A 57,671-nucleotide genomic window follows, 5' to 3' on the forward strand; every position below is an offset into this window, starting at 1 on the left:
TCTGCATGCCGTTCATCATTTCCACGGTACGGAAGCCGAAAAGGTGCGTAAAGGATTCCAGCGGTTTCCCTTGTGCATCAAAGGTGCTGACTACCAGCGTGTAGGTGTTCGGTGTTTCGGCATTCCAGGCTCGTGCATTCGGGAACACTTGCTGCTGGGTAAACAAAGTATCTGTGGCAGAGGTTATGGACTTTTTCCGGTCATAGATAACCTTGTCCTTGTCCATTACCTTGACTTCCACCGTTTCTCCGGCTTTAGGCTGATGGAGGAATACATCCAGCTTTAGTTCGCCATCCTTGTAGTTGTTTATCAGTTCCGCTGTCATCCGGAAGTCCTTGACGCGGCTCTGGGGGCGGGCGTAGAGATAAACACTCCGTTCGATGCCGCTGTATTTCCAGTAGTCCTGGCCTTCCAAGTAGGAACCGTCGCTATAACGGAATACTTTTACAGCCAGTCTGTTGTTGCCCTTCTTCAGCAGCTTGGTGATGTTGAAGTGCGACGGCAGGCGGCTGTCCTCGGCATAACCCGCCAATTCGCCGTTTACCCATACATAGTAGGCAGACTCCACTCCTTCGAAATCGAGGAAAACGTCCATGCCTTCCCAACCTGCCGGGACGGTGAACTCGCGGATATAAGCACCTACGGGATTGTAGTCGGTAGGCACGTAGGGCGGATTGGGGGGGAACGGATAACGGGTATCTGTATAGATAGGTGCATCGAAGCCTTGCAGTTCCCAGCTTCCCGGAACTTCAATTTTACTCCACTTGCGGGTACTGAATCCGGGCTTGTGAAAGTCTTTGGGGCAGAGGTCATTGTTCTTTGAAAAAAGAAATTTCCAGGTGCCGTCCAGAGTGATACGGCGTTCCGTTGCAGGATTAACGTCGAACCGTACGTCGGCGGGCAAGGCACGTTGTTTCAATGCGTTGGCTTCATTCGTAAACGGGGTGAAGTGGGCGTGCATCGGTTCTCTGTTCATTTCGTTGACTTGCGGGTTCTGCCACGGCTCGTTGTCGGCCAGGGCACCGGTGCAAAGCAGCGAAGAAAGGAGAAAGGTATAAAGTTTGGTTTTCATTATTAATAGGATTTAGTGATATAAAAATGGCTCTTGTCAGGGACTGGTGTTTGACTTGTCAGACACTGGTTCCTGTCGCGTCAGAGTCCAGTGTTTGTCAGGACAAAGTCCAGTGTCTGTCAAGTCAGAGACCGGTGTCTGTCAAAAGAGGGTAAAAGCCCTATATCGAGCAGAACAATGTCACCAGGAACGGAACGCTGAAATCGACCACAAACCCGTGGAAGATGGAAACTACGACAAACTGCTGTCCGGCTGTCCGTGTGATGATGGGCAGTGTGGTGTCCATCGTCGTGGCTCCTCCGGCAGAGATGGGGGCAAGGTTTCCGAACCATCGTACCAGCAACGGGGCAGCCAGCAGTGTCAGAATCTCCCGGCTGATATTGGCAAGCAGGGCGATGGTGCCCAACTCGGCTCCCTTGTATTCGGTAATGAAGATACTGGAGAGCGAGTAATAGCCGAATCCGGAACCTACGGCCAGACAGTCCGCTATAGAACGGTGTGTCAGAATCAGACTGACGGCTGCGGAGCCTGCCAGCGTTCCCAGTATCGTCATGATGGGCAGGAATACCAGCCGCGGATTGAGTGAACGGAAGTTCTTCAGGGTCTGCGGGTCGTTGCCCACGCTCAGCCCTACACTGAACATCAGCGCACAGAGGGCGTAGTAACTGATATTGGTCTCTGCAATGTCGAAGGGAAGCAGGTGGCATACACCGCAAATCGTACCCAGTACGAAAAAGCCCACTATGATAAGACTTCCTTTCATGCCCTGCCTCCTTTCTTGTTATACAAGGCTCTCCACAATGCCCAGGCGGCGATGACGCTTCCCAGGGTTCCTCCCAGGGTGAGTATCACAGCTTCAATGCCTATGGTATGGAGCCCCTTGATGATTTGCTCATTGCTTCCGACCTCGATGCCGAGGATAAACAGCAGCAGCCAGATGAGCAGGGTGATGATTTGGTGGATTTTCTTCAAGTCACGTTTCCGTAAGAGGTAGCCCAACAGCATTCCTGTGAGCATCAGTCCGATGATTGTAAACATTGTCTGTATGGTTTTTAATGCAAAGATAGAATAAACTCTTATGACATTTGTATAGTACAAGCTTTAAAAGTAACCAAGGCGGCATGAGCCGAGACCGATACCGCCTTGAAGAGGTTTTATAAGAGAAAAGAGTTATTCTTCTGTTACCGTATTGTTCAGTGCAGGATTGGCATTCACTTCCCACAATGGAATGGGGAAGAAGTTATGCTTTCCTTCCACGAAGCCACGTTGACTTAATTGTTGGCTCAGTTTGCCCCAACGGCGCAGGTCGTACCAGCGGTAGCTTTCCAATGGGAATTCGATGATGCGCTCGTGCTCAATCTGGGCTTGGACTTCGGCTTGTGTGCTTCCTGTCATCGGAGGCATGTTGCCATGAATGCGACGGATGTCGTTGATGATAGGAATTGCTTGTTCGGGGTGTCCTTGCTTGTTCAGTACTTCGGCTTTCATCAGCAATACGTTGGCATAACGCATCAGAGGAATGTTGAAGTTACATCTTTCTCCCATTTCGTCCTGAGTACGAGGAGTGAAACGGCGGAAGCTGGGACGGTCGTAGTAGATTTTCACACCCTTGGTGTCCAATTCATCTTCCTTGATGATGTTGTCGTCCTTGTCCAAGTAGTTTCCGTTTTTGTCAGTTTTCCAATACCAATACAGGTCATCGTATTCATATCCCCAGATTTTTCCGGTGCCATCGTTCCAATACTCATCTCTCCAAATAACGGTGTTGTATGCACGTTCGTCATAGCCGCCGGTAGTACTGATTTTGCCCTCTTTCAAGAACTCGTTCATCAAGAATTCGTTGGGCAGGATTTCGTCCCATCCGCCCATTTCTCCGGCAGTGATGAAGTTGTGCATCCACGAGTAGTAGCGTGCGCCGTTGCTGTTGTCGCTGCTGTATTGCAGTTCGAAGATGGATTCCTCGCAGTTCTTGTTGCGACCGTTGAACATATCGATAAGCTTGTCACCACTTACCAGGCTGTAACCGTTCACGGCATTCAAGGCTGTCAAAGCATTGCTCAAGAACTCGCTTTCTTTAGAGGATTCCTCGTAAGCACGGGTCAGGTAGGCAAAACCCAAGTAAGCTTGTGCGGCACCTGCTGTAGCGCGACCAAGTTCAGTGCCGGGACGGGTTGCGGGAAGGGCAGTACCTGCTTTCAGTTCTTCTATCACGAAGTTCCAGCAAGTCACGCGGTCGCTCAAAGGCTTGTTCAAGTCTGCCACATCGGTCAGGTACTTGTCGCGGATGATGATTTCTTTCCAGTTGAGCACCAGCATCAAGTGGTAGTAACCGCGCATGAAGTGGGCTTCGGCAAGCAGTTCGTTGCGTTTTGCTTCGCTGATTCCTTCTGCGGGGATTTGGGGAACATACTCCAATACCTGGTTGGCAAAGTTGATACCGCGATAGAGATCCTGATAGTAGTAGGAGAACTGTGTGTTACCGTTGGTATAGGTGAACTTATAGATGTCGGTCCAAGTCTGGTAGTTGATGGCATCCGTACCCATGTTGTAAAGGTCTGTGCGGAACGCTTCTACCGGCCAGCGCACTTCACTGGTGGCGTAGCTGTCGCCGTGGTAGAGCTGTGCATAGACCGATGCCATCGTGGCTTCTGCCTCCTTCTGGCTTTTCCAGAAGTTACCGGTTGTCACTTTGTCGGGAGACGACACCGTGAGGAAGTCTTCGCAAGAGGTAAACATCATTGCGGAGCATATACTTGCAATATATATCAGTTTCTTCATATTGTTTTCGTATAATATTTAGTTAATAAGGTTCTGTTTAGAAAGTGAGCTGTGCGCCTACGGTATAAGAGCGTGTGAACGGGTAGATGTAGCGGTCGATACCGGAGTTCAGTGGGCTGCTGGTAGAGAATTCGGGGTCTACGCCGTTGTAACCGGTGATGGTGAAGAGGTTGTCACCGCTCACGTAGAAACGCAGCTTCTCGATGTAGAGCTTCTTCAACAGAGACTTGGGCAGTGTGTAGCCGATTTGTGCCTGACGCAGACGCCAGAAGCTGCCGTTCTCCAAGAAGCGTTCGCTTTCGCGGGAGTTACCGTTGGGGTCGTTATACACCGGACGGGGAATGTCTGTATGGGTGTTGGTGGGACTCCATGCGTTTGCCACGCTACTCAGGTGGTTGCCTGGTGCGCTCATGGATTCGTAGAAGTAGCGGTTACCGTTGTAGAGCTTGTGACCGAATGCGCCACCCATGCTAAATGACAGGTCGAAGCCTTTATAGGATGCCGAGAAGTTGAGGTTGGCTTCGAACTTGGGAATACCTGTACCGCAGTAATCCTTGTCGTTTTCGTCAATCACACCGTCACCGTTCAAGTCTAAAAAGCGGATGTCACCGGCTTTTGCGTTGGGTTGTACTCCTACCCATACTTCCTTGCCGTTCACTACAGCCATTCTGCCGTGTTCTTGATTCCATGCTTCAGCTTCGGCGTCGCTTTGGAAGATGCCTGCCGTGCGGTAGAGGTAGAAGCCACTGATAGGATTGCCCTCTTTGGCATAAGCGGGAATGTGGTCGGTGTCCCAAAGCAGACCGGTAGAGGGAAGAGCTTGTCCTTTGCTGGCAAGTTCCACTACTTCGTTCTTGGTGGTAGAGAAATTGAAGCCAATGTTGTATTCAAAGTCTTTTACTTTGTCGTTCCAATTCATTTCCAGTTCCACACCGTTGTTGCGGATTTTACCTACATTCAAGATGGGGTTTTCGTAACCGGCAGAGGGAGAGAGACGCTTGGTAATCAGCAGGTCTTCTGTCTGGTTGATGTAGTAGTTGATGCTACCGGTCAAGCGATTGTCGAACATACCGTAGTCGAAACCGATGTTCTTCGTATCAGTAGTTTCCCATTTCAGGCCACGGTTCTCCATTTCCCAGGAAGCAGAACCTTGCCAAGCATTGCCGCCCTGCACGTAGCCACCTTCCCAGCGGTTGGAGTTGGAAATCAACGGTTGGAAGTCGTAGTATCCCAAAGCGTTCTCGTTACCAAGGCGCCCCCAGCTGGCACGGAACTTCAAGTTGTTCACAAAGCTTTCTTTCGGGAAGAAATCTTCTTCGCTGATACGCCAGCCCACAGCCACGGAAGGGAATGTACCCCAACGGTTATCAGAACCGAACTTGGATGAACCGTCGCGGCGTACCGTAGCTTGGAACAGGTATTTGCCTGCATACGAATAGTTTACACGGCCGAAGAAAGAAGCGCGGTTGTACTTGTATTGTGTACCATCGCCTGAGAATGTGCCTCCGATACCGGAGTCAATAGTCGTGAAGTTGGGATCCAGGAATCCGGCAGGCTCATCTTTGGAGGCCAGATTGCCGTTTCCGTCCACATAGTATTGCGTAGCTTTACCTTCCACACCTACACCGTTGTCAGTATATTTGGTGGCTGTGATAGATGAACCGATCATGGCGGTTACGCTGTGTTTGCCAAACTCTTTGTTGAAGTTCAGTACGTTGTCGATAACTTGTTCTTCCCAGTAGTAAGTACCCTCATAAGAATAGGGATACAGGTAAGGATTCTGTGAGTTTGACGTGTAGTCGGGATAGTGCTGTGTGTAGCGGTAGTGAGTGCCACGGTAAGCGTAGCTGGTCTTGAAGTTCAGGTAGTCTGTAATCTTCATGCCTACCGATACGTTGGCATTGGTATAGAATTTCTTGGTCTCTGCCTTGCGGAAGTTGTGGTCTGCCATTACGTTGTTGGCAGCGGGCAAGCCCATGCTGCCGGCAAGTGCGTAGCCGTACTTCTCGTTTTCGTCGAAAACAGGCATCAGCGGAGAGCTGTTGTACATCTCGCGCAGGTTGTACTGGGGCTGGTGGCTCTTGGTGTAGCGGAAGCTCAGGTTGGCATCTACGTCGAAGATGTATTTGCTCATGTGCATCTTCATGCGGGCGTTGTCCTGGCGGAAGTTGTTGCCCAGGAAGATACCTTTGTCGTCGGCATGGTTGTAAGATACGGAGTACTGTGCCGTTTCGCTACCGCCGCGCACGCTGAACATGTAGTTCTGCGACAAGCCGGTACGCAGCATCAGGTCTTGCCAGTCGGTGTTCACACCGGTGTTGCTGGTGCAGTAAGCGGGAACTGTCTCCATCTCTTCGGGATACTGTGCGTTGTAGTTGTCGAACATGGCTTTGATGGTGCTCTTGTATTGTTCGGCGTTCACCATGTCCAGTTTGTTTGCTACAGTAGTCATGCTGACGTAGGTGTTAAAGTCGATGTGTGTTTCGCCCTTCTTGCCGTTCTTGGTAGTGATGATAACCACACCGTTGGCGGCTACCGAACCGTAGATGGCTGCGGCGGCACCGTCCTTCAACACTTCCATGCTTTGGATGTCTTGCGGGTTCACGTTGTCGATGTCACCGGGGAAACCATCAATGATGTAGAGAGGTTCGTTAGAGCCAAACGACTTTACACCGCGGATTTTCACAGACACGCCTGCACCTGCATTACCACCCGATTTCATGATGTTCACACCGGCAATCTTGCCCTGCAAGGCTTCGGCGGGGTTGGTCGTGGCGCGTTTGGTCAGTTCCTCCGTGTCTACCGAAGAAATGGCACCGGTCATGTCGCTCTTCTTCATCGTACCGTAACCGATAACGACTACTTCTTCCAGCATTTCAGAATCGTCTTTCAAGGCGACTTTAATGTTTTTCTGTCCATTCAGGGCAATTTCCTGAGTTACATAGCCTACGTATGAGATAATCATCGTAGCATTAGGAGATACGGTCAGCGTGAAGTTACCGTCGATGTCGGTGATACATCCGTTGGTGGTTCCTTTTTCCAGGACACTGGCGCCAATCAGAGATTCTCCTTTGGTATCGGTCACTGTACCGGTCAATTGGATGGTTTGCGCTAAAGCACTTAGCGGTACCAAGCATACAAAGAGTAAGGCAAGTAACAGCACTCTTTGCAATGAGAAATTCTTTTTTAATTTGCTCATACGTGATATTCTTTTAAGGTTAATGAATTGAATTTTCGGATACAAAGAATGCCAATAATTATAAAGAATACTAATATTTGCAATCTACAGACAAACTACAAAAGGGAAATTTTAGATGATTTTATAATCTACAATGTGTTGTGAAACATGTTGATATACAGTGATTAATGGATGTTGTATATATCTACAGACATACCTGCTTCATTACCTTGAAACAAGATGCGTTTTTCCGACTTCCCATTTCTTTGTCGCAAAGGGTATTTGGAAGCTGCGTCTATATTGTTTTACTCTCTTCCAATAACAGTATATGATGAAAAGGACACATATATATAATAAGGCTATTTCCCCTCTTTATCAAAGTCGAACGGCCTTATGGAGAAACTTGTTTCCCATTCAGTAGGATGTTTATCTTTAATCTGGATATGTATACCTCTAGCTTAGAAATACAGATATTCAGGTTGAAGATTTATATCTCCAGGATGGAGATATACTTTGGTCTCGTATCCGTGCATTCTCGTTATGGATAGGCAACGCTTTTGTATCCTATGGCAAATATTCTTGTTATAGGATTGTAGGGGGGATAAGGAAGAAGTAAAGAAGGGTTTATATGTTTTGCAGGTAGTCGGTAAGGTCTTCTTCGGAAGAAAGGTTGAGGGATTTACGCAGGCGGTACCGGTTCATGTTGATGGTCTTGGGCATGGTACCGGTCAACATGGATATTTCTTTGGTAGACAAATTTACCCTTAGCAAAGTGGCAAGATACTTTTCGCCTTGTGTTAGCTTGGGGTGAATCGTTACTAGTCTTTGCAAGAATTCATTGCTTTTATCATCAATGTTTGTCAATAGAGTACTGTTGGTTTTATCTCCACCTTGGCTCTGGCTGATGAAAGCGTTGATTTTCTTCAGATGGGGAGTAATGGTTTGTGGGTCCATTTTATACCCTTCTTTCACCATTGTACGTATTTTATCCAGCAGTTCATTGCGGCTTTTCAGGAATACGGCGAAGCTGGTTGCTTCTTGACGGCTGGTAGCCAGGGCATTGTGTACATTTTGAAGTTCCAGCTCTTGCTGATGCATCTTCAGTTCGGCCACTTCTTTTTCGGACAGTTGCAATTGGTAGCGTGCTTCTATCAGTTGCAAATCTTTTCGGCGTTTATACCATTTATATAGAAAGATACTGAAAGCTATTCCCAGAATGAGTACGCTGCCCAAAAGCCACAAATTGCGTTTCAGTAGCTCTATCTTGTAGGTTTGTTCCTGCATTTCAGTAGCATATTTTTGGTCTTGGTATCTTTTATAGGAAATTTCCTGCTCGATGTTGCGTAGCTTGTTGCTGCTTTGCAGTTCCTTGCCCAGGTGGTACCTCTTGTCCAGATACTTATAAGCTTGGGCATAGTCACCTATAGCTGCATATACCATGGACGAATATTCGTAATTGTCACATATCAGTTCGCGGGCACCGATGTTGTGGGCATATTCATAGGCTTTGCGCAATGCTTCCAAAGCGTTGGAGTATTGTTTGCCGTAGTAATACTGTTTTCCCATGTTGTTGTAATTTTCGCCAAGAGACCATTGAGCATCCAAGTTCTTGTTGATGGTAATTGCTTCCTGAATAAACGAAAGCTTTTCTTCTGTGTTACCTCGGTATAGGCAGAGATTGTTCAGATTGGTTGCAATTTCTTTCAGGTTTCGTTGGGCACGGTTGATGGCCAGCGCACGCTGGAAGAAACGCTCGGCAACGGTAAATTCACTCATGAAGTGGTGCATTACTCCACGTTCGTTATAGCATCCGGCCACAGAGGTGGAATCGCCGATGGACTTGAAGATGGAGGTTGCTTTGTCGTTCAGTTCAATGGCTTTGTTGTAATCGCCTAGTTTGCTGTATACACGCCCCATCAAGGAGCAGAGTTGTGCCATTTGTTTTTTGTTGGTGGGATGGATATATTTCTGGGTGTCATAAAGATTCTTGATACTTAGGTCGAAGTTACCCAACAATTGTTCGGCTTGACAGTAGAGAATCATGGCTTGTGCGCGGACCTCATTGGGTTCATCTTCGGGAAACAAGGCAGAAGCCTGGGCTGCATAGTAGGAAGCCTGTTTGGGGTTGTTGTACAGGTATTTCTGTGCTTGGTCAATCAATTTCTGTGCTTGCTGCATGTCTTGGGCTTGCAGTGGGGCAACTGCTGACAGAAGACATACGAGTAGTAGACATAAGTTTTTCTTCATGGCATCATCTTGTTTCCGCAAATTTAATTAATTCTTTTTAGAAGTCCGGTTTCCCTCCAAAAAGATTTATCTTTGTGCCTCAAAGATAGCGATATATATGTTATTACCTTATTTGAATAAAGATTTGATAGAGGCGGGATGCGATGAGGCCGGTCGCGGCTGTCTGGCCGGTGCGGTCTATGCCGCTGCCGTTATTCTGCCAACGAACTTTGAGAATGAACTTCTGAATGACTCCAAGCAGCTGACGGAAAAACAACGCTATGCCTTGCGTGAAGTGATTGAGAAAGAGGCTCTGGCATGGGCGGTGGGCGTCGTCTCTCCCGAAGAAATTGACAAAATCAATATTCTCAATGCCTCCTTTCTTGCCATGCACCGTGCTGTTGACCAACTGAATGTCCGTCCGCAACATCTGCTGATAGACGGCAACCGCTTTAAAAAATATCGGGACTTGCCGCATACTACTGTAGTGAAAGGAGACGGGAAGTACCTTTCCATCGCTGCCGCCTCCATTTTGGCAAAGACCTATCGTGACGACTACATGAACCGTCTTCACGAGGAATATCCGTATTATGACTGGAATCGTAACAAGGGGTATCCCACCAAGAAACATCGTGCTGCCATTGCCGAGCGGGGTACTACACCCTATCATCGCTTGACGTTCAATCTCTTGGGGGATGGGCAGTTGTCGCTGAACTTCGGACAATGATGCTGTTTAGAACCACTTAATCCTTCTGAACCATACGAATGTCACTGCTGATAATATTGCCGACAAAAGTATGATGAAAATAAACGCGTGCGGAAAACTCTCCAGGTGGATGTCCACATTCATGCCGTAGAAACTGGCTATCAACGTGGGAATCATCAGTGTAATGCTGAGGCTGGTCATGCGTTTCATGATGGCATTCACATTGTTGGAGATGATGGAGGCGAAGGCGTCCATGGTTCCCGTCAGGATATCACTGTAGATGTTCACAGTATTGTATGCCTGCTTCAACTCGATGACCACGTCTTCCAGTAATTCCAAATCCAGATAATTGGTGTCCTGAAAGATGTTTTTCAGCCGTCCTATCATCACTTCATTGCCACGGATGGAAGTGTTGAAGTAGACCAGCGTCTTCTGCAGCTTCATCAGTTGCAGGAGGTCTTCGTTGCGGATGCTTTTCTCCAGCTCTTTTTCGGCGGTGGCCACGTCGTTGTTTATCTGTTTCAGATACTTCAGGAACCAGACGGCGGAAGAGTAGATGATTCGCAGAATCAAATCCAGTTTATTGTTGACGACTATGTTCTTCCGGCGGGTGTGCTGGATGAAGTCCGGTATCAGCTCCGTGTGGTGATAGCAGACAGAAACGATGATTCCGTCATTGGTGATAATGCCGATGGGCACGGTGATGAACGGCACGCCGCGTTGGTTGCTCTGCATCGGGATGCGGAGGATGGTCAGCAGCCAGTTGTCTTCTGTTTCCGTACGCGGGCGCTCGTCCACGTCGGCTATGTCTTCCAGGAATGATTCGGGAACTTTCAGCTCTTCGGTAAGGAATTTGAAATCATCATCGTCCGGGCATTCTACGTTGACCCAGCAGTTGGGTTGCCATTCGGCCTTTTCAGTGAAGCCGTTTTCACTGTAGAGATACTTTCTCATTGTTTGCCTCCTTTCAGCTTGGAACAGAGGCATTGCAGTCAACGTCTCCGTTCGTTTTATGGGTGAAAATCAAACCAAAAGTACATAAATCATTTGAAACAGTACGCTTTAACGGCTGTTTTTTGTACCTTTGCAGCGCAAAAATAGGTTCCTACTATAAAGAACGTTTGTATCATACAAAAAGATTATACAATTAAATTCGATTAATATTATGAGTAAGAAAGCCCTTTTAATGATTCTTGATGGCTGGGGTATCGGCGATCAAGGTAAAGATGATGTGATTTTCAATACACCTACTCCGTATTGGGACAGTCTGTTGGCAACTTATCCGCACTCCGAGCTTCAGGCAAGCGGTGAAAACGTTGGTTTGCCCGACGGACAGATGGGTAATTCTGAAGTAGGTCACCTCAATATCGGTGCCGGACGCATCGTTTACCAGGACTTGGTGAAGATTAACCGTGCTTGTGCCGATGGCAGCATCCTGAAGAACAAGGAAATTGTTTCTGCTTTCTCATATGCAAAGGAAAACGGCAAGAATATCCACTTTATGGGACTGACCAGCAACGGTGGCGTGCACAGCTCTTTTGACCATTTGTTCAAACTCTGCGATATTTCCAAGGAATACGGTATCGAGAATACCTTCATCCACTGCTTTATGGACGGTCGTGATACCGACCCGAAGAGCGGTAAAGAATTCATTGAACAGCTGACTGCCCATTGCGAGAAATCTGCCGGCAAGATTGCTTCCATCGTGGGACGTTTCTATGCCATGGACCGTGACAAACGTTGGGAACGTGTGAAGGTTGCCTACGATTTGTTGGTAAACGGTGAAGGCAAGGTTGCTACGGATATGGCCCAGGCTATGCAGGAGTCTTATGACGAAGGCGTTACAGATGAATTCATCAAGCCGATTGTAAACGGCAACTGCGACGGTACCATCAAGGAAGGTGACGTGGTTATCTTCTTTAATTACCGTAACGACCGTGCCAAGGAATTGACTGTTGTCCTCACCCAGCAAGATATGCCCGAACAAGGCATGCAAACCATTCCGGGCCTGCAGTTCTACTGCATGACTCCGTATGACGCCAGCTTTAAGGGTGTGCATATCCTTTTCGATAAGGAGAATGTACAGAACACATTGGGCGAATACCTTGCTGCCAATGGCAAGACCCAGCTGCACATTGCCGAAACAGAGAAGTATGCACACGTGACTTTCTTCTTCAACGGTGGCCGCGAGACTCCCTACGATGCTGAAGAGCGCATTCTGGTTCCTTCTCCGAAGGTTGCCACTTACGACTTGAAGCCCGAAATGAGCGCGTACGAGGTGAAGGACAAGTTGGTTGAAGCTATCAAGACCCAGAAGTTCGATTTCATCGTGGTGAACTATGCCAACGGTGATATGGTAGGACATACCGGTATCTACGAAGCTATCGAGAAGGCTGTGAAAGCCATCGACGAATGTGTGAAAGACACCGTTGAGGCTGCCAAGGCAAACGATTATGAAGTAATCATCATCGCCGACCACGGTAATGCCGACCATGCTCTGAATGAGGATGGTACTCCGAATACTGCCCACTCTCTGAACCCCGTTCCTTTTGTTTACGTTACTGCAAACAAGGACGCCAAGGTTGAGAACGGTGTATTGGCTGACGTAGCTCCTTCTATCCTGCATATTTTGGGTATGGAGCAGCCGGCTGAAATGACTGGTAAAGATTTGATTAAGTAAGGCGTCAAAGCCGTAACAATATTTAGACGCGGATTATACGGATTCCACGGATGCTCTTAAAGTTGAGTCTGTGCAATCCGGATAATCCGCGTCTTTTTTCAATAGAACGATTATGATACAGATTGGTGATGTTGTGGTTTCTTTCGATGTCTTGCGCGAGAAGTTCTTGTGTGACTTGGGTGCCTGCCAGGGGATTTGCTGCATCGAGGGCGATGCCGGTGCTCCCGTAGAGCTGGACGAGGTGGAGAAACTGGAAGAGGTGCTTCCGCTGATTTGGGACGAGCTTTCTCCCGAAGCCCGCGCCGTGATAGAGGAGCAAGGTGTGGTCTATACCGATTGTGAAGGTGACCTGGTGACTTCTATTGTGAACAACAAGGATTGCGTCTTTACCTGTTATGATGATAAAGGCTGTTGCTATTGCGCCATCGAAAAGGCTTACCGTGAGGGTAGGACCAACTTCTACAAACCTATATCCTGCCATCTCTATCCGATAAGGGTGGGGAATTACGGACTCTATAAGGCAGTGAACTATCATCGTTGGGATGTCTGTAAAGCTGCTATGCTGTTGGGACAAAAGGAAAATCTGCCCGTGTATAAGTTTCTGAAAGAGCCGCTTATCCGTAAGTTTGGTGAGGACTGGTATGCAGAGCTGGAATTGGTAGTGGAAGAGATGAAAAAACAAGGAATCCTATAGTTCTTCCGTGCGGAGATAGGTCTCTTCTTTGGAAGAGGGATAAAGGAAAAGCCCCGGTCAGCAGGATTATCCTGCCCGTCCGGGGCTTCCTCGTTGTAAGATGTGAGGTTGGTTATTTATTATTTATTAAGCGTCGATATTTGCATACGTTGCATTCTTTTCGATGAAATCGCGGCGCGGGCCCACGTCTTCACCCATCAGCATGGAGAAGATATAGTCGGCTTCGGCTGCATTTTCAAGATGCACCTGTTTCAGCATGCGGTTATCCGGATTCATGGTGGTTTCCCACAACTGTTCCGGGTTCATTTCACCCAAACCTTTGTAGCGTTGGGTATGTACTGCGTTTTCCGAACCGCCGCCGTAAGTGTCGATAAACTTCTGGCGCTGCTGGTCTGTCCAGCAATACTCTTTCGCCTTGCCTTTGGTGCAAAGGTAGAGGGGAGGAGTGGCGATGTACAAGTAACCCTGCTGGATGACTTGCGGGAAGTAGCGGAAGAAAAGCGTCATAATCAGCGTGTCGATGTGAGAACCATCGACGTCGGCATCGGTCATGATGATCACCTTCTTGTAGCGCAGCTTGTCGATGTTCGCTTCTTTGCTGTCCTCGCTGTCCACGCCGAAACGGATACCCAGGGCTTGGATGATGTTGTTCACTTCATCGCTCTCGAATGCTTTGTGCCACATGGCTTTCTCTACATTCAGAATCTTGCCTCGCAGGGGAAGGATGGCTTGGAAAGTACGGTTACGCCCTTGCTTGGCCGAACCTCCTGCGGAGTCGCCCTCGACTAAGAACAGTTCGCATTCTTCCGGGTCCTTGCTGGAGCAGTCGGCAAGTTTGCCGGGCATGCCTCCACCCGACATGGGCGATTTGCGTTGTACGGATTCGCGCGCCTTGCGTGCGGCAACACGGGCTGTGGCGGCAAGAATCACTTTTTCCACAATCAGCTTGGCTTCCTTGGGGTGCTCTTCCAGATAGTAGGTGAGTGCTTCGCCCACGGCTTGGTTGACGGCACCGCTCACTTCGCTGTTTCCCAGTTTCGTCTTGGTCTGTCCTTCAAATTGCGGTTCCGATACTTTGACGGAGATGACGGCTATCAAGCCTTCGCGGAAGTCCTCGCCGGAGATTTCCACTTTCGCTTTCTCCAGTTGCTTGGCGCAGGTGTCTTCACCATATTTCTTCAGTACGCGGGTCAGCGCGGCACGGAAGCCTCCTTCGTGCGTACCGCCTTCTTTGGTGTTGATATTGTTGACGTAAGAGTGCAGGTTTTCACGATAACCGGTGTTGTACATGATGGCACACTCGATGGGACATTCGCCTTTTCGGTGTTCAAGTAAATCACGTCATCGAAAAGCGGGGTGTTGTTGCTGTTCAGGTAGCGTACAAACTCCTTTACTCCTTCTTCGGAATGGAATTTCTCTATCGGCGGGTTGCCTTCCTCATCCTTTGTACGGAGGTCGGTCAGTGTAATGCTGATGCCTTTGTTCAGGTAGGCAAGCTCGCGCAAGCGGGCTTGAAGGGTGGAATACTTGTACTCGCTGACGGTGAATATGCTGTCGTCCGGCCAGAAAGTCTGTTTGGTTCCAGAGAAACCGGGGTCGCAAGTGCCCACTTCCTTGACGGCATACAGCGGCTTGCCGCATTCGTATTCCTGCTGGTAGATTTTACCGTTGCGGAACACTTGGGTAGTCATGTGCTTGGAGAGCGCGTTTACGCAAGATACGCCTACGCCGTGCAGACCGCCCGAAACCTTGTAGGAGCCTTTGTCGAACTTACCTCCGGCATGGAGCACGGTCATGACAACTTCCAGGGCCGATTTCTGTTCTTTCTCGTGCCAATCCACGGGAATACCGCGACCGTTGTCCTGTACGGTGATGGAATTGTCTTCGTTGATGGTGACCTCGATATGGTCGCAGTAACCGGCCATTGCTTCGTCGATGGAGTTGTCCACTACCTCGTACACCAGGTGGTGCAGGCCGTTCTCACTGATGTCTCCGATATACATGGCCGGACGCTTACGTACGGCTTCCAATCCTTCCAATACTTGGATGTTGCTGGCCGAGTAATTGTTTTCGCCATTTATCTTTTCTTCTTCAGTCATAATCTTTTTTCCTTATTGTAATAACAGAGCAAATATAGTGAAAATCCTTGGGATATACAGCCAAACAAACGGATAAATTCGGGTAGTTTACAGCTTTTTAGCACAGAAAAGAAACTTGTCTGGATGCAGATAAATAGAGAGGTGCAAATGAGAAAGGCCGGACTAAAAAGTCCAGCCTTGTAATATCTTTTGTGTAACGGTCAACTTAAGCCAGCTTGTTATATAGATAGCCAATTTTGACTTCAAGTTGTTAGCCTTGTTCTTGTGGATTACATTAGTCTTAGCCAATTTATCCAACAGTTTTGTGATACCCGGATACATTGCTGTTGCTGCAGCTTTGTCTGTAGTAGCACGAAGCTTACGAACAGCGTTTCTCATGGTCTTGCCATAATATCTGTTGTGAAGTCTTCTTGTTTCTTCTTGTCTGATTCTCTTCAGTGATGATTTATGATTTGCCATCTCGACTAATCTTTTTTAATTCGTTTATTTTTTTATTTTGTAGCCCGTGGGGGAATCGAACCCCCCTTTCAAGAATGAAAATCTTGCGTCCTAACCGATAGACGAACGGGCCATCCTTTGGTGAGCGTTTCCGCTCTTGCAAAGAGCCTTTATTTCTCGTTTGCGGATGCAAAGGTAGAAACTATTTTTGAATTACCAAAACATTCGCAAGAAAAAAACATGGCTTTCTGTCGCTTTTTGTCTTGAATTAGTATTTTATCTGTTGAAAATCAGTGTGATATGTGCTTTCATTTTTTTACATCCCTTACCTTGTTTTTTTATTCTTCTCCTTTAGTTTCTCTTCTTTCGGGCTTTTTTTGTAGCTTTGTTATCGGATTGAAACCAGATAAAGAAATCGGGAATGTTACAGAAAACACTGGGGATTGTACTGCATACCCTGAAATATAAGGATACATCTCTCATTGCAGACATCTATACGGAGACGGCTGGCAGGGCTTCCTTCATGGTGTCCATACCCCGTTCGCGCAAGGCGGCGGTGAAGCCGGTACTCTTCCAGCCGCTGGCATTGGTGGAACTTGAAGCTGATTTCCGTCCTAATGCCACTATATATAAGGTGAAGGAGGCGAAGTCTCTTTATCCTTTCGCCACGCTTCCGTACGATCCCTACAAATCTGCCATCGCCTTGTTTCTTTCGGAATTCCTTTATCGCGCTGTCCGCGAGGAGGCGGAGAACCGTCCGTTGTTTGCTTATCTCTATCATTCTGTCATCTGGCTGGATGAATGCAGGGAGGGGTTTGCCAATTTCCATCTGGTCTTCCTGATGCGCCTTTCCCGTTTTCTCGGTTTGTATCCCAACCTGGAGGATTATCATGCCGGAGATTACTTCGATTTGCAGAATGCTTGTTTCACTCCCTTGCGTCCGCAGCTCCATTCCAATTACATCGCTCCCGAGGAGGCGGCCCGCCTGACACAGCTGATGCGCATGAATTATGAAACGATGCATCTTTTCACCATGAACCGGTTGGAGCGTACCCGCTGCCTGAATATTATGAATGAATATTATCGTCTGCATCTGCCGGATTTCCCGGTATTGAAATCACTTGAGGTATTGAAGGAGCTTTTTGATTGATTATCGTCGGTGTAACGGCCCAATAAGTGTGCGCTGCCTTTATTATGGGAGTAGGGAGCTTTACCTACTGCTGTAAGGGTCGTTACCTACTGCTGTAAGAGTCGTTACGATAAGCTGTAAAGGTCGTTACAATATAGGGTAACGGTCGTTACATCATTAGGTAACGGCTTTTACATCTTATGGTAAACGGTCGGTAAATATAATGCGTTGATAGATAGTGTATAATCTCTTGCGGGGGAGGTGGAGGGGTGAGTACCCGTAGGGGAGGTGGTAGCGTCACAAACGAGATTGTTATAGTTTATGCTCTCTACCACCCCGCTACGGGCACCCCTCCTCCAGGAGGAGGGGAAATAAGATAGTATAAGGTAATTAATCACCAAAATTATCCCAGCAACTCTTTTACTTTGGCCGAGATGGCGCGGCCTTCGGCAAGTCCGGCAAGTTTCTTGCTGGCTACACCCATCACCTTGCCCATGTCCTTGCCGCTGGTGGCGCCGACTTCGGCTATGATTTCCTTCAAGGCTGCCTCCAGTTCTTCGGCGCTCATCTGCTTGGGCAGATAGGTTTCAAGCACCTTTACTTGTGCCAGCTCATCGTCTGCCAAGTCCTGGCGACCTTGCTGTACATAGATTTCAGCGGCGTCTTTGCCTTGCTTGGCCAGTTTTTGGATAATCTTCAAAGCATCTGCATCGCTCAGGGTATCGTTGGCTCCGGGAGCGGTTTTGGTTTCAAGGAATACTTTCTTTACGTTTCTCAATGTTTCAAGAGCCACTTTGTCTTTGGCTTTCATGGCTGTTTTAATGTCTTCGCTGACTTTTTCAAATAAATCCATATTGTTATAGGTTTACTCCTGTTCCCCCGAAGGGGAGGAGGATGGTTTTACATATCGGGAACGGAAAAATCAGAAGGTGATGACTCCCCCTGCACCGCTTTCTGCCTCTTGCGCGGCTTCGGTAGCGAGCTGCCCTTCCTGCTCTGCCTTCATCTTGATGCTGTTCAGCGTGCTTTTGTCACGCAGATAGGTCGGAGAATTCTCCACCATGCTGATGATGTCGGCGTTGTCCATGTCTTCGGGATTGAAGAGATAGATATGGCGACGGCGGCTGCGCTGGGAACGGGCATTGGCATCCTTGCCATAGTACACTTCGCGGCGGTTGCGTCTCTGTTCCTCTTCCTCCTCCAGCTCGGCAAGGCGTTGCTGTTCTTCGGCGGTGCGCTGGGTGATGCGGTCGTCCATCTCCTTCATGTGGATGTCCTGGATACCGAAACCGGTGGCAAGCAGGGTGATTTTCACTTTCTGTTCCAGCTTGTCGTCGATGGCCATACCGAATTTGGTTTCGAAGTCGCGGCTGAAACGGTTCATGAACTCCTTCACCTCGTCCATCTCGCTCATCATCAGCTTGTATTGTGCACTGTAAGAGATGTTGAGGAGTACTTTCTTGGAGTTGAAGATGTCGTTGTTGTTCAGCAACGGAGAGTGCTGTGCATTCTTGATGGCTTCGCTGACACGGTTGTCACCTTCGCCGTAGCCGGTACTCATGATGGCTACGCCGCCGTCCTTCAGCACTGTTTTCACGTCGTTGAAGTCGAGGTTCACCTTTCCATGCAGGGTGATGATTTCGGCAATGCTCTTGGCGGCTACCGAAAGGGTGTCGTCGGCCTTGTCAAACGCGTCGTCCACGGACAGCTCGCTGTATATCTCGCTCAGCTTTTCATTGTTGATGACCAGCAGGGCATCTACGTGCTTGCTGATTTCCTCTACGCCATCCAGTGCCTGGTCTATCTTCTTGTCGCCCTCCCAGCGGAAAGGGATGGTGACGATGCCGATGGTCAGGATGTCCATTTCCTTGGCGGTTTGTGCAATGATGGGTGCGGCACCCGTACCGGTACCACCGCCCATTCCGGCAGTGATGAATACCATCTTGGTGCCGTCGTTCAGCATATTCTTGATGTCTTCGATGCTCTCTTCTGCTGCCTTGCGGGCACGGGCAGGGCGGTTTCCGGCTCCCAGGCCTTCTTTTCCAAGCTGTAACTTCACGGGCACGGGAGAGTCCTTCAACGCTTGGTTGTCTGTGTTGCACAGTACGAACGTCACGTCGTGTATACCTTCCCGGTACATATGGTTCACGGCATTGCCGCCACCTCCGCCTACACCGATTACTTTAATGATTTTCGGTGAATCGGTCGGGAAATCGAATTGTACTATATCTTCCATAATAACTTAATTTTCTGGCACATTATCACATTATTACTTCATATCGTCGTCCGAGAAGATTTCGTTGGAAAGCTTGTTGAAAGTCTTTTCGAACCAGCTGGGGCCTTCTTTCTTTTTCTTCTTCTTTTCTTCCTTTTCGCGTAGCTCCCTTTCTTTGCGCTCACGCTCCTTGCGTTCTTTCTCTTCCTTCTCGCGCTGTGCCTTGGCGGCGCGTGCGGCGGCTTCCTGCTCTTTCAGCGCTTCGTCGTCCACGAATATGTCGACCGGTTTGGGAGGAACATTGGAGGCAGGCTGCTGCACCGGCTTCACTTCTTGCAGGCAGCAATTCTCGTTGCCGGCAGCCAGCAGGCCCAGCAGTGTGTTGTGCATGCCGTCCTTTTGGGGCTCGTCGCTGTGTGTGTGGACGGTGGTCTGTACGAACTTGGCGGTCTTTACCTTTTCAATCTTGCTCACTTTATGGAAGGCTTTCTCAAGATTCTTCAGATTGGCTCCTCCACCGGTGAATACAACACCGGAGAAAAGTTTGTCCTCGTAGCCGGAAAGTTGCAACTGGTTCCATACGTTGGCAAGAATTTCTTCTGCACGTGCTCCGATAATATTGTTCAGCAGGGCCAGTTCGAAGGTACGACCGTCTTCCGACGTGCATACGGCAGGGGTCTCGGCGTCTTCTTCCTCCTCGTAGAGGGCATCACCGTATTGCAGTTTCAGCTTCTCGGCATCTTCCTCTTCCATTTGCAGGGAAGTGATGTCGTGGGTAATGTTGTTTCCACCCAGCGGCAGTACGCTGAGGTAGCGTAGGATATTGTTCTTATAGACCAGCACGGTGGTGGTGTCGGCACCGAAGTCCACTAGTGCGCAGCCCGAACGCATCTCGTTTTCGGTCAGCACGGCTTTGGCCAACGCAGTGGGAGCCACGAGCAGGTCGTCGGCAATTTCCACTTTGGCTTGTTCGAAGCTGTGTTCAAGGTTCTTCTTCAGCGAGGCGCGCGCCACGATGTTGAGGAACTGTCCGGTGATGTGTCTTCCGGCAACTCCTACGGGCTCCACATGCAGCGTGTTGTCTATCTTGTATTCTTGCGGGGCTACATCCAGCACGCTCATGTCTACCAGGGGTACATCACGGTTCTCGTCGCAAATCTCGTCTACCAGTTCTTGCGAAATGATGCTCTCTTCCTCCAGCGTACGGCTTACCGCATTCCTCACCGTGCGCAATGATTGTCCGCCGATGCCTACATATACTTTGGCGATGGAGTTGTTCAGCTGGCCTTCCAGCTTGTTGATGATGGAAGTCAGCGCTTGTGCGGCCTTGTCAATGTTGTAGATGGCCCCTTTGTGTATAAATGGGGATGCATCTTCGCGTGCATAAGCCAACACCTGGATACTTCCGTCACTGTTCTTCTTTCCTGCGATACCGGAAATCTTGGAAGAACTCAACTCGATAGCGGCGATGAAATCTGTTGTTGCCATATCTATTTATTTACTATTTTACTATTTACAATTTACTATTTGCTGCGCTTTGATAAAGAAGGACTATTTGACTATTGTAGCAAGACTATTCAATCGTAAATAGTAAATAGTCAAATAGTAAATCCCCTTATTCTCTCTTTGTGCAGATGATTTGATTATCAAATTCAACGCTGATGCGGGAGTATTTGTTCCAACCCACCTGGTTCAATCCTCTTTCGTAGAATGCCTTTACACGTTTCAGCTTCTTCTCGAATCCGGCAATCTTGCTAAATAGATAAGGTGGTCGCCGACGCGGGGCACTAACTCGATGTTCTTGCCGGGCAATACATGAATTTGCTCTATCTGTGCATTCCAGAAAGAATTCTTCTGCAAAAATACACCAAACTTATATAAATCCCTCATGGCAAACGACTTTTCTACATTTCCGGTCACAACGGCGAGGTGTGCAACGCACTTTGCATCGGGAGGCATCACGGTGCCTTTGTTGTCCAGATAGTAGTTTTCGCCGTTGGCGCTCATCACGCGCAGGATGGGGATGCGCTGGGTCACTTCGATGCAGAGCTTGCCGCTCGGGGTCTTGTAGCACTCCACCCGGTCGATGAGGGGATGCTTGGCAAGTTCGCGCTCCAAGGTCTTGGTGCGCACGCGTTCCAGGTCTTTCCCAATGGGGCTGATGCCTTTCTTTTCCAGCAGGGTAGCTACTTCCTTCTTCGTGATGAAGCCGGCATATACCGTGTCTTTTATCACCAACTCCATGTCTTGGCACACCTGCGAGGCGGGCTTGCGGTTGAAAGCAGTGACAGCCACTACCAGGTAGGCAATGACAAGCAACAGAACGATAGAAAGTAGAATCCTTTTAATCATGATATTTTTCTGATAATAGTTGGGTGATTTGGGGCGCATAGTTGTCCAGGTCACCGGCTCCCAGCACTACCAATACTTCGGTGTGCTTCTGGGCGAGGAGGCTGAGGACGTCTTCTTTCCTACAGATGCATTTCTCGATGCCGGGGCGGAGGTTGTCATAAATCAGCTGGCTCGTCACGCCGGGAATCGGTTGCTCGCGGGCAGGGTATATCTCTGTCAGAATCACCTCGTCGGACAGGGAAAGGCTGTCTGCAAAATCACGGTAGAAGTCGCGGGTGCGGGTGTACAAGTGGGGCTGGAAGATGACGGTTATCTTCTTGTCTTGGTACAGCTCGCGGACGGACTTCACGCTTTGGGCTATTTCGGCAGGGTGGTGGGCGTAGTCGCTGAGGAATACAGTCCGGTCATTCTTCAGCTTGAAGTCGAAACGGCGGTCCACTCCGCGGAAGCTTGCCATGCCTTGCTTGATTTCCTCGTCGGTGGCACCGCTGAGATGGGCGAGTGCCATGGCGGCAACACCATTCTCGATGTTGATGCTGACGGGAACACCCAACTGAATATCGTTGATGCGGGTATCCGGTGCCACGAAGTCGATGAAGATTTCACCGTTTCCGATACGGATATTCTCGGCATGGAAGTCGCCTTCATGGCGCGAGTAGGTATACGTGGTTACCCCCGGCTGTACGTCGGGTTGCATCTCCAGTCCTTTGTGCAGAATCAGGCGCCGCCCGGCTGGATAAGCGTGGTGTAGTGGCGGAAGCTTTCGAGATAGGCTTCTTTGGTACCGTATATATCCAGGTGGTCGGGGTCGGTGGCGGTAATGACGCTCATCCAGGGCGATAGCCAGTGGAAGGAGCGGTCGAACTCATCCGCTTCGATAACGGTATAAGGGCTGGTGGCAGAAAGCAACAGATTCGTCCCGTAATTTTTCGAAATACCTCCGAGGAAGGCGGTGCAGCCACGTGTGACTGGTACAGCAGGTGGGCAGCCATGGTGCTGGTGGTAGTCTTACCATGCGTGCCTGCCACGCACAGACCTTTGCTGCTGCGGGTGATGATGCCTAATACTTGGGAGCGCTTATGTATGTCGAAACCGTTTTCACGGAAATAGGTCAGTTCTGCATGCTCTTGCGGCACGGCGGGGGTATAGACCACGAGCGTGCTTGCCTTGTCTTTGCACGCCTCCGGAATAAGGTTGATATCCTCTTCGTAGTGTATCTGTGCTCCTTCCGTAATCAGACGTTCTGTCAGTTCGCTCGGCGTACGGTCGTAGCCGCTACTGTCTTTCCTTTAGAGAGGAAATAACGTATCAGCGCACTCATGCCGATACCGCCGGCGCCGATGAAGTAAACGGAGCGGATGGCTTCAAGCCCCACCCCCTGCCTCCCCGTAGGAGGGGAGATAAGTTACTATTGCTTATATGTTTATCCATATTCAAATCTTTTCTTCAAACACTTCTTATACAAGAATGATAGCAGTACTATCTATTCTCCCCTCTACGGGGGAGGGGCAGGGGGAGAGGCTTTTCAATACCTCCTTCGCAATAATTGTCGCCGAGTCCGGCAACGCCAGCTTGGAGATATTCTTGCTTAAGTCTTGCAGCTTCTCGGGGTTAGCGATTGTCTCCAACGCCACCGGCAGCAGCTTCTCTTTCGCTTCCACATCCTTCACATAGATAGCTGCACCCTTATCCACCAGCGCCAGCGCATTTTTGGTCTGGTGGTCCTCTGCCACATTGGGTGAGGGAACCAGGATGACCGGCTTGTGCAGCAGACAGAACTCGGAGATGGAACCGGCTCCTGCACGCGAAATCACAAGGTCGGCAGCTGCGTATGCGTTTGCCATATCCTTAATGAAGTCCGTCACGTACAGATTGGGGATGGCACTAATGCGCGGGTTGCGTACGGCTTCTCCCGTTGTATTTGTAATAGCCTCTCTGACCTGGTCAATGTATATCTTCCCCGTCTGCCAGATGAATTGCACATCGGGATTGGCACGAATGACATCCAGTCCGGCACTCAATGTCTGGTTGATGGTGCGGGCTCCGAGCTGCCGCCCAATATCAGTATGGTTTTCTTCTCCGGGTTCAGTCCGAAGTACTTTACGGCATCTTCGTGCAGGATGGAATGTCCGAGCAGGTTCTGGCGCACCGGATTACCGGTCATGATTATCTTTTCTGCCGGAAAGAATTTTTCCATACCTTCGTAGGCCACGCAAATCTTGCATGCCTTCTGTGCCAGCAGCTTGTTGGTGACACCGGCGTAGGAATTCTGTTCTTGTATCAGTGTGGGAATACCCATCATGCCCGCCATTTTCAGCGTAGGACCACTGGCATAGCCACCTACACCGACGGCCACTTGCGGACGGAACTCCTTGATAATGCTCCGTGCTTTCCACTGGCTCCGTATCAGTTTCAGCAGTACGGAAAAGTTCTTCCACAGATGTTTACGGTCGAATCCGGCAACGGGTAAGCCTATAATCCGGTAACCGGCATCGGGAACACGCTGCATTTCCATTCTTCCTTCAGCACCTACGAAGAGAATCTCTGCGTCGGGACACAACTCTTTTATGGCGTTAGCGATGGAGATGGCCGGAAAGATATGTCCTCCGGTACCGCCGCCGCTGATGATAAGCCTCACCCCCTGCCCCTCCCCCGTAGAGGGGGGTAGGGTTACTTATGCTTGTATAATTGCTTACATCTTTGCTCATATTCTTGTTCTTCTTTATTTCCTATTTCTTCTTGTTTTCCTTTTTCTCCTTTGTTTTTGTATTATTGGTATCCTCTCCATTACTCAATCATTCTTTCCTCCCCTCCCTGCGGGAGAGAGGCTGGAGAGGCCGTTATTCAAACTCCGCATCACTGTTCAGTACCTTTGCTGTCGGCTCGGCGGCTGTTTGTGCCTCGCTGTCGACCTGTTGTTCCGGGGTCTCGACATTTCCGGCATCTACCAGCATCGGCACTTGCGCATCATGCATCCGCTGTTCCTCCAGCTTGGCTGTATAGCGGCTGACACTCAGTATCATGCCGATGTATATGCAGTTGATAATGGTGGAGGTTCCTCCGCGGCTGATAAGCGGTAGGGGCTGTCCCGTAACGGGTGCCAGACCAACAGCCACCATCATATTGAACATGGCTTGTGTCACCAGTAGCAAGGCAATACCTATGACAAGGAAAGCAGGGAAGGTACGGTTGCATTTTTTGGCGATGCGCCCCACCCTTATCAGCAGGATAATGTAGAGCAATACTACGATGGCAGCTGGAAGTAACCCTAATTCTTCCACAATGATGGCGAAGATAAAGTCGGAGTAAGCTTGGCTCAGGAAGTCCCGTTGTACGGAGTTTCCCGGTCCCTTACCTAAAATGTGGCTGGTCGCCATGGCGATGCGTGCGTGTCCCACTTGTGCATCGCGGTCAATGTCGAACTTGGCGGCAGGCACCTCTTCGGAGCTGACAAATTTTTCGATGCGTGTGCGCCAAGTGTCGAAACGGTGCAGGAAACGGCTGTCCACGTCCTTGGTCAGTTCCAGGAAAAGCACGCCTGCCACGGCGATACCCAACAAGGTACTTGTCAGTATCACCATCTTCTTGGCAGCAATGCGACCGATGAACATCATCAGGTACACCACTCCGAAGAGTAGCGCTGCCGTGGAGAAGTTTTCCGGGAAGATGAGCAGGCAGAACAAGCCGGTAATCCCCATAATGTACTTGAAGGCTTTGGGGTTTGCTCCCTCTTCGGTTTGTCCCCTCGAAAGGTTGTAGGCGGTGGCTATCATTACGGTCATCTTGGCAAATTCAGATGGCTGAAACTGTATGCCAAGCAGCTTTATCCATCGTCCTGCATCGTTGGTCTTTTCGATAACCAGCACTCCGGCTATGTTGAGGTCATTGCACACCAACAACATGATTAGGAAGATGAGTGTAGGTATGAACAGCAAGTAAGGAATGCCTTGAAACCATTTGTAGGGGATGTTGTGGAACAACACCACGAACAAGGAGCCTATCATTAGGAAGATGGTGTGGCGCGTGATGGCCCCAGTGGTTGCCGCTCTGATAGACCAGCGTGCTCGATGCGCTGAACACCTCCACTATGGAGATGAGGCAAAGGAAGAGGAATATCATCCAGATTACTTTATCCCCTTTGAATATGCTCTTTAATAAATCCAATGCTTCGCAAATTAAAAATTAATAATTAAAAAATGAAAGGCGGATGCCATCCGTGCTTTTATTATAAGGCTCTGACACATGCTTTGAACTGCTCGCCGCGGTCCTCATAGCTCTTGAAGAGGTCGAAGGAGGCACAGCAAGGGCTGAGCAATACGGTTTCACCTTTCTTTGCCAGTTTGAAGGCTGCTTCTACGGCATCCTTCATGCCGGTCTGAACATCGGCTACGGGCAATTCCAGGCGGTCGAAGAAGTCGTGCAGCTTTTCGTTGTGCAATCCCAAATATACCAGGGCAGAGCACTTTTCGCGTACAAGGTCTTCGATTTCCGTATAATCATTCCCTTTGTCCTTACCACCGAGGATAAGTACGGTTTTGCCGGTCATGCTTTGCAGGGCATACCAGCAGGAGTTTACGTTCGTTGCCTTGGAATCGTTGATGAAGTTCACGCCGCGTACGGTGGCTACTTTCTCCAACCGGTGTTCCACTCCCTTGAAGTCGGACAAGGCTTTGCGGATATATTCTTTCCGGATGCCGGCCAAATTGGCCGAGATGCCGGCGGCTAACGAATTGTATAGGTTGTGTGTACCGTGCAACGCCAGCTCCTCTTGCTCCATATTGAAGGCTATCGGTTCGTTGATTTCCACTTCACCGTCTTCCACGTATGCGATGGCCCCGTCTTCCTTGACGGCAGCGAACGGATAGAGATGGGCGCGCAGGCCATGCTTGTCCAGCTCGCGCTTGATGATGGGGTCGTCATTCCAGAAGATAAAAGCGTCTTCCGGTGTCTGGTTTTGGGTGATGCGGAATTTGGCGTCCACATATTTCTGCATACAGTGGTCGTAGCGGTCCAAGTGGTCCGGAGTGATGTTCATCAGTACGGCAATGTTGGCACGGAAGTTATACATATTGTCCAGTTGGAAGGAACTCAGCTCAATGACGTAGTAATCATGCTGCTCCGTGGCTACCTGCAAGGCCAGGCTGTTGCCGATGTTGCCGGCGAGGCCGACGTTCAGTCCTGCACTCTTGAAGATGTGATAAATGAGCGAGGTGGTTGTCGTCTTTCCGTTCGAACCGGTGATACAGACCATCTTTGCGTCAGTGTACCGTCCCGCAAACTCTATCTCAGAGATGATGGGCGTACCTTTTTCCTTTAATTTCATGATGAGCGGAGCGTCGTTGGGGATACCGGGGCTTTTCACCACTTCGTCAGCATTCAGAATCAGCTCTTCTGTGTGGTGTCCCTCTTCCCAGGCAATGCCGTACTTATCCAGCAGTTCCTTGTATTTGTCTTTAATGGCGGACATGTCGGAGACGAACGTGTCGAAACCTTTCACTTTGGCCAGTACGGCAGCGCCTGCGCCGCTTTCGCCAGCTCCTAATACTACAATTCTACTCATATATTTATTCAAAATTAAAGAATGAAAGAGTTAAAGAATGAAGGCTGTGGCATGGCTTTTCTCAGTCTTCCGGCTTGCCTTTAATTCTTTAATTATTAATTCTTTCATTTGCTTGTCATCTAATCTTTAATGTTATAATCGTTATCGCTGCCAGTACAATCGTCACAATCCAGAAGCGGATGGTGATTTTGGATTCGTGGAACAGCTTGTCCGGTTTGGTGAATACCACGCTGCATCCCGGCTCTATCAGACTCATGGAAGTGCGGAAGTGGTCGTGTATCGGCGTTCTTTTGAAGAGACGTTGTTTCACGCCTTTCCGCTTGCCTGCCTTGTAGTAGAGGCGTTGCAGGATGACCGAAAGGTTCTCCACCAGGAAGATACCGCAAAGGATGGGTATCAGCAGTTCCTTGTGAATAATGATGGCGTATACTGCGATGATTCCTCCAATGGTCAGGCTGCCCGTATCACCCATGAATATTTGGGCCGGATAGGCGTTGTACCACAAGAAGCCGATAAGTGCACCGATGAAGGCACAGATAAAGATTACCAGTCTTCCGAGCCGGGAATGTACATGATGTTCAGGTAGCCGGCATATTCAATGTGGCTCGATACGTAGGCGAGTATTCCCAAGGTCAGTCCGATAATGGCGGAGTTCCCTGCCGCCATTCCGTCCATTCCGTCATTCAGGTTGGCTCCGTTGCTGACGGCGGTAACTACGAAAATCGTGATAATCACGAACAATATCCAACCTGCTGTCTGGGCATGTTCACCCATAAAGCCCACTAGGTCGGCGTAGTCGAAGTTATTGCTCTTGAAGAACGGGATGGTGGTCTGCGTTGCCTTGATTTCCTTGGCGGCATGCACCACTTCTATCTGTCCGTCCGGTTTCTCTATTTCTATGTTCTCGCGGATAACCACCTGAGGACTGAGGTAGAGAGTCAGTCCGACGATAAGTCCCAAGCCCACCTGACCGATGATTTTGAACTTACCGTGCAGGCCTTCCTTATCCTTCTTGAATATCTTGATGTAGTCGTCGGCAAAGCCCAGCGACCCCAGCCAGATTGTGGTAATCAGCATCAATATCATATAAATATTGCTCAATTTGCCCAGTAGCAGGCAAGGAATGAGTATGGCAAAAATAATGATGACACCGCCCATGCTGGGTACTCCCACCTTGTTTACGCCGAACGGGTCGATGCTGGCATCACGTTGCGTTTCGGTAATCTGCTTGCGTTTCAGTAGATTGATGAACTTATCTCCCCAGATACTCGAAATGAGCAATGCCAGAATGATTGCCATCAACGAACGGAAGGATGTATAGCCGAACATGCCCGCACCGGGGAAGTCATATTTATCTAACCATTGAAATAAGTAGTATAGCATGATGTTAATTATTTAATTGTTTAATGTGCTAATGTGCCAATATGCTAATTGATAGTCTGGTATATCTGCTGGTAAAGGAATGAATATCCTATATGCCGCATGGCAATTAGCACATTGGCATATTAGCACATTATTTCATTTAATATCTCTTTATCGTCAAAATGGTGTTTCACGCCTTTAATCTCTTGATAATTCTCATGCCCCTTGCCTGCAACGAGAATCACGTCTCCCGGCTGTGCCAGCATGCAGGCTGTCTTGATGGCTTCGCGGCGGTCGGTGATGCTGATGGTTTTCTGCATGTCGTCTTTATCCAGCCCTGCCAGCATGTCGTTGATGATGTCCTGCGGCTCTTCAAAGCGCGGGTTATCAGAGGTGATGATGACCCGGTCGCTCAAGCGGGCGGATTCTTTGGCCATGATGGGACGCTTGCCTTTGTCGCGGTTGCCGCCGGCGCCCACAACGGTAATCACTTTCCCCTTTCCTTCCAGTACTCCGTGAATGGCGTTCAATACATTGACCAGGGCGTCTGGAGTATGCGCATAGTCCACAATGGCGGTGTAGCCTTTCGGTGAACGGATGGCATCGAAGCGGCCGGTTACCGGATGCAGCGTGCTGAGGGCAACCAGTACATCCTCTTCTTTCTTGCCCAGCAATACGGCAGTACCGAATACCGCCAGCAGGTTGTAGGCATTGAACTTTCCGATGAAACGTACTGCCAGTTCGTGATTGTTGAAGTCGAGCAACATTCCCTCGAAATGAGACTCCAAGACTTTGCCTTTGAAGTCGCTAAGACTACGCAAAGAGTAGGTGTATACCTTCGAACGGGTATTCTGTGTCATCACAAGTCCGTTCTTGTCATCCAGGTTGGTCAGGCTGAAAGCTCCTTTCGGCAGTTCGTCGAAGAACTTTTTCTTGGCTTTGAGGTAATTTTCCACTGTTTTATGATAATCCAGATGGTCGCGGGTCAGATTCGTGAAGATGCCGCCGGCAAACTTCAGACCGCTGATGCGCTTCTGGGCAATGGAGTGGGAACTGACTTCCATGAAGGCGTACTTGCAGCCGGAATCGGCCATTTCACCAAGCAGGCGGTTCAGGGTTATCGGGTCCGGGGTGGTGTGTTCGGTCGGTACGGGCTGGTCGTCGATGTAATTGCATACAGTGGAAACCAGTCCGACCTTGTAGCCGAAGTAGCGGAAAGTATTATATAATAAGGTGGCAACGGTTGTTTTTCCGTTGGTTCCGGTCACGCCGATGAGTTCCATCTTGGATGTAGGGTCACCATAGAAGGTGGTGGCCACTTTCCCTACGGCATCTTCACTGTCTTTCACCTGAATGTAGGTGATGCCGGCCTTAAGCTCTTCCGGCAATTCTTCACACAATACTGCAACAGCCCCTTTATCGATGGCAGCCGGAATATAGGCATGCCCGTCGGTCTGCGTACCACGCATGGCCATGAACAGATGTCCGGTTCCTATCAGGCGGGAATCTATATTCACCCCCGTTATCTCCATGCTTGTACTTCCGGCAATCTGCACCGGCTGTATCGTTTGCAACAAATCACTTAATCTCATACCTTATTATATATAATGTATATCCAAATCTTGTTTATTCTCCTGTTAACGTAGTGTCAGGGCGATAGTCTGTCCTTTCACTATCCGGCTGCCGCTTGCTATGGACTGGTTTCTCACCCGTCCCACTCCGCTTAGTCTTACTTTCAGCCCTTTACTCTCTAAAAGGTAGACAGCATCTTTCGCTCCCATACCTACCACGCTGGGCACAGTGCCCGAGGCCGGTTCCCGGTCTTGCAGGATGACTGCCGACGGAGCAGCTTGTGTATGCCCCCACTGTTCCTTTTTCTTTTGTTCGGCGAACTGTTTCTGAACGGGCACTTTCAAATCATTCAGAACAAGGAGTGCTTCGTTCATCTCTCCGGCTTTCACTGGAGGAATCACATTGGTGGTACTGTCTATGGCACTGCGTATGTCAAAACGCAGGTCTTTGGCATAAACTCTTTCCGCTATTTTCCCAAAGACACTACCTGCCATCAGACCGCCTGAAGCTGGTAACCCAGGCTTCTGGATGGAAACGATGCAACTGTATTTAGGTGCTTCCGAGGGGAAATATCCGCAGAAACTTACAAGGTAGTTCACCCGTCCCGACTTATATCCGGCGGCTCCTTGAGAAATCTGTGCCGTACCCGTCTTGCCCGATACAGAGAACTGTTTGCTGCCGGCGGGTTTTGCCAATCCTTGCGATACCACTTTCCGAAGGATTTCGCGGATTTGTGTCAGGGTATGGTCGGAGCATATCTTGGGATTGATTACTTCCGTAGGATATTCTTTCACTACCTCACCGTCCTTTACCGCTGCTTTCACAAATTTGGGGCGTACCATGACTCCGTTGTTGGCTATGGCATTGTAGAAGGTCAGTATGTTTATGGGAGGTACCTGGGTTTCGTAACCGATACTCATCCACGGCAAAGTCGTTTTGGCAAAATAACGCTCTTTAGGCCCTTTGATGTTGGGTTTCCCTTCACCGGGAATTTGCAGATGAAGCGGCTGGTCGATGCTCATGCGCTTCAGACCGTCCACGAACTTCTGCGGATTATCCTTGTAGTGCTTGTCGATGAGGTAGGAGACACCCACATTGGAAGAAACTTCCAGAATACGTGTCACATCTATCTTTCCGTAACCTCCCCGGTGCCAGTTGTGGTCCCTCATCTTGCTGCCGTACATATTCATAATACCGTTGCCCGTGTCTACCTCGGTATCCGGGGTTATCTTGCCGTCTTCCAGTGCCACCATAATGGAGGCTGTCTTGAAGGTGGAGCCCGGTTCCAACATATCGCTGATGGCATTACTGTTCATTTCGTAGTAATTGCCGTCTCCGGCTTTCATCATGTTGACAATGGCCTTTACTTCTCCGGTAGCCACTTCCATCAGTACGGCTACCCCGACGTTGGCATTGATTTCCTTCAACTTGTCCACCAGGGCTTTCTCGCAGATGTCCTGCATGCCTACATCGAGGGTGGATATGATGTCACAACCGTCTACCGGGGGAAGGTCTACGATATTCAGGTATTTGTTCATCACCTTCTGACGGTGGGTAATACCGTTCCGTCCTTTCAGCAGGGTGTCGAAGGCCAGTTCAATGCCGTTACGGGCTCCCATGGCTGTATCGGCATAAAGACGGCCCAGGGTTTGGGCTGCCAAAGAACCGAACGGCTTTTTACGCTGGTTGTATATCTGTTCGTGGAAACCGCCTCTGTACTTGTTCATCTTGAATACGGGTAACCGTTTGGCTTCCTTATACTGAATGTAAGAGATGCGACGGTTGCGGTTGGGCAGGATGTTGTAGTTCCGGCTCTTCATCTCCCGTCCCTTGCGCAGGTGCTTTTTGAAGGTAGATGTGCTTACGTCCGGGAATATTTTGTTCAGCCCGATGCAGATAGAGTCGATGTTGGCTTTCCAGATAGAGTCCTTGCGGTGCTGGTCCTTTTTGCGACGCTTCTCATCCCTTTCGCCGGACATGAAGTCCATGAAGATTTTATATTCCGGCAGCGAACTTGCCATCAGTTTGCCATCCGAGGATAGGATATTTCCCCGGTTGGGCTTTACCGTTACATTCTCTTTTACGAAGCGGTCGGCTACATCGTGCCAGTACTGTCGCTCGGCAAACATAATCATGGCGCCTTTCACAACAATAGATATCCCCACCAGCCCCATGAGTAGGACGACGAAGAAGTAACGGGTCATTATGTTTTTTTTATTTACAGCCAATGTGATTTACGATTTAACGATTTACGATGTACTATTGAAATTATTTTAATCCTCAATTCTCCATTATTTTAGTAAGTACGGTGGATTAGTGGAAGTCTGCAAATCGCTTTCTTTGGTGGCGATGTATTCCTCGATGCGCGATTGGCGGCTCCGCTCCATCAATTCCGAACTGCGTGTCAAGGCATCGTACTTGATGTCTATCAGCTCTTTTTTAAGATTGTCTATCTCTATCAGTTGCAGTTGGCATTCGTAACGGTTGTTGATGTAAATAATGATAAGCACCATGATAAGGAACAACAATCCGGCTTGGCGACGGAAGAAGTCTGTGGCCAGAATGTCGCCTCCGATGATGTTCTTCAGTGAGGTGCGTTTTTTCACCTTTTCCGTATTCTTTTCTTCTTGCTTCTTTTCCATTGCTAGTCACTAATCATTCATTACTCTTTCTGCAATTCTCAGCTTGGCGCTGCGCGAACGCGGATTGCGCTCTATCTCTTCCTCGTCCGGTATAATCACTTTGTTGTTGACCAGCCGGAACGGGGTCAATACATTCCCGAAGAAATCTTTTTCGGCTTTGCCTTCCACGTTGCCGGTTTTCATGATATTCTTCACCATACGGTCTTCCAGGGAGTGATAGGTTATCACCACCAGGCGGCCTCCCGGCTTTAGCGCTTCTGTTGCCGCATACAGCATTTCTTTCAGTGCCTCCATTTCCTGGTTTACCTCAATGCGCAATGCCTGGAATACCTTTGCCAGTTCTTTCTTCTCACGTTCGCGACCGAAGAGTGGCTTGACGATTTCCAGGAATTCGCCGATGGTGGCAATTCTCTGCGTAGCCCGTGCCTTAACGATGACAGATGCCAGTTTCCGGCTGTTCTTCAGCTCGCCGTACAGATAAAAAATATCAGCCAGCTTTTCTTCTTCGTAGGCATTCACGATGTCGGCAGCGGTCAGGCCGGCACGCTTGTTCATACGCATATCCAGTGCCCCGTCGAAGCGGAAGGAGAATCCCCGTTCGCTGTCATCAAAGTGATGGGAAGATACACCGAGGTCGGCAAGTATGGCATCCACTTCCTTGATGCGTGATAGCGCAGGAAGTTGTGCAGGTAGCGGAAGTTGCTGCGTACGAATGTAAAATGCGGGTTGTTCACAATGTTGCGTTCCGCATCCTCGTCCTGGTCGAAGCTCAACAGCCGGCCACCGTCTTCCAGGCGGGACAGTATCTCGCGCGAATGTCCTCCTCCACCAAACGTTACGTCTACATACGTGCCGTCCGGACGGATGTTCATTGCATCTACGCTCGGCATCAGCAATACGGGGATGTGATATGTTGTTTCTTCTTTCATCATCTGTTGTTTATAGCTTATTTTCGTCACAACAACTGTTTTCGTCTCCCAGCAGTTCTTCAAGAGCCTCGCTGAACTCGTCGGGGTTCATGAATGGCTGGTCGGCACGCTCCTTGGCCCAGATTTCTATAGTGTTGTCCACGCCAATGAAGCGGACATCACTTTGTATACCCGCCATTTGCAGGTAACGTTTTGGGAGCAGGATGCGCCCGTTCCCGTCAGGTCATGACTTCCGCGTCACTTACGAACTGTCGGAAAATCATTTGCTGTTTGGCATTCCATTTATTCAGCCGGCAGCGAAGTTGGTTTTGAGTGGCAAACCATACACTTTCCGGGTAGAGCACCAGGCAATCCTGATACACGTCCTTGCGCAACACGAGTCTTTCTTCGGAAGCGGCCTGCAGCTGTTTCCGGAAAGTGGCCGGGATGAAAACTCTTCCTTTTGCATCCGCCTTAGCCTCGATATTACCTAAAAATTGTATCAATTCTTACCTTATTATAATAAGCGACGGTAAAAATACACATTTCCCCACAATTCCCCACAATCTTTTAACTAAAATCTTAGGAAGAAGTTTTCAACACCTTGTTGATAGTTTATTTATTTGATAATGAAGCTACTTTTGAAAGGCTTTACTGGTGGGGGATTGGTGCAGTCTGTCCGCAAACTTATATCTGCTATCGCTTTGACCCGGATAAAGCGGATCTGAATAACCCGTTGTCGGAATTAACCGCTTTCATACCCCTTTCTTAGAGGTATGCACAGGTTTCATTTTGTTCTGTTTGTCGGTTTTCTGCCTACCTGCTTTCTGTTTTCGCCCTATCTGCTCCGTGTATATATAGACGGACCAGGTAGGGAGCAGGTAGGGAGCGGATGGGGAGAAGGTAGGAAAATGTTCTGTTTGTCGGTATTCCCACATCGTTTAATTCCGACAATGGCCCTTAAGAGGAAATCTTAGCAGGCTCTGGCAGTGGGCTCTAACAAGGACGTTATCTGAAATCTTTCAGGTCCTGCTGCAGTTTCTGGCGGGTAAAGAAGATGCGGCTCTTTACTGTTCCAAGTGGGAGGCCCAGCTTTTCTGCAATTTCGCGGTACTTGAAACCGGAAACGTGCATGGAGAACGGAATTTTGTACTCACGTGGCAGAGCATTGACAATGCGGTGCATTTCCTTCAGGTCGTAGACGCCTCTGTGCTGTCGAGTGCGAGGTCGTGCGGCGTGTTCAGATGATAGAGATTGTCTGTGGTATCTACAAACGTCTGGTCACGTACCACTTTACGGTAATTGTTGATGAAAATATTACGCATGATGGTATATATCCATCCTTTAAAGTTGGTGTCAGGTGTGTACTTCTCTTCATTGTCCAGAGCTTTTAATGATGTCTCTTGAAGCAGGTCGTTGGCCGCTTCGCGGTCGGAGGTTAATTTATATGCAAAGCGTAATAAGTCGTTTTGAACTTCGAGTAGGTCTTGGGTAAATGTTCTATTATTCATAATGGATGTTTTTTAAATTATTGTTCGTTTTATTGATGATGCAAAACTACGGATGATTCTCCTTTTTGATAGACGGAAATCAAACTCTCTTTGGGGTAAAATCTAACAATAGACAGTTTTCGGGTGGTTCTGGTTAGCTTTCAGTGCTTCGGATAGCTGGAGGGGTGGAATGTAACCGGAGATTGCTATCCTGGTTTTTGTAAATAATATTGTCGCAAAGCGTGACGGTTTGAATGAGTCCGTGCACGAGATATGAGGGGCAAGACCATGAAAGGCAGACGCGGGATTGTCCCGGCCTGCCTTTCTCTCTTTTGATACAACTAAAATCTGTACTTTTCTTAATTTATGGAAATCACTGGTTTTATATGCTGAGTGCTTAAACAAAATCCTTCAAGTCTTGTTGTAGTTTTTGGCGGGTGAAGTAAATGCGGCTCTTTACCGTGCCTAAGGGCAACCCCAGCTTCTCTGCAATTTCGCGGTATTTGAAGCCGGAGACATGCATGGAGAAGGGAATCTTGTACTCCCGTGGAAGGGCGTTGACAATGCGGTGCATCTCTTTCAGGTCATATGCGCTTTCTGTGCTTTCAAAAGCGGCGTCGCGCGGCAGGTTCAGGTGATAGAGATTGTCCGTGGTATCCACGAAAGTCTGGTCACGCACCACTTTACGGTAATTGTTGATGAAGATATTGCGCATGATGGTGTATATCCATCCTTTGAAATTGGTATCGGGCGTATACTTCTCTTCGTTATCCAGAGCTTTCAGGGATGTTTCCTGCAAGAGGTCGTTGGCTTCTTCACGGTCGGAAGTAAGTTTGTATGCAAAACGCAATAAATCGTCTTGAACTCCGAGCAGGTCTTTTTTAAATGTTATATTGTTCATATGTGCTATGTTTTTTTTCGTTAATCTTGATATTGCAAGTTTACGGAAGTTTTCTCTTTCAGGCAGACGGATTTCAAACACACTTTAGGGGAAAAACTGTCAATTGATAGTTTTTAGGTGCTATTTGATAGATTTCGGGTGCAGTTTTCTGTCATTTTTTTGCGATTAATTAAAAAGATGAGTTAATTTTGCGCATTCATTTCATCAAAAGAAGAATGGCTGACGACTCTTTATTTTTGATTGACATAGACAAGATACTTCGGGAAAAGGCTCCGAAGCAGTCTAAGTATATCCCCAAGTTCGTGGTTTCTTATTTGAAGCATATCGTTCATCAAGAGGAATTGAATGTCTTTTTGTGGGAGTCGAAAGATAAAGTCGGTGTAGATTTCCTGAAAGCTTGTCTGGAGTTCCTTGATGCCAATATTGTGGTGAAGGGGGAGGAAAATCTGCCTAAAGAAGGGCTTTATACTTTTGTGTCCAACCATCCCCTGGGTGGGCAGGACGGAGTGGCACTGGGTTATGTCCTGGGCTCCTTTTATGGTGGCAAGGTGAAATATATGGTCAACGACTTGCTGATGAACCTGCACGGACTGGCGCCGCTTTGCATCCCCATCAACAAGACGGGAAAGCAGGCCAAAGACTTCCCCAGAATGGTGGAGGCGGGATTTGCTTCGGACAATCAGCTCATCATGTTTCCAGCAGGGCTTTGTTCGCGTAGGCAGAATGGGGTCATCCGTGACTTGGACTGGAAAAAGACCTTTATCGTGAAGAGTGTCGAAGCCCACCGTGATGTCGTTCCTATCCACTTCGAGGGACGGAATTCCAACTTCTTTTATAATCTTGCCAATCTTTGTAAGATATTGGGTATCAAGTTCAATATCGCCATGCTTTACCTGGCAGATGAAATGCTGAAGAATCGTCATAAAACATTTACCATCACCATAGGGAAGCCTATCCCCTGGCAAACTTTCGACAAATCGAAAAGCCCGGCCGGATGGGCGCAATATGTGAAGGATATTGTATATAAATTGTAGAGAGACCGTATTTATATTAAAGAAGAACTACTAACAGAAAAATATGGAAGATGTTATTGCACCGATAAGCAAGGAGCTGTTGAAAGCGGAGTTGACTGAGGAAAAGCGTCTGCGCATGACCAATAGAAGTCATAATCAGATATATATCATTACTGCCCAAGACTCTCCGAATACCATGAAGGAGATCGGTCGTTTGCGCGAGATTGCATTCCGTGCTGCGGGAGGAGGAACGGGCAAGTCTATGGATATTGATGAATATGACATCATGGACAACCCGTACAAGCAGTTGATTGTCTGGAATCCGGAAGCTGAAGAAATTTTAGGTGGATACCGTTATATCTTAGGTACGGATGTGCGTTTTGATGAACATGGTGCCCCTATCCTGGCAACTGCCCATATGTTTAACTTTTCGGATAAGTTTTTGAAGGATTATCTTCCTACGACCATCGAGTTGGGACGTTCGTTCGTTACGTTGGAGTATCAGTCTACGCGTTCAGACAGTAAAGGCCTGTTTGCGTTGGATAATCTGTGGGATGGTTTGGGCGCACTGACCGTAGTCATGCCCAATGTGAAGTATTTCTTCGGAAAGGTGACTATGTATCCCAGCTATCATCGTCAGAGCGTGATAAGATTCTTTATTTCCTTCGGAAGCATTTTGCGGATAAGGACAACCTGATTACTCCGATGAAACCGCTGCTCCTGGAGAGTGATGAACAAGAACTTGCCGCCCTCTTCTGCAAAGACTCTTTTAAGGAAGACTATAAGATTTTGAATTGTGAAATCCGTAAGGTGGGGTACAATATTCCCCCGCTGGTGAATGCCTATATGAGTCTTAGCCCTACCATGCGTATGTTCGGTACAGCCATCAATTACGGTTTCGGAGATGTGGAGGAAACGGGCATCCTGATTGCCGTGGACGAGATTCTGGCAGAAAAGCGCATCCGCCACATCGAGTCGTTCATCGAGAGCGAACCGGAGTCGTGCAAGCTGACGTCGGGAGCAAATAAGGTTGTATCATAGGACTATCCGGAAGAATGCTTGTCGTCTGTTATACCGCCGGCAAGCTATTCCCGTTTATTTTCCTGTATAAATCGAGTGCAAATACATCCGTCATTCCGGAGATGTAATCCAATACCGCCTGTATTCTTTCATAGAGTGCAGGCGCTTTTATATTGTACTGGCCCGATACACGATTGATGAGCAGTTGCGAATATGCCTTTTCCGGAGAGCACACGGCGTCAATCATCAGTTCGAGCAGGGTGCTGATGATGCGGAAACCGGCAAGTTCAATGTCCAGTACGTCGCGCGAGCGGTAAATCTTCTTCAGGGAGATGTCTGCACAGTGCTTGTAGGCATTGGCAGGTACTTCGGATATGTGGTTGATGAGGCTTCCTTCAAATTCTCCTTCGAGAATCCTTTCTTCATTGTCCACAAAGGCTTGCACGCACTCGCCGATAAGCAGCCCGATAACGCTGGAACGCAGATAGGCTATTTGCTCATTGGTGTCACTTACTATCTCCATGGTTTTGAGCCGGTGGGCTTGTCGCTCTGCGGAGAAGTAGGAGAGAAGCAGTTCTTTGGTCTCCTGCGTAGTCAGGATTTTCAGTTTGTGGGCATCCTCGATATCCATCATCTGGTAGCAGATGTCATCGGCTGCTTCCACCAGATAGACCAGCGGGTGGCGGGCATATTTCAACGGGGCGTCGTTCTGCTTCTCCATACCCAGTTCTTCTGCTATGCGGCGGAAACTTTCTTCCTCTGTGATGAAGAAACCGAATTTGGACTTCTTGCCTGCAAGACTCGATGAAAAGGGGTATTTCACGATACTTGCCAGGGTGGAGTAGGTGAGTACAAATCCTCCCTGCCGCCTTCCCTCAAACTGGTGGGTAAGCAGGCGGAACGCATTTGCATTCCCTTCAAAGTGAGTAAGGTCCTCCCATTGGGCAGGTGTCAGTTGGTCCTTTAGGGACATTCCTTTTCCCTCGGAAAAAAAGGTGGAAATAGCTCGTTCTCCCGAATGTCCGAAAGGAGGATTTCCCAAGTCGTGTGCCAGGCAAGCGGCCGAAACGATGGAGCCTATTTCGGTGAGGTAGCTGCCTTGCAGTTCCGGGTGGCGGGCAATGAGAGCTTTCGATACATCGTTGCCTAGTGAGCGGCCTACGCATGATACTTCCAGGCTGTGTGTCAAACGGTTGTGGACGAATACACTACCGGGAAGAGGGAATACCTGGGTCTTGTTCTGCAGACGGCGGAAAGGGGCAGAGAAGACAAGGCGGTCATAGTCACGTTGGAATTCCGAGCGGTTTTCATGGCGTTCCTGGTGAAACTCTTCCAGTCCGAAGCGTTTGGCAGATATGAGCGTATTCCAATTCATCATGATGCGATTTACGATTTGACGATTTACTATTTACGATTGAAGTTACTATTATTTAACTGCAAATGTATCACTATTTTGTATAAAAAGCCGTATTTTCGCCCAAGTTTATAGTAAAACGGAGATGAATTGCGAAACTTGAATTACTCGAATTGTAAGAATAGAAGTAGCCTCCGTCGTAAATAGTAAATCGTCAAATCGTAAATAACATCATGTTGAACGTACAAATCATCAATAAATCAAAGCATCCGCTTCCGGCTTATGCCACTGAGCTGTCTGCAGGAATGGATATCCGTGCAAACCTTAATGAACCTATTTCGCTGGCTCCGATGCAGCGGTGTCTGGTGCCTACGGGCCTTTATATCGCTCTTCCGGAAGGATTTGAGGCGCAAGTGCGTCCGCGTAGCGGATTGGCCATAAAGAAGGGGATTACCGTGCTGAACTCCCCCGGGACGATTGATGCCGATTACCGTGGTGAGGTTTGTATTATTCTCGTCAACCTTTCTGCAGAAACCTTCGTCATCGAAGATGGGGAGAGGATTGCACAAATGGTGATAGCGCGTCACGAACAAGCTCTTTGGCAGGAAGTGGAAGTGCTGGATGAGACGGAGCGCGGTGCCGGTGGCTTCGGGCATACGGGTAAGAAATAGGCATATATTACCCCGTTTGTCAGACACCGGATGTTGACGTGTCAAAGTCCAGTGTCTGACGTGTCAAAGTCCAGTGTCTGACACGTCAAAGTCCGGTACTTGACAAACCCCGTTTTTAAAATTAAAAAGAATAAACCTAAATAGATGAAAATCAGCCATAAGATATACATATTGTTTCTGATGCTTTCCTTCTGCCTAAGTCCTTGCGGGGCGTTGGCCGGAGGATTGGTGAAGAAGAAGAAAAGAAAGACGGAAACCAAACCGGAGAAACCGCTTCCACCGCCACTCACCGAAGAGGAGCAGCGCCGTTACGACTACTTCTTTCTTGAAGCCGCCCGTCTGAAAGTCCAGAAAGACTATGATGCGGCTTTTGATGTCCTGCAACATTGCCTGACGATAAACCCGAACGCATCATCGGCTTTGTATGAGATGGCCCAGTATTATATGTACCTCAAGCAGGTGCCGTTGGGACAAGCCGCGTTGGAAAAGGCGGTGGAGAATGCTCCCGGGAATTACTGGTATGCCCAGGGACTTGCCAATCTGTATATGCAGCAAAACGAAACGGAGAAAGCCGCTGCCTTGTTGGAGGATATGGCGGTACGTTTCTCGGATAAGCTGGACCCGCTATACAACTTGCTGGAGATTTACAACCGCCAGGAAGAGTATGACAAAGTTATCGGCATACTGAACAAGCTTGAGGAACGGATGGGCAAGAATGAACAGCTCAGTATGGAGAAGTTCCGCATCTATCTGCAAAAGAAGGACGACAAGAGCGCCTTTCATGAAATAGAAAGTCTGGTAGAAGAGTATCCCAACGATATGCGCTATCAGGTGGTGCTGGGCGATGTCTATATGCAGAACGGGAAAAAGCAGGAAGCGTACGACCTCTACAAGAAGGTGCTTGCCGAAGAACCGGACAATGCGATGGCCATGTACTCATTGGCTTCTTACTACGAAGAGACCGGACAGAAGGAACTGCATGAACAGCAATTGGACACGCTGTTGCTGAACAAGAAAGTACCCTCGGACACCAAACTGAATGTGATGCGGCAGTTCATCGTGCAGAACGAGCAGGCAGGCAAGGACAGCACACGTGTCATTACGCTCTTCAACCGTATCATGGAGCAGGAGCCCGATGAGGCGCAATTACCTTTGCTGTATGCCCAATATCTTCTTTCCAAAGGAATGAACAAGGAGGCAGGACCGGTTCTGCGCCAGGTTCTGGCGATAGACCCTACCAATACAGCGGCTCGTATGACATTGCTGGGGGAAGCCGTGCGCCAGGAGGATTACAAGGAAATAATGAATTTGTGCGAAGCCGGTGTGGAATCCAATCCCGATATGCTGGAGTTTTATTTCTATCTGGCCATTGCTACAACCAGGCGGAGCGGACGGATGATGCCCTTGCCATCTGCCAAAAGGCTTTGTCGCACGTCAAGGACGACAGCAAGAAGGAGGTCGTATCAGATTTTTATGCCATTATCGGTGATGCTTATCACACCAAGAATCTGCATGCGGAAGCTTATGCGGCTTATGATTCCGCTTTGGTGTACAATCCTTCAAACATCGGTGCCTTGAATAACTACGCATATTATCTTTCCGTGGAGCGCCGCGACTTGGACAAGGCGGAAGAGATGAGCTACAAGACAGTGAAAGCCGAGCCGAACAATTCCACCTATCTCGATACATATGCATGGATATTGTTTGTTAAAGGTAATTATGCCGAGGCGCGTCTCTACATAGATGAGGCGATAAAGAATGATAAAGATAGCAGTGACGTGGTCTTGGAACATTGCGGAGATATCTATTACATGACTGGCGATGCGGAAGGTGCCTTGAAATACTGGAAGCAAGCCTGGGATAAGGGCAATCGCTCTGATACGTTGAAACAGAAAATACAAAAAAAGAAATATATATCAGATGAAACTAAACCTGCTGAATGATATGGCAAGGACATGCCGCCTATTGTCCTTGCTGTTGTTGCTGGCTGTGGGGCTTGCCGGTTGCAAGACTTCGCGTCACTCAAGTTCTCTGTCCGGAGAATCTGCCTGCCTTTCCTCCAAAGTGCAGCTGACGGTACCCCATAAAGATGCCACCCTTACTGTGAACGGTACGATGAAGCTGAAGAAGAAAGAATGCATGCAGATTTCCTTTCTGATGCCGATACTTCGTACGGAGGTGGCACGTATGGAAGTCACCCCGGATGAGATTCTGTTGGTAGACCGTATGGGAAAACGTTATGTCCGTGCAACACGTAAGGAACTGAAGGATGTGCTGCCCAAGAAGGCGGATTTTGCCCATTTGGAGAAACTGCTTTATGCCGCTTCCAAGCCCAATGGCAAGAAGGTGCTTACCGGCAAGGAGCTCGGGATACCCTCTCTGGAAAAGGGAAAGATTGAACTTTCCAACTTCTCGGATAAGCCTTTTGCCCTGACTCCTACCCAGCTCTCACAGAAATATAAAGAGGTGGAGCTGGAAGAACTGCTGGAAATGCTGATGGACCTTTGACAATTGATAATTGAAGGCTTTGTCCCCATGACTTATAACTGATAAACTTATGAAGCTTCTTCTTCTCTTCCTTCTCCTCCTTTTGCCGGTTTCCCCGCTCCTGTCCCAGTCCAACAAGCTGATTAAGGAGCTGGAAAGCAAGCGTGGCACCTTGCAGAAACAGATAGCAGAGTCGGAAACGCTGCTGAGAAGCACCAAGAAGGATGTGGGAAGCCAGTTGAACAGCCTTGCTGCACTGACCGGACAGATAGAAGAGCGCAAACGCTATATTCTGACTATCAATAATGATGTGGAATCCATAGAGCGCGAGTTGTCTTCATTGGAACGTCAGTTGACCCGCCTGCAACGTGACCTAAAGGACAAGAAGAAGAAATACGAATCGTCCGTTCAATATTTGTATAAGAACCGCTCCATTGAAGAGAAGCTGATGTTCATTTTCTCTGCCAAGAGCCTGGCACAGACTTATCGGCGCATGCGCTATGTACGCGAATATGCTACTTATCAGCGCCTGCAAGGCGAGGAGGTACTGAAAAAGCAGGAGCAGGTGAACCGTAAGAAGACTGAGCTTCAGCAAGTGAAGGCCGCCAAGGAAGGATTGCTGAAAGAACGTGAAGAGGAGAAAGTCAAGCTGGAAGCGCAGGAGAAGGAACAAAAGTTGTTGGTAGCCAATCTGAAAAAGAAACAGCGGGGATTGCAGAACGAACTGAATAAGAAACGCCGTGAAGCCAATCAGCTCAATGCACGCATTGACCGCCTGATAGCGGAAGAAATAGAGAAAGCGCGTAAGCGTGCGGCAGAAGAAGCGCGCCGTGAGGCAGCCGCACGTAAAAAGGCTGGTGAGAAAACTGAAAAAACAGCAACTGCCTCTACGCCCACAAAGCCCAAGGCACAGCCTTTGGAAACTTACTCCATGAGTAAGGCAGACCGTGAATTATCCGGGAACTTTGCTAATAATCGCGGTAAGTTGCCGATGCCCATCACCGGCGCGTATATCATTACCAGCCATTACGGCCAGTATTCTGTGGAAGGTTTGCGCAATGTCAAGCTGGACAATAAGGGCATCGATATACAAGGAAAACCGGGTGCCCAAGCCCGTGCCATCTTCAATGGTAAAGTGGCGGCTGTCTTTAAACTGAACGGACTGTTCAATATCCTTGTCCGTCACGGGAATTATATATCCGTCTATTGCAACTTGTCATCGGCCTCGGTGAAGCAGGGCGATGATGTCACCACCAAACAGACCCTCGGACAAATCTTCTCGGATGGGGCCGACAATGGTCGTACGGTGCTACACTTCCAATTGAGGAAAGAGAAGGAAAAACTGAATCCGGAGCCGTGGCTGAACAGATAATGATAATTTAAATTTTTACTCCTTCCAGCAACTCCAGATACATCCCTATCGCCTCCTCTATCTCCTTGACAAAGATAAACTCATCCGCAGTATGTGACCGCGCACTCTTTCCCGGTCCCATCTTCAGCGAAGGGAACGGCATCAGTGCCTGGTCGGACAAGGTCGGTGAGCCGAAAGGAGTACGTTTCATGGCAATAGCCTTTTGCACTACCGGATGCTCCGGCGCTACGTGTGAAGAGCTGAGGCGGAAGGAGCGTGCCTTCGCTTCACACGTGATGTGTTTCTGTATTTCGTCGAATAGCTCTTGATTGCTGTAACACTCGTTGCTGCGAATGTCTACGACAAAAGTACAACGGTCGGGAATGACGTTATGCTGTGTACCGGCGTTTACCATGGTTACGCTCATCTTCACGGGACCCAGTAGGGAAGATTCTTTGGGAAAACGGTAATCACGAAACCAGGCAATATCATCCAATACCTTATATATAGCATTGTCTCCTTCGTTTCGGGCGGCATGTCCCGATTTTCCGGTAGCGGTTACGTCCAGCACCATCAATCCTTTTTCTGCAATGGCAGGTTGCATCTCCGTCGGCTCGCCTACAATGGCAAACTGTATGGGAGGGAGTTCCGGCAATACGCATTCTATTCCCCCCTTGCCTGATACTTCCTCCTCACACGAGGCAAGATATATCAGATTGTAGGCCTGAGTGGTGCGGCACAATGTCAGGAATACTTGTAGCAGGCTGACTACACTGGCTCCGGCATCGTTGCTGCCCAGCCCGTAGAGCTTTCCATTACTTTCCAGCGTTGGTTTGAAAGGGTCTTTCCGCCACCCGTTGACGGGTTTTACGGTGTCGATATGGGAATTCAGCAGCAAGGTCGGTTTCTTTAGGTCGAACATCGGGCTGAGGCACCATACATTGTTGCCTTTACGTCCTGTTGCCATGCCTTGCATTTCGATATAGTTCTGCAGATAATCCGCCGCTTTCTCCTCGTCGCGGCTCAAGGAAGGAATGGCTATCAGTGATTTGAGCAATCCGATTGCTTCGGAAGTTAAAGTCGGTATATCGTAAATCATATTCGGTAAATAAATAATCCTGCTGCAAACTTACGAATAAAAAACGGAAAGGAGTACCCATATTGAATAATTACCCGTCAATATCGGATTAGTTTCAAATGAAACCACTACCTTTGTACCGTATTTACCAATATCAAAAGTTATGACTTATCATCATTTGTCTGTCCTGGTGCATCGCCAGGCAGAGAAGTATGGAGACAAAATAGCCCTGAAATACAGGGACTATGAAACTGCACAATGGATACCCATCTCTTGGAAAGAGTTCTCACAGACTGTACGCCGGACTGCCAATGCAATGGTGGCTTTGGGAATAGAGCCACAAGAGAACGTCGGTATCTTCTCGCAGAATAAACCCGAATGTCTCTTTACTGATTTCGGTGCATTCGCCAACCGGGCGGTGACTATACCTTTGTATGCTACCAGCTCACCGGCCCAGGCACAGTATATCATCAATGATGCACAGATACGTTATCTGTTTGTAGGCGAGCAGTTCCAGTACGATGCCGCTTTCAGCGTGTTCGGATTTTGCCAGTCTCTGCAGCAGCTCATCATCTTCGACCGTGCTGTGGTGAAAGATCCGCGCGACATGACTTCCATCTATTTTGATGAATTTATGGCAATGGATGAAGAGTTGCAGCACAATGCCATTGTAGAAGAGCGTACAGCAGCTGCCTCAGATGATGACCTCGCCAATATCCTTTATACTTCCGGTACTACCGGTGAGCCGAAAGGTGTCATGCTCCATCATTTCAATTATAGAGAGGCTTTCCGCATTCATGATATCCGATTGCCTTTCATGACAGACCGGGATGTTTCCATGAACTTCCTTCCGCTGACCCATGTATTCGAAAAGGCATGGACCTACCTTTGTATACACCGGGGGGTGCAGGTCTGCATCAATCTCCGTCCACAGGATATCCAAACTACTATTAAAGAGATACGCCCTACACTGATGTGCAGTGTACCCCGTTTTTGGGAGAAAGTCTATGCCGGTGTGCAGGAGAAGATTTCCCAGGAAACCGGTCTGCGTAAGGCGATGATGTTGGATGCCATCAAGGTGGGCAGGACGCATAACATTGATTATTTGCGCCAAGGAAAGACTCCTCCGATGATGCTTCATCTGAAATACAAGTTCTACGAAAAGACCATTTATGCTCTGCTGAAGAAGACGATAGGTATTGAGAACGGTAATTTCTTCCCTACGGCAGGTGCTGCTGTGCCCGATGAAATCTGCGAGTTTGTGCATTCTGTAGGTATAAACATGGTGGTAGGTTATGGTCTGACGGAATCTACGGCTACCGTTTCCTGCTTCCTCAACGAAGGCTATGAGATTGGTTCCGTAGGTACGGTGATGCCTGATGTGGAGGTGAAGATTGGCGAGAACAACGAGATACTTCTTCGTGGTAAGACTATCACTACCGGCTACTACAAGAAACCGGAGGCAACGGCTGCTGCCATCGACCGTGACGGTTGGTTCCACACGGGTGATGCCGGTTATTTGAAGGATAGCCATCTGTATCTGACGGAGCGTATCAAAGACTTGTTCAAGACCTCCAACGGAAAATACATTTCGCCGCAGGCATTGGAAACGAAGCTGGCTATTGACCGTTACATTGACCAGATTGCTGTCATTGCCGATGAGCGTAAGTTTGTTTCCGCTTTGATAGTTCCCGTTTATGGCTTTGTGAAGGATTATGCCAAGGAGAAAGGCATTACATACAGCAATATGAATGAGTTACTGCAACATTCCAAGATACAAGCGTTGTTCCGTGCCCGTATTGATACCTTGCAGCAGCAATTTGCCCATTATGAGCAAGTGAAGCGTTTCACCCTTCTGCCGGAACCATTCAGCATGGAGCGGGGCGAGCTGACGAACACGCTGAAGCTGAAACGACCGGTGGTGGCAAGGAATTACAAGGAGCTGATAGACCGGATGTACGAGGGATAGGTTACCTGTGCCCATTTCGGGCTTCTTGTAGATTTGTTTTTGCATTATGCGTGCGTATACGCGCGTTCTGAAGAATAATCTCTGCAAACTCTATATTTAAAAAAGGCGCGGATTACGCGGATTTCACGGATGCTGTAAATTAAATCCGTGCCTTCCGCGTAATCCGCGCCTGATATTATAGCACGATGGAAGTGCTTATGTGCTTTTACCCGTCTTCGGGCTTGTTGCTTAATATCCGAAGATGTCTTCCGTGGTCAGTTCCGTAACGGTGCCAATCTCTTCCAGGGCTTTCATGTTCAGTTCCTTCTTGTCGCCGAGGATGCAATAGAAGTAGGTGCGTCCTTTAATCCATTCCTTTTGGAAGTTGACTGCATCCTGTAGGGTGGCTTTCTGCACGTCTTCGTACAACTGGATGCGGCTGTCGGTGTCTAGGCCGAAGTCTTGCGCGTTGATGTAGCTCCAGATGACGTTGTCCTTGATGATGCGTTCCGTGCGCAGGCGGGCTATCAGTCCTTCTTTGGCAAGCCGGAAGGCGGTTTCGGACTTCGGCATGTTGTTGATGATGTCGTTGAAGGTGGCGATGGCGTCCGTCATCTTGTCGTTCTGCGTGGCGATGTAGGTGCTGATGCTGTAGTTATACTTGGGCAGGCTCGGCTTGTCCAGTCCCGCCCATGCGGAATAGGCCAGGCCGCGGCTTTCGCGCATCTCCTGGAAGACGATGGAGTTCATGCCTCTGCCGAAGTATTCGTTGTAGATGCGGCGTGGCGATTCGATGGCAGGGTCGAATTTCTCTCCCCGGTTGGAATATTGTGCCATGTATATCTGTTTGGCATCATAGGGGGCGATGTATATCCGGGTCTCATTGGTGGGCTGCTGCTTGAACTCGATGCCTTGCGGGAGTTCCTGTAACGTTTCGGGCACACGGTGCTTCTGGTTGATGACGGCAAGCAAGTCTTCTTGTGAAGAGGGACCGTAGTAGGTTATCCGGTGCTTGAAGCTGTTCAGCTGATGGATGCGGTCCACCAGTTCTTGCGGATTCATCCCTTTCAGTTCCTTTTCGCTTAGCAGGTTGGTGGAGGGGTTCTGCGGTCCCCATTGCATGTATGCCTGCAGGCGGCTGAAGTTCTGCGACTGGTTCAGCTTGGCGTCTGCCCGGCGTTTCAGTTGGTCGTCCACCAGGTTGCCGTAGGCTTCTGCGTTCACTTGGGCGTCGGCAAGCAGTTTCTCAAACAGTTCCACGGCTTGGGGCATGTTTTCGTTCAGGCCGGAGAGCACGATGTAGGTGCGTTCGCTGCCCGGGGCGACGAAGAAGTTGCATGCCATGCGGTAGAACTCGCTTTTCACCTCTTCGGGAGTCATGTCCGAGGTGCCCAGGTATTCGAGGTACTGGGCGGCGGTGCCCAAGGCCTTGTCGTTGCGGTTGCCCATGTCGAAGAGGTACATCAGTTGGAACAGCTCATTGGCGTTGTTCTGTTTGTAGATGACGGGGATGTCCGCTTTGGCTTTCAGCATGTCGAGGTCTTTGGAGTAGTCGAGGAAGACCGGTTCGATGGGCTGCACGGTGCTTGCCTGTATCTCTTTGAGGAAGGCACTTGCCGTGTCGCGGTTCATCACGATGGGGGTGATTTGCGGCTTGCTTATCTTCTTCTCGTTGGGGTCTTTGCCCTGTTTTTTGTAGATGATGGTGTAGTTGCTGTCCTTCAGGTATTTGTTGGCAAAGTCCACGACGTCCTGCTTGGTCAGTCGGGACATGCGTTCCAGGGAGGTGACCTCGTCGGCCCAGTCGCTGCCGTTCACGAATGACTCTACAAACCAGTCGGCGCGGGCGTCGTTGCTCTCTTGTTGTTGCAGCTGGTAGAGCTTGAAGTTGTTGATGTTGGCTTCCAGGATTTTCTCGTCGAAGTCGCCGTCGCGCAGTTTCTTCAGTTCGCCTAAGAGGAGGTCTTTCACTTCCTCCAATGTCTGTTCCTGTTTGGGGCGTCCCTGCATGGCGAACACGCTGTAGTCTGCCATTGTCATGGGGTAGCAGTAGGCGCTCAGTGCCTTTTGCTGCTGCATCAGGTCGAGGTCTATCAGCCCGGCCTGTCCGTTGTACAGGATTTGTGAAACTACTTCTAATGTCTCCACGTCCTTGTGGGCAGCTCCGGGGAAGCGCCATGCCAGGGCTACGCTTTCGGCATCGAGTCCATAGACTTCGCGTACCACGGGCGAGGTGATTTCAGCCTCTTCCGGTCGTGCGGACTTGGGCAGTTGGGGGTTGGGTTGCAAGGAGCCGAAGTGCTTGTCGATGGTGGCAATCATCCGGTCGGGGTCGAAGTCACCGGAGAGGCAGATGGCCATGTTGTTGGGCACATACCATTGCTTGTAGTAGTTTTTGATGTTGGTGATGGAAGGGCTTTTCAGATGTTCCTGCGTGCCCAGCACGGTTTGCGTGCCGTAGGGGTGGTGGGGGAAGAGGGCGGCGAGCATGTTCTCGTACACCTTGCGCGAGTCGCTGGTGAGGGACATGTTCTTCTCTTCGTACACCGTCTCCAGTTCCGTGTGGAAACCGCGGATGACACAGTCCTTGAAGCGGTCGGCCTGTATGCGTGCCCAGTTCTCCACTTGGTTGCTGGGGATGTCTTCGGTGTAGCAGGTCACGTCGAAGCTGGTGTAGGCGTTGGTTCCGTTGGCACCGATGGCGGCCATCAGCTTGTCATACTCGTTGGGGATGGCGAGCTTGGACGCTTCGTAGGAGAGGCTGTCTATCACGTGGTAGATGTCTTTGCGGGCGATGCTGTCGGTGGTTTTGCGGTAGACTTCGAATTGCTGTTCGATTTGGTCCAAGAGCGGTTTTTCGGCTTCGTAGTTCTGTGTGCCGAAGTGGGAGGTGCCTTTGAACATCAGGTGCTCAAAGTAGTGTGCCAGCCCGGTGGTCTCTGCCGGGTCGTTCTTGCTGCCCACGCGCACGGCGATGTAGGTCTGGATGCGGGGTTGGTCCTTGTTGACGGTCATGTAGACCTTCAGACCGTTGTCCAGTGTGTAGATACGTGCCTTCAAGGGGTCGTTGGGCACGGTTTCATAACTGTACTTTGAGGTACAACTTCCCAGGCTCAGTACTGCCAATAGCAGCAGGGAGAGGGCGCTTCTGTAAGATAGTCTTTTCATTACGTGTGACTTATTAAGTTGATAGCGACAAAGATAGGCGTTTTTTTGATTTGAAACGAACTTACTGATTTCTTTCAGGCACGGATTACACGGATTTTCATGTCTTTTCCAATGTATCCGTGATTTTCCGTGTAATCCGTGCCCGAACCCTACTTGCTCCGTATAAAGCCCGTACTTTCTCCGTTTGGAAGTACTTGTAGGCGGAGAATGTACGGAGTAAGTAGGAGCCGGGTACGGGAATAATGCAGGCTAACTCCCGTGAATTATGCAAGGTGGGTAAATATTTGCGTTTGGGCAATCCTCATAGATACCCAGTCTGAGGGGTTATACAGCGGATTTATTTATTAGTGCAATTTTTTTTTCATTTTTCGATAGGGTTGCAGCCGTGTATCCGGTTTTATATACGAAAGCTTGAAAGAAATTCTGCAGAATAAGCTTTGAGTATTAACCGTAATTTCTGATTGCCTATGGAGCACACCGGAGCAAAAATTGAAACGGACAGTCAAGCTGGCCGGGCGGAAGGACAGGACCGCTGAAATCTGTTTATTAACTTAACACCCATTTATCTAATATTCAATTAATGAAAAGCAGCTTATGAAAAGAAAATTTATGCTGACTTTGGCGTGCCTGCTGGCAGCCATCGGTTGGGTAACAGCTCAAAACTCCCCTATTAAAGGTATTGTAATTTCGGCTGATGACAAAGAGCCCGTCATAGGTGCCTCCGTACTGGTGAAAGGCACTACCATCGGATGTGTCACCGACCTCGACGGTAAGTTCACCATCGAGGATGCTCCCGCCGATGCGAAATTGCTTCAAGTCTCCTTCGTGGGTATGGCCACTGTAGAAGTTCCCATCACTCCGGGAATCATCCGTGTGACTTTGAAAAGCGATACGGAATTGTTGGACGAAGTAGTGGTAACCGCTTTGGGTATCGCCAAGAAATCCAAGACCTTGACCTACTCCACCCAGGTGGTGAACGGCGATGAGCTGGTCCGCGCCAAAGACCCCAATATGATGAATGCCCTGGCCGGTAAGACTGCCGGTGTGCAGATTAACAAAAGTTCCTCCGGGCTGGGAGGTTCCTCCAAGGTGATTATCCGTGGTAACCGTTCGGTAGGTGGCAGTAACCAACCGCTGTATGTGATTGACGGTGTGCCATTCGGATCGTCTACCAATGAAAATACGGCAACTTCTATCGGCGGTAATAATGATAGCGGTAACTATGACCGTGGCGATGGTATCTCCAACCTGAATCCCGACGATATTGAGAGTATGAACATTCTGAAAGGTCCTGCCGCCGCAGCTTTGTATGGTAGTTCAGCCGCCAACGGTGTGGTTATCATCACAACCAAGAAAGGTAAGGAAGGGCGTGCCAGCATTACTTTCAATACCAGCACTACTATTGATAATGCCGCATACGGTATTCCCGAATTCCAAAACCACTATACCGGAACAAGTACCAGTTGGGGAAGTGAATTGAAAGGCGGAAGTCCCGATTACACCAAAGACTTTTTCAAGACGGGAGTGACCACTATCAACTCTCTCTCCCTGAGCATGGGCTCACAAGCCATTCAGACCTACTTCTCGTACGCCAACACCTACGGCAAAGGCGTGGTCGAAGGCAACCAGCTGGTAAAGCATAATTTCAACTTCCGCGAGACAGCCAATTTCTTCAACAACAAGCTGACTATTGATGCCAACATCAACGGTATGTATCAGAAGGGTAACAACCGTACCACTTCCGGCGGTTACTACATGAACCCCTTGGTTGGTCTCTACCACTTTCCGCGTGGTGGTGTGGAAGGCGGCAAAGATTTCAACTACTATAAGGAGAATTATCAGGTTCTCAATCCTTCACGTAACATAATGGATCAGAACTGGTATAAGACTCAAGGTTCTGATATGGAACAAAATCCCTATTGGTTGATCCATAAAATCCCGAATGAGGACACCCGTTATCGCACAGTGTTTAATTTGAGCGTAAATTATAAATTCAACAATCTCTTCAGTATTCAGGCTCGTGGAAATGCTGATTATGTGGTGGATAAGAACAATACCCGCATGTATGCCGGCACAAGCCCGATACTTTGCGGAATAAATACCACAGGTTCCGGTACTAACGGCCGTTATATTTATGGTGAGACCAGCAGCCTTTCCACTTACGGGGATGTGCTGTTCACTTATCAGCAAAACTTCGAAAAATTCAGTGTCAATACATCGGTAGGTGCCAGTATCAACGACTATAATGGCAATGGTACAGGTTTTGATTCCTATCCCGGTACTCTTTCTGTTCCCAATGTGTTTACTATGCAAAATTGCTTCTTGAACAAAGGTTCCTTGACCGATTGGAAGACACATACACAAAATCAGGCTGTGTTCTTCACCGGACAGTTCGGCTTCATGGACCAATTGTTCCTGGATTTTACTGCCCGTAACGAGTGGACTTCCACGTTGGCATTTACGAAGTATAAGAACAAAGGTTTCTTCTATCCGTCAGTAGGTATGACATGGGTCATGAACGAAACTTTGAAACTGCCTGAATGGATTGACTTGGGTAAGATTCGCGGTGCATGGTCTAAGGTAGGTAACGGTTTGAACGCTTACACTTCCAATCCGCTGAACTGGGTAACCAAGAGCGGCAGCATCGGTTTTAACACCACAGCGCCTTTTGCCGAATTGAAACCGGAAATGACCACTTCTATTGAATTTGGTACCGAATGGCGTTTCTTCGGCAGTCGTTTGGAGTTTGACTTCACTTATTATAAGACCAATACCAAGAACCAGCTCTTCTCGCTGGATGCACCGGCAGGTTCGGAATATAATACCTACTACATCAATGCCGGCAATATCCAAAACACAGGTGTTGAAATCATGATGAGCGGGACTCCCGTCATGACCAAGAATTTCCGTTGGAAAACTGGATTGAACTTTGCTACCAACAAGAACGAAGCCAAAGAATTGGCAGGCGATGCTTTCCCGTATTTCCAGTTTAATGGTGGTGAAAGTAACAACGTATGGAGCCGTTTGGAAGTAGGCGGTTCGTTTGGTGACATCTACGGAACTACCTTTGTTCGCGATGAAAGCGGCAAGATTAAGTTTGAAAAAGATAAGGATGGCGATGAAATGCCATTGGTTGACAAGTCAAGCATCAAGAAATTGGGTAATTCCACTCCCGACTTTAACCTTAGCTGGAGCAATACGATTACTTGGAAAGACTTCTCGCTCTATTTCTTGATTGATGGTCGTTTTGGTGGTGACGTGATGTCTCTGACAGAGGCAGACCTTGACCAACAGGGTGTGAGCAAGGCTTCCGGCGATGCCCGCGACCGTGGCTATGTGTTGCTTGAAGGTCATCGGATTTCCGGTGGTGATGAAAACAATAAATATAGAGCTATCAACAAGTTCTATAACCTTGTAGGTGGACGTGCCGGTGTGACCGAATACTATATGTATAGCGCTACTAATATTCGTCTGCGTGAGTTGTCACTCTCTTATTCACTGCCTCGGCCGCTGCTGAACAAAGTGGGTATCATTAAAGAAGCACAAATCTCGTTGGTAGGCCGCAACTTGTTCTTCTTCAAGAACAATGCTCCTTACGATCCCGATGGTATGTTGTCAACAAGCAACCGTTTGCAGGGGGTGGATGTATTCGGTATGCCCACTAATCGCTCAATAGGTTTCAACTTAAAGGTTAACTTTTAAATAGCAGATACGATTATGAAGAATATATTTAGACTTATGGCTACAGCGTTGCTGGCTGCTTCCATGTTCTCGGCATGTACGGGTGCCTTTGAAGATTTGAATACGAATCCTAAAGGCGTTTCGGACGAAGAACTGAAACAAGATAACAACTACATTGGTATGCACTTCATTCCCATGATGCAATCCATCTATTACAACAAGGGGGCCGGAACCAATGTATGGGAGTATCAGCTGATTCAGAATTTGAATGCGGACTTATGGTCGGGCTATCTCTCTACGGCTACAGCATTTGCCGGTAATGTCAGCAATGTGACTTATTCCATGAATGCCGGTTGGAATGACAACTGCTGGAGCTATGCCTATAACAATGTGATGGTGGAAAGCTTGAAGATTACGAAGAAATGCCTGGCCGATATGGAGGTTTACGCCCACTTCGAAGCCATCAATACCATTTGCCGCGTAGTGGCGATGTCTCGTCTGGTAGACCAATACGGTTGCATCATCTATACACACTATGGCGAATCTGCCGTAGGCGGTAAGTATGATTCGGGTAAGGAGGCTTACACGAAATTCTTTGAAGAACTGGCAGAGGCTGCCGATGTGTTACGTGCAGCCAGAGAAAAAGAGGTGGCTTCGTTCGCTTCATTTGACTACGCTTATGGCGGCGACTTGGACAAATGGGCTAAGTTGTGCAATACCATCCGCTTGCGCTTGGCCATGCGTATCGCTAATTTTGATGCTTCCTGGGCAAAGAAAGAGGCTGAAGCGGCTATGGCAGACAGCAACGGATTGATTGAAACGAATGATGCAAACTTTGCTATTGCCGGCAATGGTTATTCCCATCCGCTTTATGGCATTGCCTTTAGTTATGAAGACGGGGTGCTGAATGCCAATATTCCGTCTATCTTGGGCGGAATGGGTGACGACCGGCTGAATAAGTGTGCGACTAAGAATGCAGAAGGTAAAATCTGGGGTATTCGGTGCGGTATTAAAGGTTTGGAAATTGATGTTGATAAGGATAAAGGAGAAAATAGAGCTAGATATTTGCCTATTGTCAGCCGTCCTAACGTAACTGAATATACGCCTGCTATCTTGCTACTGCCGCTGAAACCATTTTGTTGGAAGCCGAAGCTGCTTTGCGTGGCTGGAATGTGAACGGCAAGGGAACAGCGAAGGAATTGTATGAAAAAGGTATCAGGACTTCGTTTGAACAATGGGGAGCAAGCTTGGGAGACTACTTGAACAGTACCACTACGGCTGCTGACTATGTAGATCCGATTATTACTGACGCAAGCATTGAAGGACAGAGCCAAGTAACCGTGAAGTGGGAAGAAGGGCTGAGCAATGAGGAGAAGTTCGCCAAAATTGCTACGCAACGTTGGATTGCCATTTTCCCGGAAGGTATGAACGGATGGGCTGAAGTACGTCGTACCGGTTATCCGAAACTGATACCGGTCATGGTGAACATGAGCCAGGGTGAAATTGACACCGACTTGGGTCCCCGCCGTTTGCCGTTTACAATCAATGAGAAGGATAGTAATCCCGATTACGCCGATGCCGTTTCCAAGCTGGGTGGTCCTGATAAAGCCGGTACCCGTATATTCTGGGATGTTGATAAACCGAACTTTTAGGCAGGTAAGGAGATTTGTTTGGGTTTAACATGTCTGGTACATCGAGAAAACGTTGTGTCTTTGTCAGATGAAGCGGGGATTTCTCGGTGTACCTTTATGTCTAATTTATATAGTATCATGTAAAATGAGGGAATATTTAAAGAATATCGCTTTATCCGTCAGTCTGCTTTGCGCCCCTGCTGTCATGCTTCATGCCCAAGTAGATGAAAAGCTGAAAGCCGACATCATCAGCACGGGATACGTGCATAGTCCGTTGCCGATTGACGAAACCAAAGCTTTCGAGACATTCGGCTTGAAAAAGAAAGTGCTGGAAACTGTGATGCTGTGTGATATGGAGGATTTCTCCAAATGGTCGCACAAGGGTGTCGGAACCATCGGGCTGACTGACGAACGTTGCAAGCAGGGCAAGCACAGCCTGCGCCTGGAAGCTCCCGCCCATCCGGAAAAGATATTGGGCTGGGGATTGGGGCGCGGCACCTGTATGGCCTCTTTCGATGTGGGTGGTGCCAACTGGGAGGGTTACAACCGTTTACACTTCTACGTCTATCCCTCGTGCGAAGGAGCACGCAGCATCTACCTGAACCTCTACGTGGAGAACGATGGCGAGATTAAGGTGCCCGACCGCTACGGACGGGAGGGATACCACGAGATTAATTTGAAGAACGGCCAATGGAACGAGTGCTTCGTGGAGATGACCGGCCTGGCCCGCGACAAGGTGACGAAGCTGTCGTTTGCCATCGAAGTGTTCGGACAAGAGAGCACCATGGGCGATGTGTTGCGCTTCGACGTGGACGATGTGAAGCTGCAGACCGTGGATAACCCGGAGACCGTGCGCGGATGGAAGCCGGCGCAGAACCGCATCCTCTTTTCCACCACCGGCTATACGCCCGATGGAGAGAAGGGCGCCATTGTCAATGTGGCGAACCATGATGGCACGTTCCGGTTGAAAGACGCCCGCACGCAGGCGGTGGTTTTCACCGGACAGGTGCGCAAAGAGAAGAGCAGGCTGGGTGAGTTCGAGACCGTCGATTTCTCCGACTTCCGGACACAGGGACAGTACGTCATCCAGGTGGGCGACGTGGTGACACTGCCGTTTTATATCAACAAAGATGTGTGGGACGACTCTGCCTGGCGCATCCTGAACTTCCTCTTTTGCGAACGGTGCGGTTATCCCGTTCCCGGCAAGCACGGTGCTTGCCATACCGACCTGCACGCCACCTACAACGGACAGATTATTCCTTTCAACGGCGGTTGGCACGATGCCGCCGACATGTCACAGCAGACCCTGCAGACGGGTGAGATTTCGTATGCGTTGCTGCAGATGGCTTCGCGTGCCCGCGAAAAAGGAGAGACCGACCTCTACAACCGTATGATGGAGGAGGCCCTTTGGGGCATCGACTACGTGATGCGGAGCCGACTGGGCAACGGCATGCGCCTGCAAGGCTGGGGCACCAATCTCTGGACGGACGGAAAGATTGGCACCGACGATGATGCGGCCCGCCGTGAGGTGCGTGTGCATGACGGTGCACTCGAAAACTTCCTGCTGGCGGGCATCGAGGCGTATGCGGCACAGCTGGTTGACAACGACTCCGCCCTAAAAGGAAAACTGGCGAAGATAGCCCGCGAGGACTTCGGATTTGCCGAGAAGCGCTTCGCCGAAAAGGGCTTTGCCGAGATTCGCGAACGCAACGACCACGGGCATGCCGCCATGGCATCCGAGAGCCAGTACCACGCCAACATCTCGTGGGCGGCAAGCATGCTCTACAAGCTGACCGGCGAACAGCAGTATGCCGACGAGGCTGTAAAAGCCATCCGCTACACCTTGCAGTGCCAGCGCACCGAACCGCTGAAAGACAAAGACAAGACCTGCGGTTTCTTCTATCGCGACTTGGCAAAGAAATCCATTGTGCACTATACGCACCAGTCGCGCGACTATGCCTACATGGAAGCCCTTGCCGCCCTCTGCGAGACACAGCCCGCCCATGCTGAGCGTGACCGGTGGATTCGTGCCATGAAACTTTACGGCGGTTATCTGAAAAACATCATGAAGCATGTATATCCTTATGGAATGCTGCCCAGCGGCATCTATCACAAGGACGAAGTGAAAGACTCCGTCAACTTCTATGCCGTTCAGGTGGGTATCCGCAGCGGTGCCGATAAGGATTTCAAGGAGCAGCTTGAAAACGGCATCCGTCTGGATAAGGAGCATTATTTGAGAATTTTCCCGGTCTGGTTCTCGTTCAAAG

Annotated in this window: 29 protein-coding genes, 1 tRNA gene and 13 pseudogenes (2 of these 43 running past the window's edge); 14 read left to right on the plus strand and 29 right to left on the minus strand. The window is 49.0% G+C overall.

Translation table 11 applies throughout. The features are described from left to right. The 6 genes and pseudogenes from lacZ to JCM16496_RS00470 form a co-directional block, all read right to left on the minus strand. Window positions 1-1,072: pseudogene (lacZ, locus tag JCM16496_RS00445) on the minus strand (beta-galactosidase, LacZ type); it reaches 2,070 nt to the left of the window's first position. Window positions 1,073-1,232: 160 nt separating this feature from the next. After that, on the minus strand, window positions 1,233-1,835 hold the full coding sequence (locus tag JCM16496_RS00450) for a LysO family transporter (protein WP_025831562.1): 603 nt from the start codon (window positions 1,833-1,835) through the stop codon (window positions 1,233-1,235). After that, entirely contained in the window at window positions 1,832-2,110 is a 279-nt protein-coding gene (locus tag JCM16496_RS00455) for a LysO family transporter (RefSeq protein ID WP_025831564.1), read from the minus strand. The genes JCM16496_RS00450 and JCM16496_RS00455 overlap by 4 nt, the downstream gene beginning before the upstream one ends. Window positions 2,111-2,242: 132 nt before the next feature. Next, on the minus strand, window positions 2,243-3,850 hold the full coding sequence (locus JCM16496_RS00460; RefSeq protein WP_025831566.1) for a RagB/SusD family nutrient uptake outer membrane protein: 1,608 nt from the start codon (window positions 3,848-3,850) through the stop codon (window positions 2,243-2,245). A 37-nt stretch (window positions 3,851-3,887) separates the two neighbouring features. After that, window positions 3,888-7,049: a SusC/RagA family TonB-linked outer membrane protein gene (locus JCM16496_RS00465; RefSeq protein WP_025831567.1), complete on the minus strand. Its 3,162-nt coding sequence runs from the start codon at window positions 7,047-7,049 to the stop codon at window positions 3,888-3,890. A 603-nt stretch (window positions 7,050-7,652) separates the two neighbouring features. Beyond that, the gene (locus tag JCM16496_RS00470; protein WP_025831570.1) at window positions 7,653-9,275 is read right to left on the minus strand and encodes a tetratricopeptide repeat protein; all 1,623 of its coding nucleotides are present in this window, start codon (window positions 9,273-9,275) and stop codon (window positions 7,653-7,655) included. A gap of 97 nt (window positions 9,276-9,372) precedes the next feature. Here JCM16496_RS00470 and rnhB point away from each other — a divergent pair, with 97 nt between their 5' ends. Then, a complete protein-coding gene (gene rnhB, locus JCM16496_RS00475) occupies window positions 9,373-9,981 on the plus strand; it encodes a ribonuclease HII (RefSeq protein WP_025831571.1) in 609 nt (202 codons plus the stop codon). Window positions 9,982-9,987: 6 nt separating this feature from the next. Here the strand turns inward: rnhB and JCM16496_RS00480 are convergent, their stop codons facing one another. Further along, the gene (locus JCM16496_RS00480; protein WP_025831573.1) at window positions 9,988-10,914 is read right to left on the minus strand and encodes a magnesium transporter CorA family protein; all 927 of its coding nucleotides are present in this window, start codon (window positions 10,912-10,914) and stop codon (window positions 9,988-9,990) included. 211 nt (window positions 10,915-11,125) lie between these two features. On the opposite strand from JCM16496_RS00480, the gene gpmI reads away from it, so the two are divergent. Then, window positions 11,126-12,640 (plus strand): 2,3-bisphosphoglycerate-independent phosphoglycerate mutase, encoded by a 1,515-nt coding sequence (gene gpmI, locus JCM16496_RS00485; protein ID WP_025831576.1) that lies wholly within the window; start codon window positions 11,126-11,128, stop codon window positions 12,638-12,640. Window positions 12,641-12,752: 112 nt separating this feature from the next. Continuing rightward, window positions 12,753-13,334 (plus strand): DUF3109 family protein, encoded by a 582-nt coding sequence (locus tag JCM16496_RS00490; protein WP_025831578.1) that lies wholly within the window; start codon window positions 12,753-12,755, stop codon window positions 13,332-13,334. A gap of 126 nt (window positions 13,335-13,460) precedes the next feature. Here JCM16496_RS00490 and gyrB read toward each other — a convergent pair. The 3 genes and pseudogenes from gyrB to JCM16496_RS00505 form a co-directional block, all read right to left on the minus strand. Next, a pseudogene (gyrB, locus tag JCM16496_RS00495) lies at window positions 13,461-15,433 on the minus strand (DNA topoisomerase (ATP-hydrolyzing) subunit B). Between the two features lie 162 nt (window positions 15,434-15,595). Next, on the minus strand, window positions 15,596-15,892 hold the full coding sequence (gene rpsT, locus JCM16496_RS00500) for a 30S ribosomal protein S20 (protein WP_025831580.1): 297 nt from the start codon (window positions 15,890-15,892) through the stop codon (window positions 15,596-15,598). Window positions 15,893-15,932: 40 nt separating this feature from the next. After that, a tRNA-Glu gene (locus JCM16496_RS00505) sits at window positions 15,933-16,004 on the minus strand. A gap of 288 nt (window positions 16,005-16,292) precedes the next feature. Here JCM16496_RS00505 and recO point away from each other — a divergent pair. After that, window positions 16,293-17,021 carry a DNA repair protein RecO gene (gene recO, locus JCM16496_RS00510; RefSeq protein ID WP_025831581.1) on the plus strand — a complete coding sequence of 243 codons (729 nt, stop codon included), beginning with the start codon at window positions 16,293-16,295 and terminating at the stop codon, window positions 17,019-17,021. 382 nt (window positions 17,022-17,403) lie between these two features. Here recO and JCM16496_RS00515 read toward each other — a convergent pair whose 3' ends face one another. From JCM16496_RS00515 to JCM16496_RS00590, 16 genes and pseudogenes are all read right to left on the minus strand, one after another. Next, window positions 17,404-17,853, minus strand: coding sequence for a GatB/YqeY domain-containing protein (locus JCM16496_RS00515; RefSeq protein WP_025831582.1), 450 nt, complete (start codon window positions 17,851-17,853; stop codon window positions 17,404-17,406). Between the two features lie 69 nt (window positions 17,854-17,922). Then, window positions 17,923-19,236, minus strand: coding sequence for a cell division protein FtsZ (ftsZ, locus tag JCM16496_RS00520; protein WP_025831583.1), 1,314 nt, complete (start codon window positions 19,234-19,236; stop codon window positions 17,923-17,925). A 33-nt stretch (window positions 19,237-19,269) separates the two neighbouring features. Then, window positions 19,270-20,703, minus strand: coding sequence for a cell division protein FtsA (gene ftsA / locus JCM16496_RS00525; protein WP_025831584.1), 1,434 nt, complete (start codon window positions 20,701-20,703; stop codon window positions 19,270-19,272). A 127-nt stretch (window positions 20,704-20,830) separates the two neighbouring features. Continuing rightward, window positions 20,831-21,567: pseudogene (locus tag JCM16496_RS00530) on the minus strand (cell division protein FtsQ/DivIB). Beyond that, window positions 21,560-22,888: pseudogene (locus JCM16496_RS00535) on the minus strand (UDP-N-acetylmuramate--L-alanine ligase). Before JCM16496_RS00535 ends, JCM16496_RS00530 begins: the two co-directional pseudogenes overlap by 8 nt. A gap of 136 nt (window positions 22,889-23,024) precedes the next feature. Next, a pseudogene (gene murG / locus JCM16496_RS00540) lies at window positions 23,025-24,205 on the minus strand (undecaprenyldiphospho-muramoylpentapeptide beta-N-acetylglucosaminyltransferase). Window positions 24,206-24,407: 202 nt separating this feature from the next. Next, window positions 24,408-25,731: pseudogene (locus JCM16496_RS00545) on the minus strand (FtsW/RodA/SpoVE family cell cycle protein). Between the two features lie 61 nt (window positions 25,732-25,792). Beyond that, window positions 25,793-27,127 (minus strand): UDP-N-acetylmuramoyl-L-alanine--D-glutamate ligase, encoded by a 1,335-nt coding sequence (murD, locus tag JCM16496_RS00550; RefSeq protein ID WP_025831587.1) that lies wholly within the window; start codon window positions 27,125-27,127, stop codon window positions 25,793-25,795. Window positions 27,128-27,242: 115 nt separating this feature from the next. After that, window positions 27,243-28,510: pseudogene (locus JCM16496_RS00555) on the minus strand (phospho-N-acetylmuramoyl-pentapeptide-transferase). Between the two features lie 122 nt (window positions 28,511-28,632). Next, a complete protein-coding gene (locus tag JCM16496_RS00560) occupies window positions 28,633-30,081 on the minus strand; it encodes a UDP-N-acetylmuramoyl-L-alanyl-D-glutamate--2,6-diaminopimelate ligase (protein ID WP_025831589.1) in 1,449 nt (482 codons plus the stop codon). 45 nt (window positions 30,082-30,126) lie between these two features. Next, window positions 30,127-32,265 carry a PASTA domain-containing penicillin-binding protein gene (locus JCM16496_RS00565; protein ID WP_025831591.1) on the minus strand — a complete coding sequence of 713 codons (2,139 nt, stop codon included), beginning with the start codon at window positions 32,263-32,265 and terminating at the stop codon, window positions 30,127-30,129. Window positions 32,266-32,352: 87 nt separating this feature from the next. Further along, the gene (locus JCM16496_RS00570) at window positions 32,353-32,703 is read right to left on the minus strand and encodes an FtsL-like putative cell division protein (protein ID WP_005830386.1); all 351 of its coding nucleotides are present in this window, start codon (window positions 32,701-32,703) and stop codon (window positions 32,353-32,355) included. A 9-nt stretch (window positions 32,704-32,712) separates the two neighbouring features. Further along, a pseudogene (gene rsmH, locus JCM16496_RS00575) lies at window positions 32,713-33,632 on the minus strand (16S rRNA (cytosine(1402)-N(4))-methyltransferase RsmH). Window positions 33,633-33,642: 10 nt separating this feature from the next. After that, window positions 33,643-34,117, minus strand: a pseudogene (gene mraZ, locus JCM16496_RS00580) (division/cell wall cluster transcriptional repressor MraZ). Window positions 34,118-34,619: 502 nt separating this feature from the next. Continuing rightward, window positions 34,620-35,122: pseudogene (locus JCM16496_RS00585) on the minus strand (RNA polymerase sigma factor). A gap of 376 nt (window positions 35,123-35,498) precedes the next feature. Next, window positions 35,499-36,002 carry an RNA polymerase sigma factor gene (locus tag JCM16496_RS00590; protein ID WP_008662699.1) on the minus strand — a complete coding sequence of 168 codons (504 nt, stop codon included), beginning with the start codon at window positions 36,000-36,002 and terminating at the stop codon, window positions 35,499-35,501. Window positions 36,003-36,217: 215 nt separating this feature from the next. Here JCM16496_RS00590 and glsA point away from each other — a divergent pair, with 215 nt between their 5' ends. Beyond that, window positions 36,218-37,036 (plus strand): lyso-glycine lipid O-acyltransferase GlsA, encoded by an 819-nt coding sequence (glsA, locus tag JCM16496_RS00595; protein WP_025831601.1) that lies wholly within the window; start codon window positions 36,218-36,220, stop codon window positions 37,034-37,036. Window positions 37,037-37,079: 43 nt separating this feature from the next. Continuing rightward, window positions 37,080-38,056 (plus strand): annotated as a pseudogene (gene glsB / locus JCM16496_RS00600) (glycine N(alpha)-acyltransferase GlsB). A gap of 28 nt (window positions 38,057-38,084) precedes the next feature. Here the strand turns inward: glsB and JCM16496_RS00605 are convergent. Beyond that, a complete protein-coding gene (locus JCM16496_RS00605) occupies window positions 38,085-39,413 on the minus strand; it encodes a deoxyguanosinetriphosphate triphosphohydrolase (protein ID WP_167332285.1) in 1,329 nt (442 codons plus the stop codon). Window positions 39,414-39,625: 212 nt separating this feature from the next. Between JCM16496_RS00605 and dut the strand changes: the two genes are divergently transcribed. From dut to JCM16496_RS00625, 4 genes and pseudogenes are all read left to right on the plus strand, one after another. Beyond that, window positions 39,626-40,060 (plus strand): dUTP diphosphatase, encoded by a 435-nt coding sequence (gene dut, locus JCM16496_RS00610; protein ID WP_025831605.1) that lies wholly within the window; start codon window positions 39,626-39,628, stop codon window positions 40,058-40,060. Between the two features lie 144 nt (window positions 40,061-40,204). Then, window positions 40,205-42,003 (plus strand): annotated as a pseudogene (locus JCM16496_RS00615) (tetratricopeptide repeat protein). After that, entirely contained in the window at window positions 41,981-42,568 is a 588-nt protein-coding gene (gene lolB1 / locus JCM16496_RS00620) for a lipoprotein insertase outer membrane protein LolB1 (RefSeq protein WP_025831607.1), read from the plus strand. Before JCM16496_RS00615 ends, lolB1 begins: the two are co-directional and overlap by 23 nt. Window positions 42,569-42,617: 49 nt before the next feature. Then, window positions 42,618-43,919 (plus strand): murein hydrolase activator EnvC family protein, encoded by a 1,302-nt coding sequence (locus JCM16496_RS00625; protein ID WP_025831608.1) that lies wholly within the window; start codon window positions 42,618-42,620, stop codon window positions 43,917-43,919. Between the two features lie 7 nt (window positions 43,920-43,926). Here JCM16496_RS00625 and JCM16496_RS00630 read toward each other — a convergent pair whose 3' ends face one another. Next, window positions 43,927-44,997, minus strand: coding sequence for a M20 family metallo-hydrolase (locus tag JCM16496_RS00630; RefSeq protein ID WP_005830364.1), 1,071 nt, complete (start codon window positions 44,995-44,997; stop codon window positions 43,927-43,929). A 142-nt stretch (window positions 44,998-45,139) separates the two neighbouring features. Here JCM16496_RS00630 and JCM16496_RS00635 point away from each other — a divergent pair, with 142 nt between their 5' ends. Further along, on the plus strand, window positions 45,140-46,945 hold the full coding sequence (locus JCM16496_RS00635) for an AMP-dependent synthetase/ligase (protein WP_025831611.1): 1,806 nt from the start codon (window positions 45,140-45,142) through the stop codon (window positions 46,943-46,945). 228 nt (window positions 46,946-47,173) lie between these two features. On the opposite strand, the gene JCM16496_RS00640 is transcribed toward JCM16496_RS00635, so the two are convergent. Continuing rightward, window positions 47,174-50,092: a M16 family metallopeptidase gene (locus JCM16496_RS00640; RefSeq protein ID WP_025831614.1), complete on the minus strand. Its 2,919-nt coding sequence runs from the start codon at window positions 50,090-50,092 to the stop codon at window positions 47,174-47,176. A gap of 594 nt (window positions 50,093-50,686) precedes the next feature. Here JCM16496_RS00640 and JCM16496_RS00645 point away from each other — a divergent pair. The 3 genes and pseudogenes from JCM16496_RS00645 to JCM16496_RS00655 form a co-directional block, all read left to right on the plus strand. Beyond that, window positions 50,687-53,794: a SusC/RagA family TonB-linked outer membrane protein gene (locus JCM16496_RS00645; protein WP_025831617.1), complete on the plus strand. Its 3,108-nt coding sequence runs from the start codon at window positions 50,687-50,689 to the stop codon at window positions 53,792-53,794. Between the two features lie 63 nt (window positions 53,795-53,857). Further along, a pseudogene (locus JCM16496_RS00650) lies at window positions 53,858-55,425 on the plus strand (SusD/RagB family nutrient-binding outer membrane lipoprotein). 124 nt (window positions 55,426-55,549) lie between these two features. Then, window positions 55,550-57,671: the 5' portion of a glycoside hydrolase family 9 protein gene (locus JCM16496_RS00655; protein ID WP_025831619.1), read on the plus strand. It continues 332 nt past the right edge of the window; the window shows 2,122 of its 2,454 coding nt (coding positions 1-2,122); its start codon is at window positions 55,550-55,552; its stop codon lies off the right edge, out of view.

Origin of the sequence: Bacteroides rodentium JCM 16496, assembly GCF_000614125.1 — a bacterium.
Lineage (GTDB): Bacteria > Bacteroidota > Bacteroidia > Bacteroidales > Bacteroidaceae > Bacteroides > Bacteroides rodentium.

Excerpts from the sequence above, each read along its gene's own strand:
- JCM16496_RS00490 (WP_025831578.1), top strand. The coding sequence starts at position 12,753 with ATGATACAGATTGGTGATGTTGTGGTTTCTTTCGATGTCTTGCGCGAG.
- JCM16496_RS00590 (WP_008662699.1), bottom strand. The coding sequence starts at position 36,002 with ATGAACAATATAACATTTAAAAAAGACCTGCTCGGAGTTCAAGACGAT.
- ftsA (WP_025831584.1), bottom strand. The coding sequence starts at position 20,703 with ATGGCAACAACAGATTTCATCGCCGCTATCGAGTTGAGTTCTTCCAAG.
- JCM16496_RS00630 (WP_005830364.1), bottom strand. The coding sequence starts at position 44,997 with ATGATTTACGATATACCGACTTTAACTTCCGAAGCAATCGGATTGCTC.
- glsA (WP_025831601.1), top strand. The coding sequence starts at position 36,218 with ATGGCTGACGACTCTTTATTTTTGATTGACATAGACAAGATACTTCGG.
- recO (WP_025831581.1), top strand. The coding sequence starts at position 16,293 with ATGTTACAGAAAACACTGGGGATTGTACTGCATACCCTGAAATATAAG.
- JCM16496_RS00640 (WP_025831614.1), bottom strand. The coding sequence starts at position 50,092 with ATGAAAAGACTATCTTACAGAAGCGCCCTCTCCCTGCTGCTATTGGCA.
- JCM16496_RS00465 (WP_025831567.1), bottom strand. The coding sequence starts at position 7,049 with ATGAGCAAATTAAAAAAGAATTTCTCATTGCAAAGAGTGCTGTTACTT.
- JCM16496_RS00480 (WP_025831573.1), bottom strand. The coding sequence starts at position 10,914 with ATGAGAAAGTATCTCTACAGTGAAAACGGCTTCACTGAAAAGGCCGAA.
- gpmI (WP_025831576.1), top strand. The coding sequence starts at position 11,126 with ATGAGTAAGAAAGCCCTTTTAATGATTCTTGATGGCTGGGGTATCGGC.
- ftsZ (WP_025831583.1), bottom strand. The coding sequence starts at position 19,236 with ATGGAAGATATAGTACAATTCGATTTCCCGACCGATTCACCGAAAATC.
- lolB1 (WP_025831607.1), top strand. The coding sequence starts at position 41,981 with ATGAAACTAAACCTGCTGAATGATATGGCAAGGACATGCCGCCTATTG.
- JCM16496_RS00515 (WP_025831582.1), bottom strand. The coding sequence starts at position 17,853 with ATGGATTTATTTGAAAAAGTCAGCGAAGACATTAAAACAGCCATGAAA.
- JCM16496_RS00565 (WP_025831591.1), bottom strand. The coding sequence starts at position 32,265 with ATGACCCGTTACTTCTTCGTCGTCCTACTCATGGGGCTGGTGGGGATA.
- JCM16496_RS00470 (WP_025831570.1), bottom strand. The coding sequence starts at position 9,275 with ATGAAGAAAAACTTATGTCTACTACTCGTATGTCTTCTGTCAGCAGTT.
- JCM16496_RS00635 (WP_025831611.1), top strand. The coding sequence starts at position 45,140 with ATGACTTATCATCATTTGTCTGTCCTGGTGCATCGCCAGGCAGAGAAG.
- rnhB (WP_025831571.1), top strand. The coding sequence starts at position 9,373 with ATGTTATTACCTTATTTGAATAAAGATTTGATAGAGGCGGGATGCGAT.
- JCM16496_RS00460 (WP_025831566.1), bottom strand. The coding sequence starts at position 3,850 with ATGAAGAAACTGATATATATTGCAAGTATATGCTCCGCAATGATGTTT.
- JCM16496_RS00570 (WP_005830386.1), bottom strand. The coding sequence starts at position 32,703 with ATGGAAAAGAAGCAAGAAGAAAAGAATACGGAAAAGGTGAAAAAACGC.
- JCM16496_RS00455 (WP_025831564.1), bottom strand. The coding sequence starts at position 2,110 with ATGTTTACAATCATCGGACTGATGCTCACAGGAATGCTGTTGGGCTAC.
- JCM16496_RS00605 (WP_167332285.1), bottom strand. The coding sequence starts at position 39,413 with ATGATGAATTGGAATACGCTCATATCTGCCAAACGCTTCGGACTGGAA.
- JCM16496_RS00645 (WP_025831617.1), top strand. The coding sequence starts at position 50,687 with ATGAAAAGAAAATTTATGCTGACTTTGGCGTGCCTGCTGGCAGCCATC.
- JCM16496_RS00450 (WP_025831562.1), bottom strand. The coding sequence starts at position 1,835 with ATGAAAGGAAGTCTTATCATAGTGGGCTTTTTCGTACTGGGTACGATT.
- JCM16496_RS00625 (WP_025831608.1), top strand. The coding sequence starts at position 42,618 with ATGAAGCTTCTTCTTCTCTTCCTTCTCCTCCTTTTGCCGGTTTCCCCG.
- murD (WP_025831587.1), bottom strand. The coding sequence starts at position 27,127 with ATGAGTAGAATTGTAGTATTAGGAGCTGGCGAAAGCGGCGCAGGCGCT.
- JCM16496_RS00560 (WP_025831589.1), bottom strand. The coding sequence starts at position 30,081 with ATGAGATTAAGTGATTTGTTGCAAACGATACAGCCGGTGCAGATTGCC.
- rpsT (WP_025831580.1), bottom strand. The coding sequence starts at position 15,892 with ATGGCAAATCATAAATCATCACTGAAGAGAATCAGACAAGAAGAAACA.